This is a genomic window from Collinsella sp. AF36-3AT, from assembly GCF_003475205.1.
Taxonomy (GTDB): domain Bacteria; phylum Actinomycetota; class Coriobacteriia; order Coriobacteriales; family Coriobacteriaceae; genus Collinsella; species Collinsella aerofaciens_AF.
This window is the reverse complement of sequence record NZ_QROZ01000001.1, coordinates 297,606-355,155: the sequence shown is the minus strand read 5'-3', so window position 1 is coordinate 355,155 and position 57,550 is coordinate 297,606. Positions and strand designations below refer to the sequence as shown.

Annotated in this window: 55 protein-coding genes and 1 pseudogene (2 of these 56 only partly in view); 50 read left to right on the top strand and 6 right to left on the bottom strand. The window is 61.3% G+C overall.

Annotated elements, in window-relative coordinates; translation table 11 throughout:
- The 11 genes from rplJ to rpsJ all read left to right on the top strand — a co-directional run.
- Positions 1-515, top strand: partial view of a 50S ribosomal protein L10 gene (gene rplJ, locus DW003_RS01525; protein WP_055250258.1) — the 3' portion only. Its footprint begins 7 nt before the window's first position; the window shows 515 of its 522 coding nt (coding positions 8-522); the start codon falls outside the window, past its left edge; its stop codon occupies positions 513-515.
- Between the two features lie 102 nt (positions 516-617).
- Positions 618-995 carry a 50S ribosomal protein L7/L12 gene (gene rplL / locus DW003_RS01520; protein WP_117758628.1) on the top strand — a complete coding sequence of 126 codons (378 nt, stop codon included), beginning with the start codon at positions 618-620 and terminating at the stop codon, positions 993-995.
- Positions 996-1,308: 313 nt separating this feature from the next.
- Positions 1,309-2,217: a UTP--glucose-1-phosphate uridylyltransferase gene (locus DW003_RS01515; RefSeq protein ID WP_117716442.1), complete on the top strand. Its 909-nt coding sequence runs from the start codon at positions 1,309-1,311 to the stop codon at positions 2,215-2,217.
- A 571-nt stretch (positions 2,218-2,788) separates the two neighbouring features.
- The gene (locus DW003_RS01510) at positions 2,789-6,217 is read left to right on the top strand and encodes a DNA-directed RNA polymerase subunit beta (RefSeq protein ID WP_233545460.1); all 3,429 of its coding nucleotides are present in this window, start codon (positions 2,789-2,791) and stop codon (positions 6,215-6,217) included.
- 6 nt (positions 6,218-6,223) lie between these two features.
- Complete coding sequence (locus tag DW003_RS01505) at positions 6,224-10,702, top strand: DNA-directed RNA polymerase subunit beta' (RefSeq protein ID WP_187361870.1); 4,479 nt, start codon at positions 6,224-6,226, stop codon at positions 10,700-10,702.
- Positions 10,703-11,010: 308 nt separating this feature from the next.
- Positions 11,011-11,529, top strand: a complete 519-nt coding sequence (locus DW003_RS01500; protein WP_187361869.1) for an RNA polymerase sigma factor — start codon at positions 11,011-11,013, stop codon at positions 11,527-11,529.
- Entirely contained in the window at positions 11,480-12,556 is a 1,077-nt protein-coding gene (locus DW003_RS01495) for a DUF4179 domain-containing protein (protein ID WP_118387143.1), read from the top strand. The genes DW003_RS01500 and DW003_RS01495 overlap by 50 nt, the downstream gene beginning before the upstream one ends.
- 682 nt (positions 12,557-13,238) lie before the next feature.
- A complete protein-coding gene (gene rpsL, locus DW003_RS01490; RefSeq protein ID WP_006235012.1) occupies positions 13,239-13,616 on the top strand; it encodes a 30S ribosomal protein S12 in 378 nt (125 codons plus the stop codon).
- Positions 13,617-13,688: 72 nt separating this feature from the next.
- Positions 13,689-14,162 carry a 30S ribosomal protein S7 gene (gene rpsG, locus DW003_RS01485; RefSeq protein WP_006235013.1) on the top strand — a complete coding sequence of 158 codons (474 nt, stop codon included), beginning with the start codon at positions 13,689-13,691 and terminating at the stop codon, positions 14,160-14,162.
- Between the two features lie 19 nt (positions 14,163-14,181).
- The gene (gene fusA, locus DW003_RS01480; protein ID WP_117854517.1) at positions 14,182-16,281 is read left to right on the top strand and encodes an elongation factor G; all 2,100 of its coding nucleotides are present in this window, start codon (positions 14,182-14,184) and stop codon (positions 16,279-16,281) included.
- Positions 16,282-16,341: 60 nt separating this feature from the next.
- On the top strand, positions 16,342-16,650 hold the full coding sequence (gene rpsJ / locus DW003_RS01475) for a 30S ribosomal protein S10 (protein WP_022094184.1): 309 nt from the start codon (positions 16,342-16,344) through the stop codon (positions 16,648-16,650).
- Positions 16,651-16,765: 115 nt separating this feature from the next.
- Here rpsJ and DW003_RS01470 read toward each other — a convergent pair whose 3' ends face one another.
- Positions 16,766-17,542, bottom strand: coding sequence for a biotin--[acetyl-CoA-carboxylase] ligase (locus DW003_RS01470; protein ID WP_118387141.1), 777 nt, complete (start codon positions 17,540-17,542; stop codon positions 16,766-16,768).
- Between the two features lie 174 nt (positions 17,543-17,716).
- On the opposite strand from DW003_RS01470, the gene DW003_RS01465 reads away from it, so the two are divergent.
- The 25 genes and pseudogenes from DW003_RS01465 (at position 17,717) to rplX (ending at position 36,356) form a co-directional block, all read left to right on the top strand.
- The gene (locus DW003_RS01465; RefSeq protein ID WP_117563769.1) at positions 17,717-18,676 is read left to right on the top strand and encodes a beta-ketoacyl-ACP synthase III; all 960 of its coding nucleotides are present in this window, start codon (positions 17,717-17,719) and stop codon (positions 18,674-18,676) included.
- Between the two features lie 52 nt (positions 18,677-18,728).
- Positions 18,729-18,965, top strand: a complete 237-nt coding sequence (locus DW003_RS01460; RefSeq protein WP_006235019.1) for an acyl carrier protein — start codon at positions 18,729-18,731, stop codon at positions 18,963-18,965.
- Between the two features lie 2 nt (positions 18,966-18,967).
- Complete coding sequence (gene fabK / locus DW003_RS01455) at positions 18,968-19,912, top strand: enoyl-[acyl-carrier-protein] reductase FabK (protein WP_118387139.1); 945 nt, start codon at positions 18,968-18,970, stop codon at positions 19,910-19,912.
- Positions 19,900-20,826, top strand: coding sequence for an ACP S-malonyltransferase (locus DW003_RS01450; RefSeq protein ID WP_118387137.1), 927 nt, complete (start codon positions 19,900-19,902; stop codon positions 20,824-20,826). Before fabK ends, DW003_RS01450 begins: the two co-directional genes overlap by 13 nt.
- A 30-nt stretch (positions 20,827-20,856) precedes the next feature.
- Positions 20,857-21,630, top strand: coding sequence for a 3-oxoacyl-[acyl-carrier-protein] reductase (gene fabG, locus DW003_RS01445; RefSeq protein ID WP_118387135.1), 774 nt, complete (start codon positions 20,857-20,859; stop codon positions 21,628-21,630).
- A gap of 39 nt (positions 21,631-21,669) precedes the next feature.
- A complete protein-coding gene (gene fabF, locus DW003_RS01440; RefSeq protein WP_118387133.1) occupies positions 21,670-22,917 on the top strand; it encodes a beta-ketoacyl-ACP synthase II in 1,248 nt (415 codons plus the stop codon).
- A gap of 3 nt (positions 22,918-22,920) precedes the next feature.
- Complete coding sequence (gene accB / locus DW003_RS01435; RefSeq protein WP_117629227.1) at positions 22,921-23,394, top strand: acetyl-CoA carboxylase biotin carboxyl carrier protein; 474 nt, start codon at positions 22,921-22,923, stop codon at positions 23,392-23,394.
- A gap of 9 nt (positions 23,395-23,403) precedes the next feature.
- Positions 23,404-23,826: a 3-hydroxyacyl-ACP dehydratase FabZ gene (gene fabZ, locus DW003_RS01430; RefSeq protein WP_099432064.1), complete on the top strand. Its 423-nt coding sequence runs from the start codon at positions 23,404-23,406 to the stop codon at positions 23,824-23,826.
- A 10-nt stretch (positions 23,827-23,836) separates the two neighbouring features.
- Complete coding sequence (locus DW003_RS01425) at positions 23,837-25,180, top strand: acetyl/propionyl/methylcrotonyl-CoA carboxylase subunit alpha (RefSeq protein ID WP_118387131.1); 1,344 nt, start codon at positions 23,837-23,839, stop codon at positions 25,178-25,180.
- Entirely contained in the window at positions 25,167-26,891 is a 1,725-nt protein-coding gene (gene accD / locus DW003_RS01420; RefSeq protein ID WP_118387129.1) for an acetyl-CoA carboxylase, carboxyltransferase subunit beta, read from the top strand. The genes DW003_RS01425 and accD overlap by 14 nt, the downstream gene beginning before the upstream one ends.
- Positions 26,892-26,931: 40 nt before the next feature.
- Complete coding sequence (locus DW003_RS01415; protein ID WP_147352171.1) at positions 26,932-28,146, top strand: PTS fructose transporter subunit IIB; 1,215 nt, start codon at positions 26,932-26,934, stop codon at positions 28,144-28,146.
- A gap of 150 nt (positions 28,147-28,296) precedes the next feature.
- Positions 28,297-29,451, top strand: coding sequence for a cation diffusion facilitator family transporter (locus DW003_RS01410; RefSeq protein ID WP_117799715.1), 1,155 nt, complete (start codon positions 28,297-28,299; stop codon positions 29,449-29,451).
- Between the two features lie 39 nt (positions 29,452-29,490).
- Positions 29,491-30,117, top strand: coding sequence for a histidine phosphatase family protein (locus DW003_RS01405; protein ID WP_118387123.1), 627 nt, complete (start codon positions 29,491-29,493; stop codon positions 30,115-30,117).
- Positions 30,118-30,567: 450 nt separating this feature from the next.
- Positions 30,568-31,188, top strand: a complete 621-nt coding sequence (gene rplC, locus DW003_RS01400) for a 50S ribosomal protein L3 (RefSeq protein WP_118387121.1) — start codon at positions 30,568-30,570, stop codon at positions 31,186-31,188.
- Positions 31,189-31,234: 46 nt separating this feature from the next.
- Positions 31,235-31,861, top strand: a complete 627-nt coding sequence (gene rplD, locus DW003_RS01395; RefSeq protein ID WP_006235032.1) for a 50S ribosomal protein L4 — start codon at positions 31,235-31,237, stop codon at positions 31,859-31,861.
- Entirely contained in the window at positions 31,862-32,149 is a 288-nt protein-coding gene (gene rplW, locus DW003_RS01390; protein ID WP_022094197.1) for a 50S ribosomal protein L23, read from the top strand.
- Between the two features lie 179 nt (positions 32,150-32,328).
- Positions 32,329-33,159 (top strand): 50S ribosomal protein L2, encoded by an 831-nt coding sequence (gene rplB, locus DW003_RS01385; RefSeq protein ID WP_055250219.1) that lies wholly within the window; start codon positions 32,329-32,331, stop codon positions 33,157-33,159.
- 32 nt (positions 33,160-33,191) lie between these two features.
- Positions 33,192-33,452 (top strand): 30S ribosomal protein S19, encoded by a 261-nt coding sequence (gene rpsS, locus DW003_RS01380; RefSeq protein ID WP_006235035.1) that lies wholly within the window; start codon positions 33,192-33,194, stop codon positions 33,450-33,452.
- A 14-nt stretch (positions 33,453-33,466) separates the two neighbouring features.
- The gene (gene rplV, locus DW003_RS01375; protein WP_006235036.1) at positions 33,467-33,838 is read left to right on the top strand and encodes a 50S ribosomal protein L22; all 372 of its coding nucleotides are present in this window, start codon (positions 33,467-33,469) and stop codon (positions 33,836-33,838) included.
- Positions 33,839-33,844: 6 nt separating this feature from the next.
- On the top strand, positions 33,845-34,555 hold the full coding sequence (gene rpsC, locus DW003_RS01370; protein WP_006235037.1) for a 30S ribosomal protein S3: 711 nt from the start codon (positions 33,845-33,847) through the stop codon (positions 34,553-34,555).
- Positions 34,555-34,950 (top strand): annotated as a pseudogene (rplP, locus tag DW003_RS01365) (50S ribosomal protein L16); the annotation flags it as partial. The gene rpsC and the pseudogene rplP, both read left to right, overlap by 1 nt.
- A 107-nt stretch (positions 34,951-35,057) precedes the next feature.
- A complete protein-coding gene (gene rpmC, locus DW003_RS01360; protein ID WP_006235039.1) occupies positions 35,058-35,273 on the top strand; it encodes a 50S ribosomal protein L29 in 216 nt (71 codons plus the stop codon).
- A 16-nt stretch (positions 35,274-35,289) separates the two neighbouring features.
- On the top strand, positions 35,290-35,550 hold the full coding sequence (gene rpsQ / locus DW003_RS01355; RefSeq protein ID WP_006235040.1) for a 30S ribosomal protein S17: 261 nt from the start codon (positions 35,290-35,292) through the stop codon (positions 35,548-35,550).
- 118 nt (positions 35,551-35,668) lie between these two features.
- A complete protein-coding gene (gene rplN / locus DW003_RS01350) occupies positions 35,669-36,037 on the top strand; it encodes a 50S ribosomal protein L14 (RefSeq protein ID WP_006235041.1) in 369 nt (122 codons plus the stop codon).
- Positions 36,038-36,050: 13 nt separating this feature from the next.
- Positions 36,051-36,356 (top strand): 50S ribosomal protein L24, encoded by a 306-nt coding sequence (gene rplX, locus DW003_RS01345; protein WP_006235043.1) that lies wholly within the window; start codon positions 36,051-36,053, stop codon positions 36,354-36,356.
- Positions 36,357-37,124: 768 nt separating this feature from the next.
- Here the strand turns inward: rplX and DW003_RS01340 are convergent.
- Positions 37,125-37,559 (bottom strand): IS3 family transposase, encoded by a 435-nt coding sequence (locus DW003_RS01340; RefSeq protein WP_233545456.1) that lies wholly within the window; start codon positions 37,557-37,559, stop codon positions 37,125-37,127.
- Here DW003_RS01340 and DW003_RS01335 point away from each other — a divergent pair.
- From DW003_RS01335 to DW003_RS01300, 8 genes are all read left to right on the top strand, one after another.
- On the top strand, positions 37,453-37,899 hold the full coding sequence (locus DW003_RS01335; RefSeq protein ID WP_233545438.1) for a 5'-methylthioadenosine/S-adenosylhomocysteine nucleosidase: 447 nt from the start codon (positions 37,453-37,455) through the stop codon (positions 37,897-37,899). The genes DW003_RS01340 and DW003_RS01335 overlap by 107 nt on opposite strands.
- Before the next feature lie 193 nt (positions 37,900-38,092).
- Entirely contained in the window at positions 38,093-40,834 is a 2,742-nt protein-coding gene (locus DW003_RS01330) for a PRD domain-containing protein (protein WP_118387119.1), read from the top strand.
- A gap of 123 nt (positions 40,835-40,957) precedes the next feature.
- The gene (locus tag DW003_RS01325; protein ID WP_089572478.1) at positions 40,958-41,431 is read left to right on the top strand and encodes a PTS sugar transporter subunit IIB; all 474 of its coding nucleotides are present in this window, start codon (positions 40,958-40,960) and stop codon (positions 41,429-41,431) included.
- Positions 41,432-41,440: 9 nt separating this feature from the next.
- Positions 41,441-42,226: a PTS sugar transporter subunit IIC gene (locus DW003_RS01320; protein ID WP_089572477.1), complete on the top strand. Its 786-nt coding sequence runs from the start codon at positions 41,441-41,443 to the stop codon at positions 42,224-42,226.
- Positions 42,227-42,228: 2 nt separating this feature from the next.
- Positions 42,229-43,062 (top strand): PTS system mannose/fructose/sorbose family transporter subunit IID, encoded by an 834-nt coding sequence (locus tag DW003_RS01315; protein ID WP_089572476.1) that lies wholly within the window; start codon positions 42,229-42,231, stop codon positions 43,060-43,062.
- Between the two features lie 26 nt (positions 43,063-43,088).
- Positions 43,089-43,487 (top strand): PTS sugar transporter subunit IIA, encoded by a 399-nt coding sequence (locus DW003_RS01310; RefSeq protein ID WP_089572475.1) that lies wholly within the window; start codon positions 43,089-43,091, stop codon positions 43,485-43,487.
- 12 nt (positions 43,488-43,499) lie between these two features.
- Positions 43,500-44,624 (top strand): glycoside hydrolase family 172 protein, encoded by a 1,125-nt coding sequence (locus tag DW003_RS01305; RefSeq protein WP_172676343.1) that lies wholly within the window; start codon positions 43,500-43,502, stop codon positions 44,622-44,624.
- A gap of 79 nt (positions 44,625-44,703) precedes the next feature.
- Positions 44,704-45,588, top strand: coding sequence for an ROK family protein (locus DW003_RS01300; protein ID WP_199408721.1), 885 nt, complete (start codon positions 44,704-44,706; stop codon positions 45,586-45,588).
- 116 nt (positions 45,589-45,704) lie between these two features.
- Here the strand turns inward: DW003_RS01300 and DW003_RS01295 are convergent, their stop codons facing one another.
- Positions 45,705-45,941, bottom strand: a complete 237-nt coding sequence (locus tag DW003_RS01295) for a hypothetical protein (protein ID WP_117765044.1) — start codon at positions 45,939-45,941, stop codon at positions 45,705-45,707.
- A 632-nt stretch (positions 45,942-46,573) separates the two neighbouring features.
- Here DW003_RS01295 and DW003_RS01290 point away from each other — a divergent pair.
- Positions 46,574-47,653: a Gfo/Idh/MocA family protein gene (locus DW003_RS01290; RefSeq protein WP_118387117.1), complete on the top strand. Its 1,080-nt coding sequence runs from the start codon at positions 46,574-46,576 to the stop codon at positions 47,651-47,653.
- Between the two features lie 3 nt (positions 47,654-47,656).
- On the top strand, positions 47,657-48,403 hold the full coding sequence (locus DW003_RS01285) for a DeoR/GlpR family DNA-binding transcription regulator (protein ID WP_118387115.1): 747 nt from the start codon (positions 47,657-47,659) through the stop codon (positions 48,401-48,403).
- 398 nt (positions 48,404-48,801) lie between these two features.
- Here the strand turns inward: DW003_RS01285 and DW003_RS01280 are convergent, their stop codons facing one another.
- Both DW003_RS01280 and DW003_RS01275 read right to left on the bottom strand, forming a co-directional pair.
- A complete protein-coding gene (locus DW003_RS01280; protein ID WP_233508892.1) occupies positions 48,802-49,461 on the bottom strand; it encodes an RluA family pseudouridine synthase in 660 nt (219 codons plus the stop codon).
- A gap of 15 nt (positions 49,462-49,476) precedes the next feature.
- Complete coding sequence (locus DW003_RS01275) at positions 49,477-51,972, bottom strand: U32 family peptidase (protein ID WP_118387113.1); 2,496 nt, start codon at positions 51,970-51,972, stop codon at positions 49,477-49,479.
- Between the two features lie 299 nt (positions 51,973-52,271).
- On the opposite strand from DW003_RS01275, the gene DW003_RS01270 reads away from it, so the two are divergent.
- Entirely contained in the window at positions 52,272-52,649 is a 378-nt protein-coding gene (locus DW003_RS01270) for a RidA family protein (protein WP_055285184.1), read from the top strand.
- A gap of 122 nt (positions 52,650-52,771) precedes the next feature.
- On the opposite strand, the gene DW003_RS01265 is transcribed toward DW003_RS01270, so the two are convergent.
- Positions 52,772-53,428 carry a transcriptional regulator gene (locus DW003_RS01265; protein ID WP_233545437.1) on the bottom strand — a complete coding sequence of 219 codons (657 nt, stop codon included), beginning with the start codon at positions 53,426-53,428 and terminating at the stop codon, positions 52,772-52,774.
- A gap of 352 nt (positions 53,429-53,780) precedes the next feature.
- Between DW003_RS01265 and DW003_RS01260 the strand changes: the two genes are divergently transcribed.
- The 3 genes from DW003_RS01260 to ygfK form a co-directional block, all read left to right on the top strand.
- Complete coding sequence (locus tag DW003_RS01260; RefSeq protein ID WP_089572468.1) at positions 53,781-55,175, top strand: uracil-xanthine permease family protein; 1,395 nt, start codon at positions 53,781-53,783, stop codon at positions 55,173-55,175.
- 195 nt (positions 55,176-55,370) lie between these two features.
- Positions 55,371-56,726 carry a putative aminohydrolase SsnA gene (gene ssnA / locus DW003_RS01255; RefSeq protein ID WP_118259970.1) on the top strand — a complete coding sequence of 452 codons (1,356 nt, stop codon included), beginning with the start codon at positions 55,371-55,373 and terminating at the stop codon, positions 56,724-56,726.
- 150 nt (positions 56,727-56,876) lie between these two features.
- Positions 56,877-57,550 carry the start of a putative selenate reductase subunit YgfK gene (ygfK, locus tag DW003_RS01250; protein WP_118387111.1) on the top strand. The gene runs 2,326 nt beyond the window's last position, so 674 of the gene's 3,000 nt are visible here — the first part of the coding sequence; the start codon lies at positions 56,877-56,879; its stop codon lies off the right edge, out of view.

Here is a 57,550-nt window from a genome sequence, read left to right as displayed (position 1 = left end):
AGCAGTACAAAATCGACAAGGTTGCAGAGATCGAGTCCCGTATCGCCGAGAACGCCGGTCTGTTCGTCGTCAACTACAACGGTCTGACGGTTAAGCAGGCTCAGGAGCTGCGTCATCAGCTTCGCGAGTGCGGCGCCGAGATGAAGGTCTACAAGAACAACCTGGTCAAGATCGCTCTCAAGAACCAGGAGCAGCCCGAGATCGACGAGATCCTCGCCGGCCCCGTCGCTTATGTGTTCTACGAGACCGAGCCGGTCGAGGCCGCTAAGGCCCTTAAGGACTTCTCCGCTAAGTCCAAGGGCGTCCTTGAGATCAAGGGCGGTATCTCCGACGGCAAGGCCGTTTCCGCCGATGATGTTAAGGCTATCGCCGAGCTGCCCACCAAGGATCAGCTTCTCGGCCAGATCGCCGGTCTCATCTCCGGTTTCGCTCGCGACATCGCTGTCTGCGTCAACGGCGTTTCCTCTGGTCTCGCTCGTTCGATCCAGCAGGTCTCCGAGCAGAAGGCAGCCTAGTTGCTGTTTTCACCCGCGGCGGCAACGCCGCACCCCTGGCGCATTCGCGCCGTGTTTTAACTGATCTCCGTGCATCCGCACGGAAACCGAAAGGACTTAGAAATGGCTAAGCTTACCACCGATGAGATCATCGATGCTCTTAAGGAAATGACCCTTCTCGAGGCTTCCGAGCTCGTCAAGGCTATCGAGGACACCTTCGGCGTTTCCGCCGCTGCTCCTGCCGCTGTTGTCGCCGCTCCTGCTGCTGGCGCTGCCGAGGCCGAGGAGAAGACCGAGTTTGACGTCGTGCTCGAGGGCTTCGGTGACAACAAGATCCAGGTCATCAAGGCCGTCCGTGAGCTCACCAGCCTTGGCCTGAAGGAGGCCAAGGAGGTCGTCGAGGGCGCTCCCAAGGCTGTTCTCGAGGGTGCCAAGAAGGAGGACGCCGAGGCTGCCAAGGAGAAGCTCGAGGCTGCTGGCGCTGCTGTCACCCTCAAGTAATCAGGCTTTCTTGCCAGATTTCTTTGCAGACGGGGCTCGCTATGCGAGTCCCGTCTTTTTTGTTTTAGCCCCTCATTCCCATTGCTCGACACGCAGAACGCCGCTGTCTTCGCCGTGCCAATCCCGTTACCGCTGGGGCCAAAAATTGCACCATTCGACCAATAATTTGCGTTGACCTGCTGAAGAATTGCGTTTGCCTTACGGCGACGTATGTCTCCGGCGGTAAGATGCTCCGGTATCGCAAATTGGTCTGCGGCCGTTGTGCCGCACGCACAGGGCGTATTCTGCGCCTGCGAAAGGATCCTTGAATAACATGAAGGCAATCATCCCCGCCGCCGGCCTTGGCACGCGTTTTCTGCCTGGCACTAAATGCACGCCTAAAGAGATGCTGCCGGTGCTCGACAAGCCGGTCATTCAGTATGTCGTTGAGGAGGCACTCGACCCCGAGGAGGTCGACGACGCCATCATCGTTACCTCTCCCGGTAAGCCCGAGCTGCTGAGCTACTTCCAGCCCGATCGCTCGCTCGAGAATCTGCTGCGCGAGCGCGGTAAGGATGCTTACGCCGACGCTGTTGCCCACGCGGGCGGCATGCCGGTCGACTTCCGTTATCAGTACGAGCCCAAGGGCCTCGGTCATGCCATTCGCTCTGCTGCCGATGCCGTGGCAGGGGAGAACTTCCTGGTTCTTCTAGGCGACTACGTTGTGCCTAACCGTGACATCTGCGACAAGATGCTTGCCGTTTCCAAGGAGCACGGTGGCGCTTCGGTTATCGCCGTTGCCGCTTGCTCGCCCGAGGAGGTCAGCCGCTATGGCGTTATCGCCGGCGAGCGCGTCGGTTCGCTCGAGGGCGCCGAGGGCGTTGCCGATGCCGAGCCGGGCGCTGTCTGGCGCATCGGCGGTCTGGTTGAGAAGCCCGCTCCCGAGGCGGCTCCGTCCAACCTGTACATCGTCGGTCGCTACCTGCTGAGCCCGCTGGTCATGGACCTGCTCGCCGATCAGCAGGCCGGCAAGGGCGGCGAGATCCAGCTGACCGACGCCATGGCCCGCTCGCTCGACCGCGAGGCTATGTACGCTGTCGTCATCGACCCGCTCTCGGGCTACGACACCGGCACGCCCTCTGGTTGGATGGCCACCAACGCCCTCATGGCCGCAAGCGATCCTCGCTTTGCCAGCGCCTTCTGGGACGCTATTGACGAGCGCGGCGGTTTGATGCGCAAATAAGCCTTCGGTCATCGACGTTTACGGGTACGGACTTCGGTCTGCACCCGTTTTTTATGCGCGCCGCGGCTTGCCTCCGGAAAGTGCATCCCGCAATTTGGTCGAATTCTGGGACGCGCTTTCCGGTTGAGGCCCCTAGCGGAAACTGCGACCCGGAATTTCGGCTCAGAACGGGATATGCTTTCCCAAACAGGGCTCAATCGGAAACTGCGTCCCAGTTTGAGGCTTCAAAACGGGACGCAGTTTCCGCTTGATCGACCCTCGCCGCCATTCCGTCACTCAGCGGTCCGCACCAGCAGTCTCGTTCACATAAAATATATGAACAGATGTTCGATACATACCTATCTACCTGCACCTTTTCTGTCGAAAAACTTTGCTACTCCAAAAACTCAATCGCGTCAAGGCTTTTCTTGCCCAACGGTCGGTACCTGATAAACTATTAGGTTGCGATAACTGGCGAAGCTATGCCTCGCCAACCCACCGAGCATTTCCGTGAAGGAGGAAAAACCTGGTGACCTACGCATACACTGCCACTGAGCGCAAACGCGTCAGCTTCGGGAAAATCCCGGAGGCCATGGAGCTCCCCAACCTTATCTCTGTTCAAAGGGAATCCTTTGAGCGTTTTAAGGACGAGGGCCTTCGTGAGGCGTTCAAGGAATCCAGCCCCATCCAGAGCCAGAACCATGTTCTCGAGGTTACCTTCGGCGAGCATCAGTTCGGCGACCCCGCGCACACCGTCGAGGAGTGCCGCGAGAAGGATATGACCTATCAGGCTCCGCTTCTGACCGACGTCCGTCTCACCAACAAGGAGACCGGCGAGATCAAGGAGCAGCTCGTCTTCATGGGCGACTTCCCCATGATGACTGATCAGGGCACCTTCATCATCAACGGTACCGAGCGTATCGTCGTCTCGCAGCTCGTCCGTTCCCCGGGTGTGTACTACAGCTCCGAGATGGATTCGGGCAAGCAGATCTACAAGGCCCAGATCATCCCGTCCCGCGGTGCCTGGCTTGAGTTTGAGGTCGATAAGCGCGACCAGCTCATGGTCTCCATCGACCGTAAGCGCAAGCAGAGCGCCACGATGTTCCTGCGCGCCCTTGGCATCGCCGTCACCAACGACGACATCATCGCGCTGCTCGGCAACTCCGATGTGATCAAGCGCACCCTGGAGCGCGACACCGCCCTCACTCGCGAGGACGCCCTCATCGAGATCTACCGTCGTCTGCGCCCGGGCGAGCCTCCCACCGTGGACGCTTCCCGCAGCCTGCTCGAGGGTCTGCTCTTTAACCCGCAGCGCTACGACCTGGCCCGCGTCGGTCGCTACAAGGTCAACAAAAAGCTCAACCTCACCACCGAGGAAGAGGTCACGGTGCTCACCGACGAGGATATCGTCGCTACGCTGCGCTACCTACTGTCCCTCGCTGCCGGCGAGCAGGGCTTCAAGGTCGACGACATCGATCACTTCGGCAACCGCCGCATCCGCACCGTCGGCGAGCTCGTCGCCAACCAGTTCCGTATCGGCATGAGCCGTATGGAGCGCGTCGTCCGTGAGCGCATGAGCTCCCAGGACATCGACGAGATCACCCCGCAGTCGCTCATCAACATCCGCCCGATCGTGGCCTCCATCAAGGAGTTCTTCGGTTCCTCGCAGCTCTCGCAGTTCATGGACCAGGCGAACCCCCTGACCGGTCTGACCCACAAGCGCCGTCTGTCCGCACTCGGCCCTGGTGGTCTTGCCGGCCACAAGTCCGGCTCCAGCCGCCGCACCAACGTGCCGACGGCCGTCCGTGACGTTCACAACTCGCACTACAGCCGCATGTGCCCGATCGAGACCCCCGAAGGCCCCAACATCGGCCTGATCGGTTCGCTCGCCCTCTACGCCCGCGTCAACGAGTATGGCTTCATCGAGGCCCCGTTCCGCCGCGTCGAGAACGGCGTTGCCACCGACCAGATCGACTGGATGACCGCTGACGAGGAAGAGAAGCACGTCATCGCGCCGGCCAACACGCCGCTCGATCCCAAGACCAACGAGTTCATCACGACCGATGCCGAGGGCAAGATCGTTCGTCCGCATAGTGTGATTGCTCGTACCCGCGACTTCGACGGCTCCTTCGGCGCCCCCGCCGACGTGCCCGTCGAGGACGTCGACTACATGGACGTCTCGCCGCGTCAGATGCTCTCCGTCGCAGCCACGCTGATCCCGTTCCTTGAGCACGACGACGCCAAGCGTACGCTCATGGGCGCCAACATGCAGCGTCAGGCCGTGCCGCTGGTTCACCCTGCCGCTCCCTATGTCGGTACCGGCATGGAGCGTCGCGCCGCCCTGGACTCCGGCGAGGTCACCCTGGCCAAGAATGCCGGCGAGGTCATCTTTGCCGACGCCGCCAAGATCATCGTCAAGCATGCCGGCGGCATGGACGAGTATCACCTGGCCAAGTACCAGCGCTCCAACCAGTCCACCTGCATCAACCACCGTCCGCTCGTGCGCGTCGGTGACACCGTTGAGCAGGGCGAGCCCCTGGCCGACGGTCCTTCGACCGATCACGGCGAGCTCGCACTGGGCCAGAACCTCACCGTGGCCTACATGCCGTGGGAAGGCTTTAACTACGAGGACGGTATCGTCGTGTCCGAGCGCCTGGTGGCCGAGGACCTGCTGACGACCATCAACATCACCCGTCACGAGATCGACGCCCGCGACACCAAGCTCGGCCCCGAGGAGATCACCCGCGAGATCCCGAACCTCTCCGAGGACATGCTTGCCAACCTCGACGAGGACGGCATCATCCGCATCGGCGCCGAGGTTGGCCCTGGCGACATCCTGGTCGGCAAGGTCACGCCTAAGGGCGAGAGCGCTCTGACCGCCGAGGAGCGCCTGCTGCGCGCCATCTTCGGTGCCAAGGCTCACGACGTTCGCGACACTTCCCTTAAGATGCCTCACGGCGCGTACGGCCGCGTCATCGACGTCGTCCGCTTTAGCCGCGAGAACGGCGACGACCTGGCCCCCGGCGTCAACGAGCAGGTGCGCGTCTACGTCGCCCAGCGTCGTAAGATCCAGCAGGGCGATAAGATCGCCGGCCGCCACGGCAACAAGGGTGTTATCTGTAACGTTCTGCCGGTCGAGGACATGCCCTACATGGCTGACGGTACCCCGATCGACGTTATCCTCAACCCGCTGGGCGTTCCTTCGCGTATGAACGTCGGCCAGCTGCTCGAGTGCCACCTTGGCTGGGCTGCTGCCTGCGGTTGGGATACCGAGCAGGCCGACTCCGACAAGTATGTCCCCGGTCCGTTCTTCACCGCGACGCCCGTCTTCGACGGCGCCAAGGAGGACGAGATCGCCGAGGTCATCCGTCGTGCCAACAAGAACATGCTCAACAAGGCCACCGCTGCCTTTGGCGATCACATGCGCCCCGAGTTCGTCACCCAGCTTGACGAGCGCGGCAAGACCCGTCTGTTCGACGGCCGCACCGGCGAGGAGTTCCGCGAGCCCATTACCGTGGGTACGTCCTACATCCTCAAGCTCGGCCACATGGTCGACGACAAGATCCACGCCCGTTCGACCGGCCCTTACAGCTTGGTTACCCAGCAGCCTCTGGGCGGCAAGGCCCAGTTCGGCGGCCAGCGCTTCGGCGAGATGGAAGTTTGGGCACTGTACGCTTACGGTGCTTCCAACGTCCTGCAGGAGATCCTGACCGTCAAGTCCGACGATACCGTGGGCCGCGTCAAGACCTACGAGTCCATCGTCAAGGGCGAGAACGTTCCTGTCCCGGGTATCCCCGAGTCCTTCAAGGTTCTCGTCAAGGAGATCCGCTCCCTCGCACTGGACATCGAGCCCATGCACGATGCTGACGAGGACGCCTCCGCCCCTGTGACCGCCGAGGAGACCTCTGCTCTCGACGACCTGGCTGCGCTCGCCGGCGTTGACGCCGACATCGAGGCCGAGGATGCCGAGACCGCCGAGGCGCCCGAGGCTGTCGCCGCCACGACCACTGATAAGGAGTAGTTGACTGTGGCAGATTTCGAAGCTACTGATTTTGACTCGGTAAAGATCTCCCTTGCCTCCGCCGACCAGATCCGTTCCTGGTCGCACGGCGAGGTCAAGAAGCCGGAGACCATCAATTACCGTACCCTCAAGCCCGAGAAGGACGGCCTGTTCTGCGAGAAGATTTTCGGTCCCGCCAAGGACTGGGAGTGCTCCTGCGGCAAGTACAAGGGCATCCGCTTCAAGGGCATCGTCTGCGAGCGCTGCGGCGTCGAGGTCACCTCGGCCAAGGTGCGTCGCGACCGCATGGGTCACATCGAGCTCGCCGCTCCCGTGTCCCACATCTGGTACTTCAAGAGCCCCACGAGCTTCCCGATGAGCCGTATGCTCGACATCAAGTCCAAGGACCTCGAGAAGGTTCTGTACTTTGCCAGCTACATCATCACCGAGGTCGACTATGAGGCCCGCGAGGCCGACGCCGACGACCTGCGCGAGGAGCTCGCCGCCGATCTGGAAGAGATCGATGCCGAGTGCGCCCGCCAGATCGAGTCCCTCAAGGAGCAGGGCAACCCCGAGAACTTTGACGAGTTCTCCGATGAGGAGCCGCTGACCCCCGAGGAGATCGCCTCCGGCATCGTCGACATCGAGGAAGAGTGCAAGGACGAGAAGCAGCTCCGTACGGACGCCTTCAACGCCTTCATGAAGCTCACCGAGCGCGACCTCATCTCCGATGAGCCGCTGTTCCGCGAGATGACCCGCTACTACTCCATGTACTTCAAGGGTGGCATGGGTGCCGAGGCCGTCCGCGACCTGCTCGCTGCCATCGACCTTCCTTCCGAGGCCGAGAAGCTCAAGGCCATCATTGCCGACGAGGACTCCCAGAAGCAGAAACGCGAGAAGGCCGTTAAGCGCCTCGAGGTCGTTGATGCCTTCCTGAAGGGTGGCAACAGCCCCGCGAACATGATCCTGGACGTCATCCCGGTCATTCCGCCCGATCTGCGCCCGATGGTCCAGCTCGACGGCGGCCGCTTTGCCGCGTCCGACCTCAACGACCTGTACCGTCGCGTGATCAACCGTAACAACCGACTCAAGCGCCTGCTCGACCTGGACGCTCCTGCGATCATCGTGAACAACGAGAAGCGCATGCTCCAGGAGTCCGTGGACGCCCTGTTCGACAACGGCCGTCGTGGTCGCCCGGTCTCTGGCCGTGGCGGTCGCCCGCTCAAGTCGCTCGCCGAGGCCCTCAAGGGCAAGCAGGGTCGTTTCCGTCAGAACCTGCTGGGCAAGCGTGTCGACTACTCCGGCCGTTCGGTTATCGTTACCGACCCCAAGCTGCTGCTGCACCAGTGCGGTCTGCCCAAGACCATGGCGCTGGAGCTCTTCAAGCCCTTCGTCATGAAACGTCTGGTCGAGCTCGGCAAGGTCGAGAACATCAAGGGCGCCAAGCGCGCTATCGACCGCGGTGCCACCTTTGTGTGGGACATCCTCGAAGAGGTCATCGACGGCCGCGTCGTGCTGCTCAACCGTGCACCGACCCTGCACCGTCTGTCCATCCAGGCCTTTGAGCCGGTGCTGGTCGAGGGCAAGGCTATCCACCTGCATCCGCTGGTCTGCTCGCCCTTCAACGCCGACTTCGACGGCGACCAGATGTCTGTCCACGTGCCGCTGTCCAGTCAGGCTCAGGCCGAGGCTCGCGTGCTCATGCTCTCTGCGAACAACCTGCGCTCGCCGGCATCCGGCAAGCCGGTCAACATCCCCTCGCAGGACATGATCATCGGTGTGTACTACCTGACCCAGGTCCGCGACGGTCTGCCGGGCGAGAACCACGTGTTCGCCAGCTTCGACGACGCGCTGCACGCCTATGACTGCCGCTCCGAGGTCGACATGCAGGCCAAGATCCAGGTTCGCGTGTCCGCCGAGAACGCCAACGTCATCAACGAGGACGGCACCCGTATCTTCCGCGTCAAGAACGGCAAGAACGAGTTCGTCGACTACGACGTCACCGGCAACAAGACCGCGCGCTTCGAGACCTCTATCGGCCGCATCATCTTCAACCGCCAGTGCCTGCCCGAAGACTACGAGTTCATGAACTACAAGATGGTCAAGGGCGATGTGGCCAAGCTGGTTGCCGACTGCTGCGATCGTTACCCCGAGGCCAAGGTCGGCCCGATTCTCGACGCCATCAAGTACTCCGGCTTCCACTACGCTACCCGCGCCGGCCTTACGATCTCGGTGTGGGACGCTCTCATCCCTGATGAGAAGCAGGAGCTGCTCGACCGCGCCCAGGCTAACGTCGACCAGATCAACGAGTACTTCGAGGAGGGCTTCATCAACGAGACGGAGCGCCACATCGAAGTCGTTAACGAGTGGACCGCTTGTACCGACAAGGTCGCAGCGCTCATGCTCGACTTGTTCGACGAGGAGAACCCGCTCTACATGATGGCCGACTCCGGCGCCCGTGGTTCTAAGACCCAGCTGCGTCAGCTCGGCGGCATGCGTGGCCTGATGGCAGACATGTCCGGCGAGACGATCGACCTTCCCATTAAGGCGAACTTCCGCGAGGGCCTGCTGCCGCTCGAGTACTTCATTTCGACCTACGGCGCCCGAAAGGGCCTGGTCGATACCGCATCCCACACCTCGGACTCTGGTTACCTGACCCGTCGTCTGGTCGACGTGGCCCAGGACGTCATCGTCCGCGAGGAGGACTGCGGTACGCACGAGGGCGTCACCTACAACCTCATCATCCCCGGCACCACCGACCTCAACACCGACCTCGTTGGCCGTTGCTTCATCCAGGACGTCGTGGCTCCCGATGGCACCGTGCTCTTTGAGCAGGACGGCTACATCGAGAAGGTCGCCGACATCCAGAAGATGGTCGATGCCGGCCTCAAGAAGGTCAAGCTTCGCGCGCTGCTCACCTGCCGCTCCAAGTACGGCGTGTGCCAGAAGTGCTACGGCTGGGATCTTTCCACCCGTCGTCCGGTCGCCATCGGTACCGCGGTCGGCATTATTGCCGCCCAGTCCATCGGCGAACCCGGTACGCAGCTTACGATGCGTACCATTCACTCCGGCGGCGTCGCTGGCGTCGACGATATTACGCAGGGTCTGCCTACGGTCAGCCGTATGTTCGATATCGTCGGCAACGTCAACGAGAAGATCCTGGGTCGCGAGGCCGAGCTGGCTCCATACTCCGGCCACCTCTCGATTAAGCCCGAGAAGTCCGAGTACGTGCTGACGCTCACTGACTCCGAGGATCACACCCGTGTACTCGACGAGCGTCGCGTCCCCGCTTCGGTGCGCTTTATGCCCGAGATCGAGGACGGCTGCGAGGTTCGCGCCGGCGACCAGATCACCAAGGGCTTCGTCAACTTCCGCAACCTGCGCAAGCTGACCGACATCGAGTCGACGATGCACACCTTCGTCGAGAGCGTCAAGGACGTCTACACCAGCCAGGGCGTCGACCTGAACGACAAGCACATCGAGGTGCTCGCACGTCAGATGCTGCGTCGCGTTCAGATTACCAACCCCGGCGACTCCAAGTACCTGCTTGGTCAGTACGTCGACCGCTACGAGTTCGCCGACGAGGTCGAGCGCGTCGCCCGTCTGGGCGGTCAGGCTCCCGTGGCCGAGCCCGTCATCCTGGGTACGCTCAAGGTCGCGTCCAACATCGACTCCTGGCTGTCGAGCGCCTCGTTCATCCGCACCGCCGGCGTCCTTACCGAGGCTGCCATCGAGGGTAAGGTCGACCACCTGCTCGACCTTAAGTCCAACGTCATCGTTGGTAAGAAGATCCCTGCCGGTACCGGCCTCAAGCCGTACGCCAACGCCAAGCTGACGTATCGCACGGCCGACGGCTACGTGGATATTGACGGCCCGGCTTCGCCCAACGCCAAGTCGCTGCCCGAGTGGGCCCCCGTGGAGCTCAAGGACCTGGACGAGCAGCTCCCGCAGCAGCTCGACTGGGCCGGCTACGACGAGTTCGGCGGTGCTGACGGTTCGTTCACCCGCAACGGCCACACCATCTCCGCCGAGAAGGCTCGCCTGTACCTGTTCGACGATCTGGGCGTGTCGCAGCGCTGGACCAACAAGTTCAGCGAGGTCGGCATTGAGACGGTCGGCGACCTGGTCGGCAAGTCCGAGGAGGATCTGCTGCGCATCGACGGCATCGGTGCCAAGGCGATCGAGGAGCTCCGTGACGGCCTGGAGGCCCACGACCTGCTCTACATCCTCGAGAACAACGACGACGTTGCCGACGAGGAAGACCTCTCGCAGCTATTGCAGATGGTCTTTAGCCCCGACGGCCCGGACGACATCTTGCTGGGCACCTCCGCCACGCCGACGCATCACGCCGACGCCGACGAGGAGCTCCTGGGCGCCCCGATCGACGACAAGAAGGCTCCCGCCAACGGTGCCATCAACGAGGACATGGCTTCCCTCGACGAGCTGCTCAACCAGCTCGTGGACACCGACGACGCCGAAGAGGCCAAGGACAACGACGAGGAGTAACTAGTTCCGCCGTTCTAGCGCGCGGCGGCGGTCTCCGTCGCCGCGCGGCCCCAGAGCTGCAATCTGCCACCCAAAAGGCAGGGCATGGCCAAACGGTCAATGCCCTGCCTTTTTCATGCCATCTTGTGCGCTCTGGGGCCGCTCGCTTGCGTATGCTCAACCTGTTGTGCTCCGTTGATCCCTTGCCAAAAAGGGACAGGTTTATTTTGGCAGGTTTTTCCTGCTTGAATTTGAAACATTCCGTTCGGTCAAAGCGTATCTATGGTGAGGGCCTCATCAAGAATCATTAACGTCACCGGGAGGTGATTATGGAAGAACAAGCATTTAGACAGGCGGTCGAAGACCACCGGGATGTCGTGTTTCGGATCGCGTTGACGTACCTGCGTGATTGCGCCGACGCCGACGATGTTGCCCAAGATGTCTTTCTTAAGTTGCTTAAAAGCGATGGAAACTTTGAAAGTTGGGAGCATCTTCGTCGATGGCTTATCCGGGTCACGATCAATGAATGCAAATCGCTCTTTCGAAAGCCGTGGAGGCGCGTGGAGGATATTGAGAACCTGGCCGATTCGCTTTCGACGGCGCAGGAGGAGACCAAGGCGGTCCTGTCAGACGTTATGCGGCTTCCGGAGCGATTCCGTGTTCCCATCGTGCTCTATTACTATCTGGGCTTTTCGACCTCAGAGATTGCCGAGTTACTGCATGTGCCAGCCGCGACCGTTCGAACGCGTTTAGCTCGCGGTCGATCGAAGCTCAAGTTCATCCTAGAGGAGGGCGACCGTGAAATCCAACCAAATCAAGCAGGCCTTCGAGTCCGTCCAAGCCGATAGCGATCTTGCTGACCGTGTTCTTTATGCCGCTGCTGGTGAGCCGCTTCGCCGAAAGGGTCACGCGAAGCCTCTGTATGTTGCCGTGATCGGATGCCTTGCCGGAGTGCTGGCGACCGGAGGGGTCGCCTACGCCGTCGTCAATTCCAGTTATTTTGCCTCTGCCTGGGGAAACCATGGCAACGGAGAGTCCGTTACCTGGACAAATGGCGGCTCGTCGGGGACGAAATATACCTACACCAGAGAGTTTGGTGATGGTATCGCGCCCCAAAGCCTGGAGGGTGCAGTCCAGAAGGTCAATCTGTCCGTCGAGGGCAACGGCTATACGCTCGACATTCATGAGATGGCAATCGACGAGAACGGTTGCGGTGCTGTGACGTTTACATTGTCCAATCCGAATGGCGTTAACTACTACAAGCCGGCGGCAGAGCTTGGCGAACTTGTTCTCTATGGTGAAGAAGAAGGGGGCGTCAGTACACCCAGCATGAACTTCGGCGAGGAATGGGCTGATACACGCTGCACCATTGATAAAGACACATCAAGCGACACGGTCATTAACGGCACGATGTACTTTGCATCTTGGAATCGCGATCGAGATTTACGACATGCGGTCACCTGGAATATCAGTTGGACGGAGGGCAAAGGTGAGGATGCGAAGGTGATCGAGGTATCGACGCCAGAGTTTAACGTCGGAGCGCACGTCGATACAAAGGAGCTCCGCTCCGACGACTCGCCTCTTGAGATTAGCCCGTTTTCCATCCAGACGCACATCGATGATCTGGGCTATGAAGCAGTTGATCATAAACTGACCGTCAGCTACAAGGATGGATCGGAGCAGATTATCGAAGATGACGACGCAGGGGCGTACAATTTCTATGTTTCGATGGCGCGCAATAGCGGAGAGAACATCTGGGTTCCGACAAGGCTCATCAATGTCGATCAGGTTGTATCGGTAACCCTTGAGGGAACGAGGTGCACATCAACAGGAGAGACCGAAACAAAAGTACCCTTTACCATCGTCTATTCGTAAGATTTGGGGCCGCTTCCTACTAGGGGAAGCGGCCTTCTTTGCGGTAAATGGGCGGTTAGACCGCACGATATTCGCCTGCATTTCTGAAGTATGCGGCAAAATCTTGATGGGTCGACCACACCGCATATGCTCAAGCGCTCTACCTGCGGGTTTATTATCGCAAAACCCCGGTGTGCTCGGCAGGTCCAGAATTTGCCGCATACTTCCGAAAACGCCGCCGATTTCCCTATGACAGATGAGGGCGGACCACCGCTGGAGCACGACGTTTCCCCAGATAAAACCGACCAAAATAAACCTGTCCCTTTTTGGCAGGTAGCGTTGCCCCGACGAGCACGTCGGATTCCCGGCCCGGGCGGCGCGGGGGCTAAGTTTGTCGCGAGTTCCGCACGAGCCGGAGGCCACTTAATGTGGCCTCCGTGCGAGCCAGGACTGTAGAGCAGCAAACTTAAAACCTGGGCCGCCCGGTCCGGGAATCCTCCCAAGCGCACAGGAGGGGATTCCTTTTGTGTAGGCTTTGCGGAAATATGGCGATTTAAGGATACGCCCGGCGGCGTGGTCTGTTGACGGCACAGCTAACGCCACGTATCCTATCGAACTGCGTGTTTCGTAGGGGGATGCTGACCCCTCGATTCAAGCCGTTGCACTTTACAGAAAGCTGGAATCATTCGAGAAGGAGTACGCTTTGCCTACTATTAACCAGCTGGTTCGCCAGGGCCGTCGTTCCGTGCCCAAGAAGTCCAAGAACGCTGCTCTGCAGCACAACTCCCAGAAGCGCGGCGTGTGCACCCGCGTCTTCACCACGAGCCCCAAGAAGCCGAACTCGGCTCTTCGTAAGGTTGCCCGTGTTCGCCTCGTCAACGGCATCGAAGTTACTGCTTACATCCCGGGTGAGGGCCACAACCTGCAGGAGCACTCCATCGTGCTCGTCCGCGGCGGTCGTGTCCGTGACCTCCCTGGTGTCCGTTATCACGTCATCCGTGGCGCCTACGACGCTGCTCCGGTCCAGAACCGTATGCAGGCCCGTTCCAAGTACGGTGCTAAGCGCCCCAAGGCTAAATAAGCCAGATAACGTTTTGATACTTTCGCCGTGTGCCGCCTAGCGCCGCACGGTAGACACTTAAGGAGATTTCACATGCCGCGTCGTGCAGCAGCTAATCGTCGTGAGGTTCAGCCTGACGCCGTTTACAACAACCGCCTGGTGACTCAGCTCATCAACAAGGTCCTTCTTGACGGCAAGAAGGCCACCGCTGAGCGCATCGTTTACACCGCTTTCGAGATCGTTGCCGAGAAGTCCGAGGGCGGCGACGCTCTCGCTACCTTCAAGAAGGCCATGGACAACGTCAAGCCCACGCTCGAGGTTAAGCCCAAGCGTGTCGGTGGCGCTACCTATCAGGTCCCGATGGAGGTCAACTCCCGTCGTTCCACCGCTCTGGGTATCCGCTGGATCGTCAACTTCTCCCGCGCTCGCAAGGAGAAGACCATGGCCGAGCGTCTCGCCAACGAGATCCTCGACGCTTCAAACGGCCTGGGCGCTTCCGTCAAGAAGCGTGAGGACGTCTTCAAGATGGCCGAGGCCAACCGCGCGTTCTCTCACTATCGTTGGTAAGTTAAGGTAAGGAACTAACATGGCTAAGCCTAAGTACAAGCTTTCCGATACCCGTAACATCGGCATCATGGCTCACATCGATGCCGGTAAGACCACCACGACCGAGCGTATTCTTTACTACACCGGTAAGACCCACAAGATCGGTGAGGTCCATGAGGGCGCTGCCACCATGGACTGGATGGTTCAGGAGCAGGAGCGCGGCGTAACCATTACCTCCGCTGCTACCACGTGCTTCTGGAACAAGGACGGTAAGGACTACCGCATCCAGATCATCGACACCCCGGGCCACGTTGACTTCACCGCCGAGGTCGAGCGCTGCCTGCGCGTCCTCGATGGCGCTGTCGCCGTCTTCGACGCCGTTGCCGGCGTTCAGCCCCAGTCTGAGACCGTTTGGCGTCAGGCTTCTACCTTCAACGTCCCCCGCATCGCCTTCATCAACAAGTATGACCGCGTGGGCGCTGACTTCTTCAACGCTATCGAGACCATGAAGGATCGTCTCGACGCCAACGCCGTGGCCGCTCAGGTCCCGATGGGCGCCGAGGACAACTTCTGGGGCGTCATCGACCTGGTCACCATGACCGCATGGGACTTCAAGGCCGACGACAAGGGCATGACCTACCCCGAGCCGATGGACGAGATCCCGGCTGAGTTCGCCGACATCGCTGCCACCAAGCGCGAGGAGCTCCTCGACGCTGCTGCCAGCTTTGACGACGAGCTCATGGAGAAGATCCTCATGGAGGAGGACTTCACCGTCGAGGAGCTCAAGGCTGCTCTGCGCAAGGGCGTTCTGGCCAACGAGCTCAACCTCGTCTTCGTGGGCTCCGCCTACAAGAACAAGGGCGTCCAGGAGCTGCTCGACGCTGTCGTCGACTACCTGCCCAGCCCGCTCGACGTCGAGGCCGTTACCGGTACCGATCCGGACACCGGCGAGGAGATCGAGCGTCATCCTTCCTTCGACGAGCCCTTCTCCGGCCTGGTCTTCAAGATCATGACCGACCCGTTCGTCGGTAAGCTCACCTACGTCCGCGTTTACTCCGGCCGCGCCGAGTCCGGCTCCTACGTTGTCAACGCTTCCAACGGTCAGCGCGAGCGCCTCGGCCGCATCCTCGAGATGAACGCCGCCGAGCGTATCGACCGTGACGACGCTGCCGCCGGCGACATCGTCGCTTGCGTCGGCTTCAAGAACTCCACCACCGGTGACACCCTGTGCGCCGAGGGCAAGGAGATCGTCCTCGAGAAGATCGAGTTCGCTAAGCCCGTTATTGACGTTGCCATCGAGCCCAAGACCAAGGCCGAGCAGGACAAGATGTCCCTGGCTCTGACCAAGCTCGCCGAGGAGGACCCGACCTTCCAGGTGTCCACCAACCACGAGACCGGCCAGACCATCATCGCCGGCATGGGTGAGCTGCACCTCGAGATTATCGTCGACCGTCTGCTCCGTGAGTTCAAGGTTGACGCTAACGTTGGTAAGCCCCAGGTTGCCTACCGCGAGACCGCTGGTCACGACGTCGAGAAGGCTGAGGGCAAGTTCGTCCGTCAGTCTGGTGGTCGCGGTCAGTACGGCCACGCCGTCATCAAGCTCGAGAAGATGGAGGAGGGCTTCGGCTACGAGTTCGTCAACGCTATCGTCGGCGGCGTCGTGCCCAAGGAGTACATCCCGTCCATCGACAAGGGCATCCAGGAGGCCCTGAACACCGGTGTTATCGCCGGCTTCCCGGTCCTCGACGTCAAGGTCACCCTGTTCGACGGTTCTTACCACGAGGTCGACTCCTCCGAGGCCGCCTTCAAGATCGCCGGTTCCATGGCTATCAAGGACGCCCTCAAGAAGTCCGATCCGCAGCTGCTCGAGCCGATCATGGCTGTCGAGGTCGAGACCCCCGAGCAGTACATGGGCGACGTTATGGGCAACCTCTCCGGTCGCCGCGGCAAGATCGAGGGCATGGAGGATCGCAAGAACAGCAAGCTCATCCGTGCCAAGGTGCCGCTGGGCGAGATGTTCGGTTACGCTACCGACCTTCGCTCCCAGACCCAGGGCCGTGCATCCTACACGATGCAGTTCGACTCTTATGAGCCCGCGCCCAAGTCCATCGTGGACGAGGTCATGAGCAAGAACGCCTAAGTTCGAGCTCCCTGTTACGTAATCCGCGAGAACATCTCTCGCACTCTTTGGAGGTTTAAGTTGGCTACCCAGAAGATCCGCATTCGCCTCAAGGGCTATGATCACGAGGTCGTCGATCAGTCCGCGAAGCTCATCGTCGAGACCGCTCAGAAGACCGGCGCTCGCGTTTCCGGTCCTGTCCCCCTGCCCACCGAGCGCAACCTGTACACGGTTATCCGCTCGCCGCACGTGAACAAGGACTCCCGTGAGCAGTTCGAGATGCGCACCCACAAGCGTCTCATCGACATCCTCGATCCCACCTCGGGCACCGTTGATTCGCTCATGCGTCTCGACCTCCCCGCTGGCGTCGACATCGACATCAAGCTCTAAGCGATATCGCTCATAGCTTAAAGAGCCCCGCTGCCGTTATGGTAGCGGGGCTCTTTTGTTTTGAATGATGGTTTGGACTGCGGGGTAATGCTGCCGAGTAGGTGGTTGCGGCGCCCTATTCGCTCAAGGGACGCAGCGATGCCTCCTCAAAATGGAAGGATCGAAAGCCGTCTTCCGTTTCGATGCACGCGCGACCAAAGCCATCGACCGTTTTAAAGATGCCACGCGCCAGCTCGTCACCGACAGGGGAACGGGCGATAACGTGCTTTCCAATCCAATTGAGGTGAGCGACATATTCGCCGTGGACGGGCGCGAGCGGTCCGGTGTTTTCTTCCATGGCGTTGAGGCGTTCTGCCCAGGCATCTATAGCGTCTATAACTGCGTGATAGACCTCATCGAGGAGCATGTCGACAGCTGGAACGTTCTCGTTAAGGTCCGAGAGACCGATTGCCGCCAGGCCGCCATCGGGCACCTCTTGGGGCGTGTAGTTTACGTTGACGCCAATGCCACAGACGGCGAAGGGCATGCCTTTGTTGTCGCGTGCCGCTTCGACCAGAATGCCGCCGAGCTTGCGTCCTCGCGCGACCAGGTCGTTGGGCCATTTGAGGCCAATCTCGTTTGCAAGAGCTTGCGCCTCGAACGCTTCGAGCACCGCTAGGCCGCTGACGGCGGCAAGACCAGTGTACTTAGCAGGATTAACGTATGGACGCAGAACAATCGAAAGCAATAGGTTGCCGGCGGTTGAATCCCACTTGTGGCCGCGCCGGCCGCGTCCTGCTGTCTGAGCCCGGGCGGCAAGTCCTGTGCCGTGCGGAGCTCCCTGTTTTCCTGCTTCGAGCAGGTCATCGTTGGTCGATCCGGTTACGTCGACTATCGTTAATTTGGCATCCATAGCGGCTGCTACCTCCTTAATGAATAAGTGAATAACGCAATGGTGTCGAGAGAGACACAATGTGAAGCCTTTGTCGCATTTGGACAATTTAATGTTAACACGTTAACAACGACTGAAATGCGCTATCCTCTCTTGGTCGATGTAAACACGTCAACAACTCAAAGGAGGTTAGTGATGGGTTTCACGATTCTTGGAACAGGCTCGGCGCTTCCTAAGCGCAGTGTTTCCAATGACGAGCTGTCCGAGTTCCTCGATACCTCGGATGAGTGGATTTTTACCCGCACAGGTATTAAGAGTCGCCACGTCTGCACCACCGAGTCACTTGACGACCTTGCCGTAGCGGCGAGCGAGCGGGCACTTCAGGTGTCCGGAATCGACGCGAGCCAGTTGGATCTGATCGTCTGCTCGACGACGACGGGTGACCACCTTGTTCCCGCCGAGGCGTGTGCCGTTGCTGAGCGACTGGGCGCGACGTGCCCTGCCTTCGATGTCTCGGCTGCCTGCGCCGGCTTCGTATTTGCGCTCGATGTTGCCGAGGGCTATATCGCCCGAGGACGAGCCAAGCATGTGCTTGTCGTTGCCGCCGAGCAGATGACGCGCGCGCTCGACTGGACCGACCGCGCCACCTGTGTGCTCTTTGGCGATGGGGCAGGCGCCGCGGTGATTGAGGCTGGGGGAGACAGCCCCCTTGCCGTTGAGCTTTCGACGGCGCCCGACGTCGAGACGTTGTGCGTTCCCGGTCTGGTCGGCACCTCGCCGTTTAAGGCCTCCGCAGATAGCGAGAGCGTGCTGTCCATGAATGGCCGCCGCGTGTTCAAGTTCGGCGTCAACGCGATTTGCGACACGGTCCATAAGCTTGCGAGCGATGCGGGCATTTCGGTCGAGGACATCGACCATTTTGTATTCCATCAGGCTAACGAACGAATCCTGAGTCAGGCGGTCAAGCGCCTCGGTGTGCCAGACAAGCGCGTGGTTCGAACGCTGCGCGAGACCGGCAACATTTCGAGCGCATGCATTCCGCTTGCCCTCGACCGGCTGGCAAACGCCGGTGCACTTCACACGGGCGACACCATCACCCTCGTTGGATTTGGCGCCGGTCTGGATATAGGTGGCTATCTACTTCGTTGGAAGTAGTCGCACATAGGAAATAAAAACGCCCCTAGGGCACAAACAAAGGAGAACTACCATGGCAGATCAGAAGACCTTCGAGCGCGTTTGCGATGTTATCCGCGAGACCGCCGGTCTTGACGATGTCGAGATGAAGCCCGAGTCCACGCTCGAGGAGATTGGTCTCGACAGTCTGGGCACCGTCGAGATCCTCGTCGCCGTTGAGGACGAGTTTGGCATCCAGCTCGATACCGAGGAGAACCCCAAGACGGTCGGCGAGTTCGCCGATACGGTCGAGGCGGCATTGGAGAAGTAGAGATGCTCAAGACTCCTCTCTGCGATCTGCTCGGCATCGAAAAGCCCGTGTTCCAGGGCGGTATGGCCTGGATCGCCGACGCCTCGCTGGCGTCCGCAGTGTCCGAGGCGGGCGGCTTAGGGATTATCGCGGCCATGAACGCCGACGCCAACTGGCTGCGCGACCAGATTCATGAGCTGCGCGCCAGGACGGATAAGCCCTTTGGCGTCAACGTCATGCTCATGAGCCCGTTTGCCGACGAGGTCGCGCGGGTCGTGATTGACGAGCGGGTACCGGTCGTCGTGACGGGTGCCGGCAATCCCACCAAGTACATGAAGGCGTGGAACGAGGCGGGCATCAAGGTCATCCCCGTTGTGGCTTCGGTGGCGCTCGCCCGTCTCGTGGCACGTCGTGGGGCAACCGCTGTGGTTGCCGAGGGCACCGAATCGGGTGGCCACATTGGCGAGACCTCGACGATGGCACTGGTGCCGCAGGTCGTCGATGCGGTCGACATTCCCGTCGTGGCTGCCGGCGGTATTGCCGACGGCCGCGGCGTGGCGGCCGCCTTTATGCTGGGCGCCGCCGGCGTGCAGGTGGGTACGCGCTTTCTGGTCGCAGACGAGTGCACCGTATCGGAGCAGTACAAGGAGATGGTCTTGAAGGCCAACGACACCTCGACGCGTGCGACCGGTCGTTCGACGGGACATCCGGTGCGTGCGCTTAAGAGCCCCTTCACCAACGCGTATGCCAAGAACGAGGCGGCGGGCGCAAGCTCCGAGGAGCTCGGTGCTATGGGAACCGGTGCGCTGCGTAAGGCCGCCAAGGACGGCAACTACGAAGAGGGTTCGTTTTTGTGTGGACAGATTGCCGGCATGGTTAGCGAGCGCCAGAGCGCGCGTGAAATCGTTGACGATCTGGTCGATGGCGCCGAGCGCGTCCTGAAGGGTGCGTCCGCATGGGTAGCGTAGCGTTTCTGTTTGCCGGCCAGGGTGCCCAACACCCCGCGATGGGCGTCGACCTGATCGGGGCATCGCCGGCGGCCGCCGAGTTGTTCGCCATTGCCGACGAGGTGCGCCCGGGGACCAGCGAGCAGTGCCGGAGCGCCTCCAAGGAGGAGCTGTCGCAGACCGAGAACACGCAGCCGTGCGTGTTCGTTCACGACCTGGCAGCGGCTATCGCCCTGCGTGAGCGCGGCGTGGTGTCTGCCGCCTGTGCGGGATTCTCGCTGGGCGAGGTCGCCGCGCTCACCTTTGCGGGGGCATTCGATACGCGAGCGGGCTTTGAGCTCGTGTGCGAGCGCGCGGCGCTGATGGCCGCGGCTGCCGAGCGCCATCCGGGCGGCATGCGCGCCGTCATCAAGCTCGATGCGGTGCAAGTCGAGGGCCTGGCAAAACAGGCCGGCGAGGACTGCTGGCCAGTCAACTACAACAGTCCGCAGCAGACGGTTGTTGCCGGAGCGCCCGAGGCGCTGCAGGAGCTCGACGTCCTAGTAAAAGAGGCTGGCGGCCGCGCTATGAAAGTCGCGGTGTCGGGCGCATTTCATAGCCCCTATATGGCCGAGGCGACTGAGGGGCTGGCGACGTATATCCAAGCCGGCCACGCGCCGTCACCGCTGCTGATTCCGGTCATGGCAAACATGACGGCGGCGCCCTATCCGGCGGACCCGCGAGCGGCATCGGATGTCTTGGCCAATCAGGTGAGTCATGCCGTTCGTTGGGTCGACACGCTGCATGCTCTGCAGAATCAGGGCATCGACACGTTTATTGAGGTCGGCCCTGGCAAAACGCTGTCGGGCCTGGCCAAGCGTACGCTGAGCGACGTTCGCGTGTATTCGTGCGAAACGGCCGAGCAGGTCGCAGCTATTGCCGACGAGCTCGCATAGTCCACAGGGCTGTAACCCGAAAGGAATGACATGGGCAACTTGAACAACGGCGCGCTCGAGCGCAACGACTCACGTCGCGTGGCACTGGTCACGGGCGGCTCGCGCGGTATCGGCCGCGCCTGCGCTGTCGGTCTGGCGGAGGACGGCTTTGATATCGCCGTCGTCTATGCCGGCAGCGTCGATGCGGCGCGCGAGACGTGCGAAGCCTGCGAGGCGGCTGGCGCCGCGGCACGCGCATATCAATGCGACGTGGCCGATCCTGCTGCCGTCAACGCGTGCGTGGAAGCGGTCCTCAACGACTTTGGCTCCATTTGGGCGCTCGTCAACAACGCTGGCATCACCCGCGATGGCCTGCTCATGCGTATGGGCGATGACGCCTTCGATCGCGTGCTCGATGTCAATCTTAAAGGAACGTTTAACATGACGCGCGCGCTCACCAAGAACTTTATGCGCCAGCGCGGCGGCTGCGTCGTCAACATGAGCTCGGTTGTGGGCCTGATGGGCAATGCCGGGCAGGCCAACTACGCTGCCTCTAAGGCGGGCGTCATCGGCCTGACCAAGGCGGTAGCGCGCGAGCTTGCGCCCCGCGGCGTACGAGTGAACGCGGCCGCACCCGGGTTTGTCGAGACAGATATGACGGCAAAGCTCTCAGAGAAGGTTCGCGCGGCAACCGAGGAGCAGATTCCCCTAAAGCGCATGGCGCGCCCCGAGGAAGTGGCCGGCGTGGTGCGCTTTTTGGCGAGCGATGCGGCTGCCTACATTACGGGCGAGGTCGTACGCGTTGACGGCGGAATGGCGATGTAGAAATCAGGGCCGAAGAACGGCTTGGATGAGGAGACCATGATGGAACAGAGAGTTGCAATCACCGGCATAGGTGCCGTATCGCCGCTCGGCAACACCGCGCTTGCCACCTGGGCGGCAATGTGCGCTGGCACGTGCGGCATCGGCCCGATCACGCACTTCGATACCGATGCGTTTGCCGTCAAGGTGGCGGCCGAGGTCAAGGGCTTTGACGGCAACGATTACTTTGGCAAGCATGACGCCAAGCATCTCGACCCCTGTGTTCAGTTTGCGATGGCGGCGTCGGACGAGGCCATGCACGATGCGGGCCTCGATGTTGAGGGCGCGGTTGATCGCGAGCGCCTGGGCGTCTACGTGGGTTCAGGCGTGGGCGGCATGCAGACACTCGTCGACAACGTCCATACGATCGCCGATCGGGGGCCCCGCCGCGCATCGCCCTATATGATCGCGATGATGATCCCCAACATGGCATCGGGCAATATCGCAATCCGCCACAAGGCAAAAGGCCCGACCCTGCCAGTCGTGACTGCGTGCGCGACCTCGGCCCATGCGGTGGGCGAGGCGTTCCGTGCTATCAAGCACGGCTATGCCGACGCGATCCTCGCGGGCGGTGCCGAGGCGGCCATTATCCCCGATGCTGTTGCAGGCTTTACGTCCTGCCGCGCATTGACCACCAACCCCGATCCTGCGACGGCCTGCCGCCCGTTCGACGCAGACCGCGATGGCTTTGTGATGGGTGAGGGCGCCTGCGTGCTGGTACTCGAGAGCATGGAGCATGCGCAGGCGCGCGGTGCGCACATTTATGCCGAGGTCGTGGGCTACGGCAACACCGATGATGCCTATCACATTACGAGCCCCGACCCCGATGCCGCCGGCATTGCCCGTGCGATATCGCTGGCGGTAGCCGAGGGCGACGTCAAGCCTTCCGAGGGCCTCTATATCAATGCCCACGGCACCTCGACCAAGCTTAATGATTCGTCCGAGACGGCGGGCATTAAGCGAGCGCTCGGCGAGGACGCGGCGCGCGCCGCACATGTCTCGTCGACCAAGTCGATGACGGGGCACATGATCGGTGCCACGGGGGCCATCGAGGTCATGGCCTGCGCCATGGCACTCGAGCAGGGCGTGGTGCCGCCGACCATTAACTACCACACGCCCGATTCCGCCTGCGATCTTGATTACACGCCCAATCGCGCGGTTCGCGCCGACCTTACCTGGGCGCTTTCGACCAACCTGGGCTTTGGCGGGCACAACGCCGCCATCGCGCTGCGTAGATATACGAGGGGCTAGAGCATGGATTCCAAAAGACTTGCCGAGATAGCCGATGTGATGGAGGACCGCGGCCTCACGCGCGTACGCGTTGAGGAGCCCGATGGCACCGCGGTCGAACTCGAGCGCGCGAGTGTGGCGCAGCCGGTTGCCGTGCCCATGCCTATGCCGAGCGCCATGGCCGCTCAAGTTGCAGCTCCCACAGTCGCGCCTGCCGCACCGGAACCCGCCACGCAGACACCTGCCGCCGCGCCGGAGCCCAAGGGCACCGAGGTGACTGCTCCCATGGTGGGCGTCTTCTATGCTGCCCCTGCGCCGGGCGACGAGCCGTTTGTGCGCGTGGGCTCCAAGGTCAAGGCCGGCGAGACCCTCTGCATCATCGAGGCCATGAAGGTTCTCAACGAGGTGACGGCCGAGGCAGACGGTGAGGTGCTCGAGATCTGCGTGGCCGACGGCGACCTCGTGGAGTTTGGCAGCTGCCTCATGAGGATCGGATAGGTGATATCCATGAACAAAGAAGAGCTCAAGAAGCTGTTACCGCATCGCGAGCCGATGCTTTTGCTCGACGAAGCCGAGCTGGTGGGCGACGAGGCCCACGGCAAGATCACGATTACAGGCGACGAGTACTTTTTGCAGGGACATTTTCCGGGAAACCCGGTCGTTCCCGGCGTGATTCAGTGCGAGATGCTCGCCCAGAACTGCTGCGTGCTGCTGATGGGCGATGAGGAGGCGCGCGGCGCGACGCCGTTCTACACGAGTCTGGACAAGGTGCGCTTTAAGCGTCCGGTGCGCCCGGGCGACACGGTGGATCTAGTGTGCTCCATCACGCGTGCGCGCGGGCCGTTCCGCTTTGCGACGGGTACTGCGAGCGTCAACGGTGAGGTTTGCTGCCGCGCCGATATGTCTTTTGCACTCATGCACGAAAGTTAAGGAAGGCTTCATGTTCGACAAAGTGCTCATCGCCAACCGCGGCGAAGTCGCGGTTCGTGTTATCCGCGCGTGCCGCGATATGGGCATCAAGACCGTCGCCGTTTATTCCACGGCCGATGCGGACGCGCTGCACGTGCAGCTTGCCGACGAGGCGTATTGCATCGGCGGCCCGCGTCTTGCCGAGAGCTACCTCAACGACGATGCCGTGCTCACCTGTGCCGTAAAGTCGGGGGCAAAGGCGATCCATCCCGGCTATGGCTTTTTCTCCGAGAAGGCGAGCTTCGTGCGCGACTGCGACAAGTACGGTCTGGCGTTTGTCGGTCCTTCGGCCGAGGTGATCGACAGCATGGGCGACAAGGACGCCGCACGCCGAACGGCTGCTGCCGCGGGCGTGCCCATCGTGCCGGGCTGCGATTTGCTCAAAAGCCCCGAGGAGGCGACGGCCGAGGCCGAGCGCATCGGCTGTCCCGTGCTCATCAAGGCGCGTGCCGGCGGTGGCGGCCGCGGTATTCGCAAGGTCGAGCGCGTGGAAGACGCGGCAAAGGCGTTCATCGAGGCGCGTGCCGAGGGTGAGGCCGTTTTTGGCGACGGCGAGTGCTACATGGAGAAGCTCGTTGCGCCGGCGCATCACGTTGAGGTACAGATTATGGCCGATAAGCAGGGCCATGTGTTTTCGCTCGGCGAGCGCGAGTGCTCGGTGCAGCGCCGCAACCAAAAGCTGATCGAGGAGAGCCCCGCGCCGTGCCTCGACGGACGCGATGATATTCGCGCGCGCATGCACAAGGCCGCGCGCGACCTGGCTCGTGCCGTTGGCTATGAGGGCGCTGGCACCATCGAGTTTTTGTACTCAGATGACGGCAATTTCTACTTTATGGAAATGAACACGCGCTTGCAGGTGGAGCATCCGGTTACGGAGTTTGTGACCGATACCGACCTGGTTAAGTGGCAGCTGCGCGTGGCTGCCGGCCAGCCTCTGCCCTTTGAGCAGGAGGACGTACCGGTCCGCAACCACGCCATGGAGTGCCGCATCAATGCCGAAACGCCGGACTTTCTACCGTCATGTGGAACGGTCACCGCGTTGCGTGTGCCGGGTGGTCCGCGCGTGCGCTGGGATTCCGCCATGTTTACCGGAGCGAAAGTTCCGCCGTACTACGACTCCATGCTCGGCAAGCTCATCGTGTGCGCGCCCACGCGTGACGGTGCCATTCGCAAGATGCGCTCGGCCCTGGGCGAGCTCGTGATTGAGGGCGTGAGCGAAAATAGCGAGCTTCAGCTCGACGTGCTGGCAAACGACGAGTTTTTGTCGGGCATGTATCACACCGATCTGATGGGGCATCTCTATGCTGATGAATAGAAAAGCGAAGACGGTCAATGTCCTTGAGGGGCCGATAACCGAGTCGTGCGCCGAGTTCCCCGCGCGCCACGTGTTTGTCAAGTGCCCGGAGTGCCGCCGTGTGATCGATGAGGCACGCCTGCACGACAACCTCGAGGTCTGCCCTCGTTGCGGCAAACACTTTCGCGTGAGCGGTCGCGCGCGCATGCGCATGACGGTCGACGAGGGCACGTTTGAGGAATGGGATGCCAATCTGGCGTCGGAGGACTTCCTCTCGTTTCCCGGCTATGCCGACAAGCTCAAGAGCGTGAGCGAGCGTTCGGGCGAGCGCGATGCCGTTGTGTGCGGCAGGGGCGAAATCTGCGGTTGCGATACGGCGCTCTTCTTTATGGACGCCAACTTTATGATGGGCTCGATGGGTTCCGTGGTGGGCGAGAAGATCTGTCGCACATTTGAGCGCGCGACCGAGCTGGGATTGCCAGTTGTCGGCTTTACCGTTTCGGGCGGTGCGCGCATGCAAGAGGGCGTGACATCGCTTATGCAGATGGCCAAGATTTCTGCGGCGGTTAGGCGCCACAGCGAGGCGGGCGGTCTGTATATCACGGTGCTCACCGACCCCACGACCGGAGGCGTAACCGCGAGCTTTGCCATGGAGGGCGACATTATCCTGGCCGAGCCCGATGCCCTGACGGCATTTGCCGGCCCGCGCGTGATCGAGCAGAACATGCACAAGCGCCTGCCCAAGGGATTCCAGCGCTCCGAGTTTTTGCTGGAGCACGGCTTTTGCGATGCCGTTGTTCCGCGTGGCGAGATTGCGCTCACGGTAGGCGAGCTGCTGGCGCTGCACGAAGGGCACGCGCCCGGCCTGGGGGCACCGCATGAGATCGTCCATGCGGGTCGCCGCGGCAAAAAGCTGGGACACTTGTTTAAGCGCTCGACGGCACCAAAAACCGCGCTCGAGATTGTCAAGCAGACCCGCTCGGCAGATCGCGCCACGGCGGGTGAGATGATCTCGCTGGGCCTGGATGGATTTGTGGAGCTGCACGGCGACCGTTACTTTGGCGACGACGCCGCTGTGGTGGGCGGCATCGGCTGGAAGGACGGGCGACCCGTGACGGTTATCGCCATCGAGCGCGGCACCACGACCAAAGAGCGTATCCGCCGCAACTTTGGCATGGCGCATCCCGAGGGCTACCGCAAAGCGCGTCGCCTTATGCGTCAGGCCGAAAAGTTTGGTCGACCGGTTCTGTGCCTGGTCGATACTTCGGGCGCGTTTTGCGGTATCGGTGCCGAGGAGCGCGGCCAGGGCGAGGCGATTGCCCAGAATCTCATGGAGATGAGCGGCCTTAAGACGCCGATTGTCTCGGTGGTGACAGGCGAGGGCGGCTCTGGTGGCGCGCTGGCGCTATCCGTGGCCGACCGCATCCTGATGCTCTCGAGCTCGGCCTATTCGGTCGTGAGTCCCGAGGCCTGCGCGTCGATCCTGTGGAAGGATACGGAGCGTGCGGATGAGGCCGCCGAGGCGCTTAAGCTTACGGCCCCCGATCTGCTGGCGCTCGGCATCATCGACGGCATTGTCGACGATAGGGGCCTGTCGCATGAGGAGATCGCCGGTGCCGTCATGTCTTCGGCATTTGATGCCTTCGATACGCTTGGGCAGCTCGACGACGCCACCCTCACAAACCTCCGCTACGAAAAGTACCGCGCAATCGGTCGGTACCGCACGATGTGACAAAGGGGCAGCCCGTATGTCACATTGGGAAAGACGTTCCATGTCACAAGTTACTAACACCTCGTTCACAACGACGGTCTCATCAAACGCCATGGCCGTGGTGGACTATCTGTCCAAAAGCATGATGTCGGTGCTGCCCTTTATTGTCTGCGCGGCGTTGTTCCGCACCGTCGCCGTCATTATGGGCGAAGGCATGCTGGGCCTGTGGTCTGCCGATTCCGAAATCTATCGCCTGTTCTACAGTTGGCTCTATAACGCCGGCTACTACTTTTTGCCCATTTATCTTGGTTGGGCGGCCGCCCGCCAGCTCGGTTGCTCTGAGCAGCTGGGCATGATGCTGGGCGGCGTATTGATTGCGCCCGATTTGCTTAAGCTCGTCGATGCCGCATCGACGACGGGGGCATCGATGACTTCCGTGTATGGCCTGCTTCCCGTGCCGGTCATCGATTACACGACGACTGTTATTCCGGTTCTCATCTCGGTGCCCGTGCTATGGCGAGTGGAGTGTTTCTTTCAGCGCGTTATCCCTAAGGCCGTGGCGTTTTCGTTCGTTCCGTTTGCAACCATGCTCGTCATGGTTCCGGTTTCGCTGTGTATTACAGCGCCGGCGGGCAGCTATCTGGGCATGCTGTTGGGACAGCTTATGTTTATGCTTGGCAATTCCGGTGGCATCGTGTCGCTGCTTACGCTCATGGGGCTTGCCGCGGGTTGGGAGTTCCTTAAGATTGCGGGCATCAGCAACGTTGTCCTATCGCTCGCCTATGCGCAGTTTATGAGTGTGGGAACGGATTCGTGCATTCTGATCGCCGCGACGATGGCAACGTTTGCCGTTTGGGGCATGCCCTTTGGTGCGTCGCTTCGCGTTGCGGATAAGGACGAGAAGGCGCTCATGCTGGGCTATTCAATCTCGGGTGTTCTTGGCGGCGTAAGCGAGCCGGCGCTGTACGGTTGCGGCTTTAAATATGGCAGGTGCCTGACGTGCATGGCCATTGGCGGCGCCGTCGGAGGCCTTGTTGCGGCCGTGGGCCACGTTACGGCCTATACCATCGGCATGACAAATGTCCTCATGGTCATTGGCTTTGCCACGGGCGGCATCTCGAACCTGCTGTGGTGCTGCGCTGCCGGCGGTGTGGCATTTGCGGTGTCTGCGGCGCTGAGCTACTGCTTTGGCGTGGTGCCGGCGAAGGGGCAGACGACGGGGGACGGAGCCGATTCACCCGAAACAGTGGCGAGCGCTGCTGAAGTGAGCGCATAAACCTGTGCGACACAAGGACGATTCCTTTGTCATGTTCCAAGGCCGTGGCCCGTGCGGGTTGCGGCCTTTTTGTATCTGGAGGACAAAGTGGCTACACTACAATCCGTTTGAGCAATAGATATATAGGTAGTACCGTGGGGGCGGATGCAGATGGTCGAGTGGATTGTTAAGCGCGCACAGGGTGACCGTGCGCGCGTGGGCACGTTGGCGGGCGTGGTGTGCATTATCGCCAATGTGGCACTTTGCGCTGCAAAGGGCGCAATTGGCGTGCTGTCGGGGTCGGTTTCGATTGTGGCAGACGCCATGAACAACCTGTCCGACGCCAGCTCAAACATCGTGAGCGTGCTTGGCTTTAAGCTGGCGAGTAAGCCCGCCGACCCCGAGCATCCTTACGGCCACGGTCGCTACGAGTACCTCTCGGGTCTAGTCGTGGCGGCGCTCGTGCTGCTGATTGGCGTTGAGCTGGTGAAGTCGTCGGTGGAGCGAATTGTCAACCCCGAGCCTGTCGAGTTCTCGCTTGCCCTGGTGGCGGTTCTAGTGCTTTCGATGGTCGTAAAACTCTGGATGGCGGCCCTCAACCAAAAGCTCGGCGATCGCATTGAGTCCGAGACGCTGCATGCGACCGCGCAGGATTCCAAGAACGATGTCCTTGCCACAGGCGCTGTGCTGGTGTGCGCAATTGTTTCACAGGTGACGCACATCAATCTTGACGCATGGGTCGGCCTTGCCGTTGGCGCCTATATTGGCTGGAGCGGTTTTGAACTCATCCAGGATACGGTGAGCCCGCTTTTGGGCCAGACGCCCGATCCTAAGCTGGTCAAGCACATTCGAGACAAGATCATGAGCTACCCCGGCGTTTTGGGCGTTCACGATCTGATGGTTCACGACTACGGCCCGGGCAGGAAGTTCGCAAGCGCTCACGCTGAGATGGCAGCCGAGGCAAGCCCGCTGGAAAGTCACGACACGCTCGATAACATCGAGCAGTCGTTTAGGAACGAAGACGGCATGATTGTCACACTTCACTACGACCCCATCGTGACCGACGATCCAAAGGTGGCGAGCATGCGCTTGCGCATCAACGCTATGGCTCAAGAGATCGATAGCCGCCTTTCGATTCATGATTTGCGCTGCGTGCCGGGCCCCACGCACACCAACGTGATTTTTGACTGCGTGCGTCCCTCGGATCTGCAGATGAGTGCCGAAGACGTAAAGCACGCGCTGGTACAACGGGTCGAATCGGAATATCCCAAGTCGATTGCCAAGATTACGATCGACGAAGACTACGTAGGGCATACCCACGAGTAGGGCCGAGCCGATAAAGCAAATGATGCAGAAGGGGAGAGCATGAAGAAGCTATATCTACTCCGCCACGGCCAGACAGAATTCAACGTCAAAAAGCTCGTCCAGGGTCGCTGTGATTCACCGCTCACCGATTTAGGCCGTCAGCAAGCCGGGATGGCAGCCGCATGGCTCAAAGCCCACGGCGTCGTCCCCGACAAAGTGGTCTCATCACCCTTAGGCCGAGCCATGGACACGGCGAGTCTCGTCGCATGCGAACTCCTCGGTCCGGACGCCGCTGCCGAGCCCTGCGAAGGCATCATCGAACGCTGCTACGGCTCCTTCGAAGAGGGCCCGCACGACGCGCTACCTACCGACGTCTGGGATCCCGGCGAGGATCTGATCCCCTTCGGAGGAGAAGGAAGCCAGGCACTGCAAGGGCGCATGGTAGACACCCTCACCAATATCATGGACGCCGATGGTATCGAAACCCTCCTAGCAGTAAGCCACGGCAGCGCCAGCCGCCAATTCATCAAGGCTGCAGCCCCAGAAGGCTTCGAACTCCCAGCAAAACTCCCCAACTGCGCCATCATGATCTTTGATTTCGAGGAGTCCAAGCCGCAAGCAGAAGGCGAACCGCCCCAATGCAAGTTCACCCTCCAGCAAATAGTTGATCCCCAACAAAGTAATTAGCCTGAGCGAGCAGAGTTAAGCAGACATCAACGTGTCGTCTCCCGAGTCTGGCAGGGTGGCGGCGAAATAAATTAAGGTTGTCGCGAGTTCCGCACGCAAAGAAGGCCACTTAATGTGGCCTTCGTCTTGCGCAGGACTGTAGAGCAGCAACCTTAATTTATTTCGCCGCCACCCTGCCAGACTCGGGAGCCATCCACGCACTTTACCTGCGTAAACAATGTGAGTGAAATATGAATCTCGATGGATACGCCCGCAGCCGTGTATACTAAACAACTGTGTGAAACCAGGGGAGTATTCTGGCTGGACAAAATGCCTGCTTAATAGGGTTGTCAGGTAGTCCGGGCGAAATACAAGGCTGGGGAGCACGTCGTGTAAGTAGTGGTCCTCTAGGGGCGTACGCTCGGTGGTGTACGCATTGTCCCAAGACCACGCGAGAGTTGGGATCATATCTTGATCAGCATGATTCTCGGCCGCAAGATTGGCATGACCCAGGTTTGGGACGAGGACGATAACATCGTTCCCGTCACGGTCATCCAGGCTGGCCCCTGCGCTGTCTCGCAGGTTAAAACTCAGGCAACCGACGGCTATGACGCCGTCCAGATCGGTTTCGGCGACATCAAGGCCAAGAACGTGAACAAGCCCATGGCTGGTCACTTCGCCAAGGCTGGCGTCGAGCCTGTCCGTTTCCTTCGTGAGGTCCGCGTCGAGAACGGCGAGGAGCACAAGGTCGGCGAGGTCGTCACCGTCGCTGATTTCGCTGATGTCGAGAAGGTCGACGTCATCGGTACCTCCAAGGGTAAGGGCTTCCAGGGTCGCATCAAGCGCTGGGGTCAGCGCCGCGGTCCTATGACGCATGGTTCTCACTTCCAGCGTCACCCCGGTTCTATCGGTCAGTGCGCCTATCCTGCGCGCGTCCTTAAGGGCGTCAAGATGGCCGGTCACATGGGTAACGAGCGCGTTACCGTCAAGAACCTTTCCGTTGTCCGCATCGATGTCGAGCAGAACCTCATCTTGGTCAAGGGCGCTGTCCCGGGTGCCAAGAATGGTCTCGTCGCCATCCGTATGGCCTAAGGGCCCAGCCCATTTAGCCCAGCGTCATACCAAGGAGAACACTTAAATGGCAAAGTTTGAAGTAAAGAACAGCGAGGGCAAGAAGGTCGCCGAGGCCGAGCTCGCCGCTGAGGTGTACGGCATCGAGCCGAACATCCACGTTATGCACCACATCGTCAAGTGCCAGATGGCCTCTTGGCGTCAGGGCACCCAGTCTGCTAAGGGCCGCTCTGAGGTTTCCGGTGGCGGCAAGAAGCCTTGGCGTCAGAAGGGCACCGGTCGTGCCCGCCAGGGTTCCATCCGTGCTGCCCAGTGGCGTCACGGTGGCGTTGTCTTCGCCCCCAAGCCCCGTTCCTACGCTAAGCGTATGAACAACAAGGAGGTCAAGCTGGCTATGCGCTCCGCGCTGTCCGCCAAGCTGGCCGATGGCGAGCTCGTGCTCGTCGACGACTACGGCTTCGAGAAGCCTTCCACCAAGGCTGCCGTCGCCATGCTCAAGGCTCTCGGCCTTGAGGGCAAGCGTCTGACCATCATCGTTCGCGATGAGGACGTCAACGCCTACCTGTCGTTCCGCAACATTCCCAAGACGTTCATCATCACTGCCGACGAGGCCAACACCTACGATCTCGTCAACAACAACGCTGTGCTGATGCCCGCCGACATCGCCGCTCACTTCGGGGAGGTGCTTGCATAAATGACCGCCCACGAGATCATCATCCGTCCGATCGTGTCCGAGCGTTCCTTCTCCGGCATGGAGCTGAACAAGTACACGTTCGAGGTCGCCAAGGATGCTAACAAGTATCAGATCAAGGACGCTGTCGAGGAGATCTTCGGCGTCAAGGTCGTTCGCGTGAACACCCTGACGGTCAAGCCCAAGACCAAGCGCGTGCGCTATGTCGCCGGCAAGACCCGTTCTTGGAAGAAGGCCATCGTCACGCTGGCCGAGGGCGACACCATCGAGGTCTTTGGCAACCAGGCCTAAGACTCGCTGCTGTTGAGTGAGCTCATGCCTCCCAAATAGGGGAGGCGGGAGCTCAAGGTTTTGGGCGTATAAAATGGACACGCCCGGAACCGTGTATACGTCCGGTGTCATCGCACCCGAGGCAGAACCTCGAATCCCTGTCTGCGATGGCTAACGGATTCCTATTGAAAGGGATTGTAATGGCTGTAAAGCACCTTAAGCCGACCTCCGCTGGTAGGCGTTGGCAGACGATCTCCGACTTCTCCGAGATCACCTGCACCAAGCCCGAGAAGTCTCTTCTCGAGCCCCTGCCCAAGAAGGCCGGTCGTAACAACAACGGCCGCATCACCACCCGCCACCAGGGCGGCGGCGTGAAGCGTCGTTACCGCGTGATCGACTTCAAGCGCAACAAGGACGGCGTGCCCGCCAAGGTTGCCACGATCGAGTACGATCCGAACCGTTCCGCTCGCATCGCTCTGCTGCACTACGCTGACGGTGAGAAGCGCTACATCCTGGCCCCCAAGGGCCTCGAGGTCGGTCAGACCATCATGTCCGGTTCTGACGCCGACATCAAGCCGGGCAACGCTCTGCCCCTCGCCGACATCCCCGTCGGTACGCTCATCCACGCCGTCGAGTTCCAGCCGGGCAAGGGCGCTGCTATCGCCCGTTCCGCCGGTAACTCCTGCCAGCTGATGGGTAAGGAGGGCAAGTACGCTATCGTCCGTATGCCTTCCTCCGAGATGCGCCGCATCCTCGTTACCTGCCGCGCCACCGTCGGTGAGGTCGGCAACGCCGATCACGCCAACATCGTCATCGGCAAGGCCGGCCGTAAGCGTCACATGAACGTGCGCCCGACCGTCCGCGGTACCGTCATGAACCCTGTCGACCACCCGCACGGCGGTGGCGAGGGCAAGAACCACACCTCTGGTCGTCCCTCTGTTACCCCTTGGGGTAAGCCGACGAAGGGCCTTCGTACGCGCAAGAAGAAGAAGGTCTCGAACCAGCACATCATTCGTCGCCGTAAGAAGTAATTTCGGATACCGAGTTTTAGGAGAAAGCACTTATGAGCAGAAGTCTCAAAAAGGGCCCGTTCGTGGAGACTCGCCTTCTCTCGCGTATCACCGCGATGAACGAGGCTGGCAAGAAGGACGTCGTGAAGACCTGGTCCCGCGCGTCCACCATCTTCCCCGAGATGGTTGGTCACACCATCGCCGTCCACGACGGCCGCAAGCATGTGCCCGTGTATGTTACCGAGTCCATGGTTGGTCACAAGCTCGGCGAGTTCGCGCCGACTCGTACGTTCCGTGGCCACAAGGCCAAATAGGGGGTTAACCGTAAATGGCAACTAAGTCTATTGAAACTGAGGCCACCGAGGTTCGCGCCGTCGCTAAGTACGTGCGTGTTTCCCCCAGCAAGGCCCGCCTGGTGGTCGATCTGATCCGCCGCAAGCCTGTCGCTCAGGCCTTCGACATCCTCCACTTCTGCGACCGCGCCGTCGCCGTGGATGTCGAGAAGGTTCTCCGTTCCGCCGTTGCGAACGCCGAGAACAACAACGGTCTGCGTGCCGACAACCTGGTTGTCGCCGCTGCCTATGTTGACGAGGGTCCGACGCTTAAGCGCATCCGTCCCCGCGCCAAGGGTTCCGCTTCTCGTATTCTGAAGCGTACTTCCCACATCACCGTCGTCGTTGCTCCTCGAAAGGAGGCGTAAAGCTGTATGGGTCAGAAAGTCTACCCCACCGGCTTCCGTCTTGGCATCACCGAGAACTGGCGCTCCCGCTGGTTCGCAGAGAAGGATTACGCTAAGACCCTCGGTAACGATCTCGAGATCCGCAAGTACCTCGAGAAGCGTCTTTCCCGCGCAGCTGTCTCCCGCGTCGAGATCGAGCGCGCTGGCGACAAGGTGAAGGTCATCATTCTCACCGCTCGCCCCGGCGTTGTCATCGGTAAGAAGGGTGCCGAGATCGATACCCTCCGCACCGAGCTCGAGAAGGTCGCTGGCGTCTCCAAGGGCCAGCTCTCCGTCGACGTTGTCGAGATCAAGCGCCCCGAGCTCGACGCCAACCTCGTTGCTCAGTCCATCGCTGAGCAGCTCGAGGGCCGCGTTGCCTTCCGTCGCGCTATGCGCAAGGCTGTCCAGTCTGCCCGCAAGGCCGGCGCCAAGGGCATCCGTATCCAGTGCTCCGGTCGTCTCGGCGGTGCCGAGATGGGCCGTCGTGAGTGGTACCGTGAGGGTCGCGTGCCTCTGCACACCCTCCGCGCCAAGATTGACTACGGCACGGCTGTCGCCAGCACCACCATGGGCGCTTGCGGCGTGAAGGTCTGGATCTACCTGGGCGAGAAGCTCCCGGGCCAGCCTGTTCCCAACCCTGCACTCGAGGGCTCTTCCCGTCCTCGTCGTCGTAACTCCGAGAGGAGGGGTCAGTAGTGCTTGCCCCTAAGCGTATTCTTCACCGCAAGGTGCAGCGTGGCTCCATGAAGGGCCAGGCCAAGGGTAATACCGAGCTGCATTTCGGCGAGTTTGGTATCCAGGCTCTCGAGGCCCATTGGATCACCAACCGTCAGATCGAGGCCGCTCGTATTGCCATGACCCGCTACATGAAGCGTGGCGGTCGTGTCTACATCACGATCTTCCCCGATAAGCCCATCACCAAGAAGCCTGCCGAGACTCGCATGGGTTCTGGTAAGGGTAACCCCGAGGAGTGGGTGGCCGTCGTGAAGCCCGGCCGCATCATGTTCGAGGTCAAGGGCGTGCCCGAGGAGGTCGCTCGCGAGGCTCTGCGTCTTGCACAGCACAAGCTTCCCATCAAGACCAAGATTGTTGCTGCCAAGAACGCCGAGCAGCGCATCGAGAAGGAGATGGCTGAGGAGGCCGCTCTCGAGGCCAAGTGGGCTGCTGAGGACGCCGCCGCCGCCAAGGAGGAGAACTAATGAAGCCCGCAGAGATTCGTGAGCTCTCGGACGCTCAGCTCGTTGAGAAGCTGAAGGAAATGCGCGCCGAGCTCTTTAACCTTCGTTTCCAGATGGCCACCAGCCAGCTGGACAACACCGCTCGCGTCAACACCGTGAAGAAGGACATCGCTCGCGTCCTCACGGAGCAGCGCGCCCGCGAGATCGCAGCGGAGAAGTCCGCTGTCGCCGAGTAGGACCTAAGGAGAGAACATGACTGATTCGCGTAACTCGCGTAAGGTCCGTACGGGTGTCGTTACCTCCGTCTCCGGTGCCAAGACCATTGTTGTCACCATCACCGAGCGCAAGCGTCACCCCAAGTACGGCAAGATGATGACCAGCTCCAAGAAGCTGCACGCTCACGACGAGGAGTGTACGGCTGGCGTGGGCGATACCGTCCGCGTTATGGAGACCCGTCCTATGTCCAAGATGAAGCGTTGGCGCCTCATCGAGGTCGTCGAGCGCGCTAAATAAGCAGTCGCTCTTACGACTTGTACGTTTCCGAAGATGTGCGTATGCCTGGCTTGCATACCACGGGCCGTATAAAGGCTGCGCACCTCTCTTCGGTTCTTAGTTCGGAGGAACATCTACCATGATTCAGATGCAAACCATGCTGAACGTCGCCGACAACTCCGGCGCTCGCAAGATTCGCTGCATCAAGGTGCTTGGCGGTTCCAAGCGTCGTTATGCAGGCATCGGCGATGTGTTCATCGGTGCTGTCCAGGAGGCTACCCCTGGCGCCAACGTCAAGAAGAAGGACGTTGTCCGTTGCGTCGTCGTTCGCACCGTTAAGGAGATCCGCCGCAAGGATGGCTCCTACATTCGCTTTGATGAGAACGCCTGCGTTGTCATCAACAACGATGGTTCGCCCGTCGGCACCCGTATCTTCGGGCCCGTCGCTCGCGAGCTTCGTGACAAGAAGTACATGAAGATCGTCTCGCTCGCTCCCGAGACCCTGTAGTTAGGGGAGATATATGTATATCAAGAAGGGCGATAAGGTCCAGGTTCTCTCTGGTAAGGATCGCGGCAAGCAGGGCGTTGTCCTGCGTGCTCTCCCCGCCGAGAACAAGGTCGTTGTCGAGGGCGTTTCGGTCGTCAAGAAGGCCGTCAAGCCCAACGCTGCCAACCAGCAGGGCGGCATCGTTTCGCAGGAGGCTCCCATCGACGCCTCCAACGTCAATCTCGTTTGCCCCGAGTGCGGTAAGGTTACCCGCGTCGGTCACGAGAAGGACGGCAAGAACAAGCTGCGCGTCTGCAAGAAGTGCGGCCACAAGTTCTAAGCTGCCCGCAACATCAAGTTGCTAGCAAAGGCCCGGATGCCATGGCACCCGGGCCTTTTTCTATCCCTACTCGATGGCTTCGGTTCTGCCGTCCTGTCATTCCGGTTGCATCCAGTTTTCGGTGCCGTCTCGAATCGAGTGCCGCCAGGTGACACCCTGTCGCGTTTCGTCGGCTTCGGGGACAAAAGTCGGGACAACTCCAAAAACTATTTTCGAACTCAGGGCTTTGAGTTTTTGTTTTTGTCCCAAAGGGCGCGGCGGGATGCCTTTGGAGGCTCGATAGCGCCGAAAACGCCCGTTTTGAAACTTAAATGCCTTTTCGCGTGCAAGCCGCCAGCTGCAATAGGAAGTGAATCAACGCAGGCGGCTTTCAAGCAGTTTGCAAAACTGCAGGTCGCAGGTCTTCATTGCCAGTAGGAGAAATGAGTAGTCTCAGGTGGCTTGCCCATGAGTTGACGAACGGGATTTGAGATTACGCTGACGTCCGGAAACGCTTCGAGCACGGCGTTACGTTTTTGGGGTTTGGGCGTAGCCCCTGCACCCGCGAGCGCGGGCCTTAAGCCCGCCGAGAGGGTGACGCGTCGAAAACGAAGGGGAAAGAGAGAAGGGGCCGTCCCTATCATTCAGGTTGCGACCGAAGAAGACAAGGAGACCCCCCTGAGCCTGAATGATGCCCCACAGACCGCGTCCGACCGAGCTCAAGCCGAGCTTTTCCTGACGTCCGCCTTCGCGAAGATGATGGCTGGATTGGCTATGGATTGGCAACACTTATTTGGACGATTCCGGGAGGGACGGCCCCGCCTCCCTGAACTCGACCGGCGACATGTAGCCCAGCGTCGAGTGGATCCTGAAGTTGTTGTACCAGTGCACGTAATCCAAGAGCTGGCTCGGAGCTCGCGCGTCCCTCCTCGGTCCTTCGGAGTGGCCGACGATCTCCCCGTTGCAGAGGTCGACGAGCAGGCAGACGTAGTTCCACGACGCCCCGACGTGCACGCAGGCCAAGTCGCTGCATATATGGGTGCACGGCGCCCTGCCGCCGAAGCCGCGCGCGACGACGTTCGACACGTCGGCCTCGTTGACCGCCCCGGGGTGCACCTTGAACCTCTTCCTGCCGTATGCGCCGGCCAGGCCGTTCTCCCTCATGATGCGGCAGACGCGGCGCCGGCTGACGGTAACGCCCGACCTCCCGGGCGACGCCTTGATCTTGCGCGATCCGTTCCGGCCCTTGCTGGCGGCGTGCGCCGCCGCGGCCGCCGTCGCCCCCGACATTAAGGTCCTCAAGGGCCGCGTCGTCTCCGGCGACCAGTTCGTCTCGCCCGCGGAACAGAAGGAGCGAATCCTCGCGGCCTTCGGCGACCTGTGCTGCGAGATGGAGGGCTGCACCATCGCGCAGGCCTCCTATCTCAACGGCGTGCCCCTCGTCGTCGTGCGCGCCATCAGCGACAAGCCCTGCGCCGAGGGCCGGGTCGTCGACTACAACACCTTCGAGAAGAAGGCCGCCTGCGACTGCGCCCGCATCGCCGCGCGCATGGTTAAGCTTTAGGCCCGGCGCGCCGGGGCCCTTTCCAAAGCGAAGTGTCGAGCCGAAGTGTTGAGCGTCGGCCCTGAATGTTCAATGGCCGTTGTTTTCTGCCCCTCAAGTGGTGGACTTTTCCTCGGAGCTGTTGATTCCCCCACGCGCCCCCTTCCGTTCTCTGTTCTCCCCTTATACTCCTTGTACGAGGAGGTAAGAAGTCATGGACAAGACCACACAGGACAGCTTGGCAAAGAAACCCGTCGACATGAGGGACAGGATTCTCGAGCATCTCGAGGCCCTCACCTCTGCCGTCTCGCTCGACGACCTTGCCCGTCTGTCCACCTCCGACATCGCCGAGGCGCTCATCATCTCCAGGAGCCTGGCGAGCCAGTACCTCAACGACCTTGTTCGCGCCGGTCTTGTGGTTAAGGTGGCGGGCAGGCCTGTCCGTTATTTTCATCGCCGCGCGTTCCAGAAGCGTTTTCAGGTAAAGCTCTCTGCAAGCGAGTATGCCTCGCTCGCCGACCTCATCCAGGCGACGGGAATCGCCGATCACCGCGACTTCGCGCGTGCCGTGGGCTTCGACATGAGCCTCAGCTCCGTTGTCGAGCAGTGCAAGGCTGCGGTTCAGTACCCTCCGTTTGGCCTGCCCATCCTCTTGAGCGGCGGCGTGGGTGTCGGTAAGTCTTTCCTTTCTCGCCTTGTGTACGAGTACGGCAAGAACCAGGGCTTGCTGTCCCGCGACTCCTCCTATGTGCGCATCGACTGCGCCGGGGTCCCGGACGCCGCCTCGTTCAACGGGCTTCTTGACGAGTCGATCGCGAAAGCGCGCGGGGGTGTGGTCTTTGTCAACGGCATCGAGGCACTCTCTCCCTCTGCGATGGAGCACTGCCTTGCGACGGCCCTCGGGCTCGATGCCTCCCAGGATGCGCCGCGCGCTCGCCTCGTTCTTTCGACGACGCTTTCCGCCGATGACCTGAAGGTTTCCTCGGCCTACAGCAAAATGCCCATCTGTGCCCGCGTCCCCTCACTCAAGGAGCGGACCCCCGAGGAGCGCGAGGATCTCATCTTGAGCTTCCTGCGCAGCGAGGGGTGCCGAATCGGTTCTGATGTGAAGATCAGCCGCGGCGCATACCGTTGCCTCGTGAACGCGGACTTTTCCGATAACATCGCCGGCTTGCGCGCCTGCGTGACGAACTGCTGTGCCAAAGCGTTCCTCAATCGCGAGGGCGACTACGTCGTCGTTCGCCCGTATCTTCTTCCCAGCGGGCTCCTCTCCTCCGCGCAGATTGATCAACAGCCCGACGATGGCGTTCTGATCGACGCGTCTCTGGATGCCGCCGAGAGCACAGGGCCGGTCGAGCAGGCGCTCGATGCCCTGTGCTCCCTCGATGAGCGATTCTGCGCCGGGGAGCTCTCTGTCTCCGAGCTTGTCTCGCAAGCTGTCTCCGCTGTGCGCGGCGTTGAGGATCACTTGATCTTCGACCACGGCGTCGCCTCCTCGAGGTCGCGCGCCTTCGAGCGCGTCGTGGGCGCGGTCCTTGCCGACGCAGGCTCTTCTTATGGCATCGAGCTTTCGAGGAAGGTCGCTTTTCTACTGGCCCAGGAGATTTGCCTGCAGTTGTGGCCGGGTATCGGCCTGGCTAAGCGAAAGTCTGCCTGTGCGGAGCAAATCTCCCATCTCCTCGGTGCCGTGACCTCCGAATTGCCGTTTGCCTCGAGTGTCTCCGATCAGGTCGCCGCAGACGTGGAAGGGGCGCTGGGAATCTCGCTCGATCACTTCACGAAGACGCTTCTGACGCTGTGCGTCGCATCGGAGTCTCGCGATGCGAAGGCCCTTCGGACGCTCTGCGTCATCTTGTCCCACGGCTACTCAACGGCGACGAGCATCGCCGACGCGGCGAACCGTATGCTCGGCATGCATGTGTACGAGGCTGTCGACATGCCCTACGACCAGCAGCTGAAGGACATCGTCGGTCCGCTCCAGCGCCTCGTCGACCGCCATTCCTACTGCACCGGGGTCGTGTTCCTCGTCGACATGGGCTCCTTGGAGGAGGCCTATAAGGCCCTCGAGAACGTTACCGACTCCACTATCGGCGTGGTGAACAACGTCTCTACCGGTCTTGCGCTCGAGATCGGGGTCGGGCTGCTCGGCGGCAAGTCCATCGCCGAGGTTCTTGGCGATGCGACCGCCGCGTGCGTGACGCACTGCAAGGTGATCGAGCGCGTCAACCGTGAGGACGCCATCGTCTTCTGCTCCGAGTCCGGGGTCGACGCCGCGGAGAGGATACGCCAGCTCGTCTCGCAGAGCCTCCCGCGCACCATAGGCGCGCGCCTGCTCACGAGGCCCTTCAAGCAGCTCGTCGCGAACGGGTCGAACGACGCCGTTTTCTCCGAGCACCGCGTCTGCGCCGTCATCGGCACGGGAGACCCCGGGGTCGCCTCCGTCCCCTTCGTCGCCCTCGAGGACATCATGTCGACGGCGTCCGCCTCTAAGGTTGATGCCGTGTTCGGCAGGTGGCTTGACGCTTCCGAGCTCTCTTCTTTCCACGAGAAGCTGCTCTCGAACATGACGCTGCAGAACGTCATCCGCTCCATCACCATCCTCGACCCGGAGCGGCTATTCCATGAGATCGAGAGCGCCGTGCACGAGCTTCAGCGCAGGACAGGCGAGAAGATCGGCAGCAACGCCATCATTGGGCTCTACGTTCACCTCTGCTGTCTCGTCGAGCGCCTTGTTACCAGAAACCCCATTGAGACCTACGTTGGCCAGGACCGCTTCGAGGAGGAACGCGCCGATTTCATCGAGTCCTTCAGGCAGAGCTTCTCGAGCATCTCGACGCGCTATCGCGTAGAGGTTCCCGTAAGCGAGATCGCATATGTCTTCGACTACATAAGCGTGAGCGCCGCCCCGGCGCGAGAAGAGCGCCTCGGCTCCTCGGACCTCCTGCTCGACGAGTGACCTTCCCCGCGCCGCCGCAAGCTGACCGCGCGTCCTCAATAATCCGATAACCCCTTGCCCGGCGCGAATCCGGATAGCGCCGAGGCAGTACCGAACGCAAAACTTCATTTGATAGGAGCAAACATGAGTGTTGTTATGGCACGAATCGACAATCGCCTGCTTCACGGCATCATCGTGACGCAGTGGGCCCCGGTGTCGGGCGCGACCCGAGTCATGGTCATCGACGACAAGGTCGCCGGCGACGAGGTCCTGAAGTCCACCATGAGGATGGCGCGCCCCGCGGGCATGGCCGTTTCGATCATCTCCGAGCAGACCGCGCTCAAGAACTTCGCCGCGGGCAAGTACGACCGCGAGAAGGTCTTCGTCATCGCCAAGGAGCCCGAGACGATGCTTCGCCTGGTCGAGTCGGGCGTCGAGCTCCCGTCGCTGGTCGTCGGCGGCTCGCTCGTCAAGGAGGACGGCATCCAGCTCACCCAGCGCGCCTACGCCTCCGCCGAGAACGTCCAGAGCTACAAGGCGCTCATCGCCCGTGGCGTCAAGGTGACGGCCCAGTTCGTGCCCGCCGACAAGCCCGTCTCCGTCGCAGACCTCATCTAAGGGGGAAATATGGTCAACTTCACTATCCTGCAGGTCGTCCTTTTGACCCTGCTGGCCTTCATCAAGCACGTGGACTACTACGGCATCCCGATGATCTTCGTCAATTACGCCGTTTTCTGGGGCCTCATCACCGGAGTCGTCATGGGCGACTGGAAGACCGGCCTTGTCATCGGCGGCACCATTCAGCTCATGCAGCTCGGCGTCGCGGGCTTCGGCGGCTCCTCCATTCCCGACTACGGCACGATGGCCATCATCGCCACCGCCTACGGCGTGACCCTGGGCTCCGACACGGGCCTCGCCATCGGCCTGCCGGTCGGCATGCTCGGCATCCAGCTCGACGTCGTCGCCAAGATCCTCAACGGCTTTGTCGTCGAGAAGTCCCAGAAGTTCTGCAACGAGGGTAAGTTCAATCAGATGAACGCCATCCTGTGGGTCTGCCCCGCGCTCTTCGGCCTGTGCGCCGCCCTGCCCGTCTTTGTCTCCGTGACGCTCGGCCAGCCCGCCGTCAACTGGCTCCTCGAGGTCATGCCCCAGTGGTTCCTCTCCGGCCTCACCCTCGCCGGCAAGATGCTCCCGGCCGTCGGTATCGCCATGCTGCTCCGCTACATGCCAACCGCCAAGTACTTCCAGTACCTGCTCGCCGGCTTCTTCCTCTCGGCCTTCCTGAACGTGCCCATCATCGGCGCCGCCATCGTCGGCGTTGCCCTCGCGATTGCGTTCTACCAGCGTGCCGAGAGGGACACCGAGCTCGCCGCCCACGCTTCCGCAGACGCCTTCATCGGAGAGGATGAGTAACCATGGAAAACGAGAACATCACCGCCGTCGCCGAGGGCAAGCCCTCCGGCTACAAGGTCACCAAGAAGGACCTGCGCAACGCGAACTGGCGCTGGCTCATGAGCGTGTGCACCTTCAACTACCAGACCCAGCAGGGCGCCTCAGTCGCCTACGCCCTCTCGCCGGTCCTGAGGAAGATCTACACGAACGACGAGGACTATAAGCAAGCGCTCAACAACCACTTCCGCTACTACAACACCCAGCCTTGGCTCGCCGCCATCATCCTTGGCGCCTGCGTGGCCATGGAGGAGCGCGACGGCCTAGCGGCGGCGGACGCCGTCCAAGACCTGAAGATCGGCACCATGGGACCGCTCGCCGGCGTCGGCGACTCCCTGCTCATGACCATGATCCCGACCATCATGGGCTCCATCGCCGCCTACATGGCCATCGAGGGCAACCCCGTGGGAGCCGGCATCTGGTTCGCGCTCATCCTGGCCATCTTCTGGGTCCGCATGCACGCCCTCGAGTTCGGCTACAAGCAGGGCGTGAAGCTCGTCACCGACTTCAGCGAGAAGCTTCCCAACCTCACTGCCGCCGCCTCCGTGCTCGGCCTCACCGTGGTCGGCTGCCTCATCGCCTCGGTCATCGGCGTCACCTGCCCGATTAGCTTCAGCTTCGGCGACGTCGCGATGGAGATTCAGCCGCTGCTCGACAAGATCCTGCCTGCCATGATCCCCGCCGCCATCACGGGAAGCGCGTATTACCTTCTTACCAAGAAGAACGCGAGCATGACGGCCCTCATCCTCGTGGTGATCGTCCTCGCGATGGTCGCCTCCGCCGCCGGCATCCTCGCCTAGCTTCGACCCAAGAGATTGGTGAATCAATGAGAAAGATAGTTGTGGCGAGCCATTCCCTTCTCGCCCAGGGCTTCAAGGACACCCTCGAGTTCCTTACGGGTAAGGGCGACGCCGTCAACGCCGTGTGCGCCTACGTGAACGACAACGGCGAGGGGCTCGACGCGGCGGTCGAGGCGGCTCTTTCGGGCACTGACGAGGTCGTCGTCCTCACCGACGCGTACGGCGGCAGCGTGAACCAGCGCTTTTCCCGCTTCGCCTCCGACCGGATCCACGTGATCGCGGGTGTCAACCTCCCGCTCGCCATGACGGTCGCGCTCGCGCGCCCCGACGAGAAACTCGACTTCGACGCCCTCGTCAACGAGGCGCGCCAGCAGATCATCTACGTGAACGGTGCCAGTTCCGCCGAGTGCGACGACGACGAATAGAGGAGGTCGACGATGAGAGAGTTCCTTAAGGACGTGTGGATGCACGGCGGTGAGGAAAGCCGCGCCATCACCCCCGAGAACATCACGGGCGAGAAGGGCCGCGCCGCCATGTCGGCCAGCCACCTCGGCGTCGGCCGCAAGGGCTCGTGCTGCGTGCCCCTTGAGTCCGGCGAGACCATCACGCTCGCGGACATCGAGGGTCCCGGCATCATCCGCCACATCTGGATGACCGTCCCCGACAAGACCGCCGCTGGCAGCTTCGTCATGCGTGACCTCGTGCTGCGCTTCTACTGGGACGACGAGGAGACCCCCTCGGTCGAGTGCCCTGTCGGCGACTTCTTCTGCAACGGCTTCGGTGAGCGCGCCATCGTCAACTCGATGCCCATCTGCGTGAACCCGACGGGCGGCATGAACTGCTACTTCGAGATGCCCTTCAGGAAGCACGCCAAGGTCACGCTTACGAGCGAGCACCCCGGGTTCATTAAGTACATCTTCTACACGTTCAACTACGCGCTCACCGACGTGCCGGACGACGCCATGTACTTCCACGCCCGCTTTAACCGCGAGCGCAGCACCCGCAGGGGCGTCGACTACACCGTGCTCGACGGCGTGCGCGGCAAGGGCTACTACGTCGGCACCTACATGGCCCTGTGCGCCCTGGAGCGCTATTGGTGGGGCGAGGGCGAGATGAAGTTCTTCCTCGACGGCGACGAGGAGTTCCCCACGGTCACCTCGACGGGAGCCGAGGACTACTTCGGCGGTGCCTGGGCCTTCCTCGACAGGCCGCCCCACGCGCTGCCCGAGGCGCAGTGCTTCAACACGCTGTTCGCCGGCTACCCGTACCGCTCGACGCGCGACGCCACGCGCGACCGCTTCAGCGCGGGCAAGCCGAACCCGAATCCGATGCTCGCGACTAACGACGACGCGCTGCCCAGGCACGGCCTCTACAGGTGGCACCTTCCCGACCCGATCTCGTTCAAGGAGGACCTGCGCGTGACGTTCCAGGACCTCGGCAACGACGACATCAAGCTCTACGAGCGCGAGGACGACATCTCCACCGTCGCCTACTGGTACCAAAGCGAGCCGCACGCCGTGCTCGCCCCGTTTGCCGCGAGGCAGGACCGCGTGCCCAGGTAGGGTCGCCTCGAAACAAGCCAACGTTATGGGCGCCCGCGGTTGACCATGACTGCGGGCGTCCCTTTGTAAGGAGGATCACATGAGCGAAAAGCAAATGAGGCTCGGCGCCCTCGAAGCCGGCGGGACCAAGATGGTCTGTGCCGTGGTGTCCGGCGACGGCGAGGTCCTCGACCGTATGGAGACCCCGACGCTTACGCCCGCCGAGACCGTCCCGCAGATGATCGAGTGGTTCACCGCCCGCGATGTGGACGCGTTGGGCATCGGCGCCTTCGGCCCGACCTGCGTCGACCCCAACGACGAGCGCTACGGCTCCATCCTCCAGACGCCCAAGCTCGCGTGGCGAGGCCATGGTCTTCGCGCCGCGTTCGCCGACGACCTCGGGATTCCGGTGGCCTACGACACGGACGTTAACGTTGCCTGCCTCGGCGAAGTGGTCTTCGGCTGCTGCAAGGGGCTCGAGGACGCCGTCTACGTGACCATCGGCACCGGCGTGGGCGCGGGCGTCATGTGCGCGGGCAGACTCCTTCACGGTATGCTGCACCCCGAGGCCGGTCACATGCTGGTAAGGACCCGTCCCACCGAGGAGGGACGCTGCGTCTGCCCGAGCCACGCGAGCTGTCTCGAGGGGCTCGCCTCCGGCCCCGCCATCGCCGCGCGCTGGGGAAAGCCCGCGGCCGAGCTCGCGGACAACGATGAGGTGTGGGCGCTCGAGGGGGATTATCTGGGGCAGATGTGCGCGAACCTCGTGCTCATGTACTCGCCTCGCCGCATCGTCCTCGGCGGCGGCGTGATGCACCAGGAGCAGCTCTACGGCATCGTCCGCAAGAAGACCCTCGAATATCTGGGTGGCTACATCCAGACCGCCGAGCTTAAGGACATGGAGAGCTACATCTGCGCCCCGGGCTGCGGCGGCGACCAAGGAATCCTCGGCGCGGCCGAGCTGGCAAGAAGGGCGCTCGCGTAACTTGCGCTCTCTCCGCCATACAACGCGTTAAGAAAAGACGAGCGCTTCTTGCCAATTGAGCGGCAAGAAGTGCTCGTCTTTTGCATTTGTTTTTGGGGCAGGACGCCCCGCCTCCGCTAGAGTCCCTGGACCGCCACACCCACGAGGTTTGGACCGGTGTGGACAAGAAGCGCGGGGCTGATGTCGGAGCGGACGACCTCCACCGCGTTGGCCACGCGCTCGCACAGGGCCTGCTCCATACGGTCGTAGAGGTCGGCGTGGGCCGAGGTGCGGCTCGCGGCAAAGCGCACCTTGGGGTGCTTCTCGACGATGGCGGCGATGAGCTTGACCTCGGTGCGATGCGGTACTTGCACAGCCATTTCGTGTGCGCGAGGCTGTTGGCTTTCTGGGCCACAGCAATCACCTTCCCCCTAGTATGATGACCTGAACAATCCTCATGCTAGGGGGAAGGTTTTTGTCGCGTAGCGGAAATTGGCCTCCACCCGCTGAGCGGGTGGCTTTCTATGCCGCGCGTGCCGCGCGGCACGGACTAAAGTCCATGAATAAAAACGAGGAAGGCCACGTCCGGCCTCCCTCGCAAAGGGTCTCTGATTACTCCCACTCATTGGGGACAGACTTAAATGAGTGCTCTTGAAATGCCGGCGCCTGGGGACGTTCTTTTTCTGTCTGCAGTTTGGAACGTTCCTTTTCTGTCGGCAGTTTGGGACGGTCCTTAGAGCTGCAGCGCGCCATGAGCGACGAGGCGAAGCGGATCATCCTGTCTTTTGAGTTCTAAGCATAAGCCCCTGTCTCTGAGCAATGACCGGTTCGCATTTGTGCGTATTTGCGTGCGTGGGATTGCGTGAATATGCGTATAGATGCGCCGTTTACGGGACAAAAATGACCGTTTAGCGGTGAGATACGCACAAACACGCACAGACGCGCGTGTTTGTGCGAATATAGAGCTATCCGAAATGCAAGACGTTCTATGACACAGGAGGCACATATGGTAGATTCCAAGCAGGCTCCACTCGACTCCGCGGCAGCCGCAAAAGCAGCGTTCGCTTCGGTCCAGGACAAGCCGTTCCCCGACGATATTTTTACGGCTCCCGAGCTTCGTTGGGCTGTGATCGGGTGCGGCGTTATCGCCAACCAGATGGCCCAGTCTCTCGCTCTTGCCGGCCGCAAGCTTGCGGGCGTCGCCAACCGTACGCTGTCCAAGGCTCAGGCTTTTGCTGAGCAGTATGGCATCGAGAAGGTCTATGAATCGGTTGAGGACCTCTACGCCGATCCGGGCATCGACGCCGTCTATATCACCACGCCGCACAACACGCATATCACCTATCTGCGTGACGCGCTGGCCGCCGGCAAGCACGTGCTCTGCGAGAAAGCCATTACCCTCAATTCCGCTGAGCTCGACGAGGCGCGTGCCATCGCCGACGAGCACAGCGTCGTCCTCATGGACGCCACCACGGTGCTTCATATGCCCTTGTATCAAGAGCTGCGCCGTCGCATGGATGCCGGCGAGTTTGGTCGCATGAACCTCGCCCAGCTCAACTTTGGTAGCTACAAGGAGTACGGCGATCTGACCAATCGCTTCTACAACCGCAACCTTGCTGGCGGTGCCATGCTCGACATTGGCGTGTATGCCCTGTCCGTCATGCGTCTCTTTATGGCAAGCCAGCCCATTGAGGTCGTTTCGTTGGGCAACACCTGTGAGACCGGTGTTGACGTTGCGGGCGGCATCGTCTGCCGTAATGCCGAGCAGCAGCTGGGTGTTGTGAGCCTCACGCTCCACTCCAAGCAACCCAAGCGCTCGATTATTAGCTTCGATAAGTGCTATATCGAGGTCAACGAGTATCCGCGCGCCGATCACGCGACTATCGTGTGGACTGCGGACGGCCACCGCGAGGAGGTCCACGCCGGCACCGAGGCTTACGCCCTTTGCTATGAGATGGCCGATCTTGAGAAGGCCGTTGCCGGCGACGACTCTAAGCGTGAGCTTCTGGGCTATGCTTCTGATGTTATGGAGCTGATGACCAAGCTACGCGCCGACTGGGGAGTCGTGTACCCCGAGGAGGAGTAAGCGATGCTAGCGGAAGATAGGCTCAACGCAATCGTGTCGATGGTTCAGCAGGCCGGCTCGGTTACCGTGCCGGAGCTTGCCGAAGCCCTGGGCGTGACGGCGTCTACCATTCGGCGCGACCTGCAGACGCTCGACCGAGCACACCGTATCGCCAAGGTGCACGGAGGCGCGACAAGTCTGGAGCGCGCGCACGTGACGCGCGACCTAACGCTTAATGAGCGCAGCGATCTCCATAACGACGACAAGGAACGTATCTGCGCCCGTGCGGCGGCGCTGGTAGAGCCCGAGAGCTTTGTGTACATCGATTCGGGTTCGACGACGCTCAGGCTCATCGAGCATCTTCCGCATCTCGAAGGGGTCACCTATGTGACTGATTCCGTGCTCCATGCTCAGCATCTCGCTTTGCGCGGTATGCGTACCGTGGTGCTGGGCGGCGAGCTCAAACCCGAGACCGAGGCGCTCGTTGGCCCCGATGCCTTGGCAACTCTAGACCGCTACAACTTCAACTGCGGCTTTTGGGGCTCTAACGGCATTGCCGCCGAGCAGGGCTTCACGGCGCCCGATATCGAGGAGGCACAGGTCAAGCGCATCTCGATGCGCCATACGGCCAAACGCTTCGTAATCTCTGATGCCAGCAAATTTGGCATGGTGGCACCCGTCAAGTTCGCGGACTTCCGCGACGCGACGATCATCACCGCGGGCGAGGTGCCTGCCAAGTACCAGACGATGGACAACGTTATCACGGTCTAGCGGCGGGGCAAGGCCAAAACCACCACAAAGGGGACAGGCACCTTTGTGGTGGGTCAATGGAAAAGCGGCAACGACCATCCCGGGCGCTGCCACTTTTGTTGTCTACCGGTTTATCTAAATCTGTAACAACCAGACCGTTAAAAGCAGGCTAGATGTTACAGATCGAGATACTTACGAACCGCGCCGTCCCTTTGTCTCAATCTGTAACATCTGGGACTGATTTTGCCGAGTTACTGTTACAGATTGAGATTATTCCCTTGAGGGGATTCGAATGTCTCGATCTGTAACAGATAGACCGGAAAATGGGTTCTAACTGTTACAGATCGAGACGTTTTGGGACCGCGGCTGAGCCATCGCGGCAAAACCATCATAAAGGTGCCTGTTCCCATTGTGGTGGTTTAGGGCTCCCAGGGGCAAGGGGCTTCGATGTGGATGTGCTCGCCGGTTACGGGATGCGTAAAGGACACGCTGTGGGCATGGAGCATGAGGCCGCAGGGGCGCGGCGTTCCGTACAGGTCGTCGCCAACCAGGGGATGATGCTCGCTTGCCAGGTGCACGCGAATCTGATGCTTGCGGCCGGTGAGCAGCTCGACATCAATATACGAGCGCGTGGGCAGGCCGCGGCGGCTCTTAAGGCGCTTGAGTACCTTGACGCGCGTCTGAGATGGCTTGCCGCTGGCGCCAACGCGCATCTTGCGGCTATCGTGGCGGTCGCGGGCGATAGGCTTGTCGATGAGCTTCTCGTTCCAGTCGATTTTGCCCTCGGCGAGCGCCAGATAGTGCTTTTCGAATGCGTGGTCGATGACCATCTGGTCAAAGGCGGGCTGCGTCTGCTTGTCGAGCGAGAACAGCACCACGCCGGTGGTGTTGCGGTCCAGGCGATTGAGCGGCTGCATGTCGGTCGCGGCAAAGCCGTCGCCCATCGCCAGCAGCAGGTCGCTGGCGTAGTCGGTAAGTGTGCGCTCGCCGGTGCCGTCACCGTGGACGATCATGCCGGCGGGCTTGTCGATGGCCATGAGCCAGGCGTCGCAGTAGAGGACTTGAGGTTCTTCGTTCACGTGTAAGCCTTTCGGTTAGCTGATTCCCACAAACATGCAGCCCGAGGTGGCGCCGCGCAGGCGGGCGGCCGGCTTGCGGCCGGCTTGCGCGGCCTCGACGGCGCGACGGACGCGAGCGACGGCACGGCCAATCTCATCGGCCTCGAGCAAGGTTCCGTCGACCATAAGACGGCGCACGCCGGCGTCGAGCAGCTGTGGAACCTGCGGTGTGAGGTCGATGGGGTAGGCGTCGTACAGGCGAGAGCGGCCGTGGATGTCGGTGCGGACGGGCATGACCTTTCCGTCGATATTCTTGAGCGAGAGCTTGCGGGCACGCAGGCGGCAGTTGGCGCAATCGTGGATGCAGCCGTTGGCAACCTGCAGAATGCAATGCTCGCTTGTCATGACGCGCGGGCGGCCAAAGACGGTGATGCCCAGAGCCGCGGGCGCGGCGGCGCCGAGCGAGACAATCTCGTCGAGCGTGATCTCGGGCGAGAGCCAAAACGCGCCGGCTCCGCGTTCGGCGAGTGCCTCCATGCAGGGCGTGTTGTGCACCGGCAGGCAAGAGCGAATCTCGGCCGTGGCGCCAACCTGGGCGGCCAGGGCAAGCTCAGAGATGTTGCCAATAGCGACCGTGGCGCCAGCAACAACCCATGGGTCAACGCGGACGTGGTCAACGGCACGGCAGATCTCATCGAGCACGGGTACGATGCCCTGCTCAAACGTATCGGCGGGGGAGAGCTTGGCCGCATCGAGCGCGTCGGTGGTCATGTAGATGCGCGTTGCACCCTCCGCCCGCGCTGCCTCGGCGGCCTCGAGCGAGGTGACGGTGGCGCAGATCTGCGGCTCGTCGCGGTAGTGCTCGGGCGCGGGGCGGGAATCACTGGTGACAATCGCCGGCAGCTCGAGCGTTTTCGCGCGCTCCGCGTACGGCGCCAGAATGGCCTCTTCCAGCGCCTTGCAAGCGGCGGCGCGCACCTTATGTACGGCGGAGAAACCCATGCCACAGCCCTCATCGAGCGCCACCTCAAAGCTCGCAGCCTCAAAAGGAGAGGAACCCATGCGGCCCACATGCTCAACCATGTCCGCCGCCTCGACGGCGCGGGTCTTGGCGGCCTCGACGGTGAAGCCCGTGGCGGTGGCGGTGAGCGCGGGGTTGTCACAGCAGGTGAGCGTCACGGTAAACGGCTCGCCCAGGCGCGCCACGACGGACACATCAACAGCGCGGCGGCGCAGCACATCGCGCTTGAGCGCGGCGCCGGCGGCGTCGATGGCACGCTGACTGCGAATCACGCGGACGCGGCAGCCCTCGGGCATGCTGCGGGGTACGCGACATTCGATGACTTCACCGGCTGCGGCATCATCGGCGGCAATGGTGGTCAGGAACTGGTCAAACTCGTTATCGTGGCGAAGCTCCAGCAGGTCGCCCTTGCCCACGGGCTCAAACAGCTCAATACGGGCGATGGCGGCGCGGCGACGGCGGTCGTCGGGCTTGAGGCCGCGCACATCGCGGTTGGCCGGGCGGCTGCCCAGCACCGTGCCCACGATCTGGCCGCGGTTGTTGGAACGCTCATAGCTCATCATCTCGTCGCCCGAGGTGCCGTCCTGATAGGCGTGCGTAAAGTCGCGGTTAAAGCAGCGCTTGAGCTGGCGCTGGCGGGCGTCTTTCTCGTCCTTGGCAACGGTGGTTCCGGCCAGCATGTCATCAATCTGATGACGATACACGTCGACGATGGAATACACGTAATCGGGCGCCTTCATGCGGCCCTCGAGCTTGAGCGACGCGGCGCCGGCGTCATACAGGCGGCGAACAAGTTGTGAAGTGTTGGTGTCACGCGGGCACAGCGCGCGCTCGCGACCGGCAGGGGAGAGCGAGCGGCCGTTCTCGTCGATCAGCTCGTAGGGCAGGCGACAGGGTTGAGCGCACATGCCGCGGTTGGCCGAGCGGCCCGCCATGGCAAAGCTCGAAAGCAGACACAGGCCAGAGTAGCAAAAGCAGATGGCGCCATGGCTAAAGACCTCAAGGTCCACATCGGGCGCGGCATCGTGAATGGCGGCAATCTCGTCGATGGAAAGCTCGCGCGAGAGGGTCACGCGGTCGGCGCCTTGCTCGCGGCACCAAAGGGTTCCGCGGTCGTCGTGGATGTTCGCCTGGGTCGAGATATGCGTCTCGATGCCGGGCATGGTGCGCTTGACCTCAAAGAACAGGCCCCAGTCCTGGATGATGAAGGCGTCGGCGCCCAGCGTGGAGCAGCGATGGATGAGCTGCAGCACATCGCTCATCTCAGACTGCTTGATGATGATGTTGACCGTGACGTAGACGCGCGAGCCGGCCAGATGCGCGGCGCGGCAGGCCTGCTCAAAGGCCTCGTCGGTAAAGTTGGTGGCCTTGCGGCGTGCGTTGAAGCTGCCCATGCCGCAGTAGATGGCGTCTGCCCCGGCGGCGAGTGCGGCGGCAAAGGGCTCGGGCCCTCCGGCGGGCGCCAAAAGCTCGGGTCTGCGGTTGGTGGTTCGACTGGCGGTTGCGGTCATATCCTGCCTTTCAAAATGCTCAGATACTCAAAAGTATAGTGGTGCCGTCGCGGCAGGCGATGCCCGTGCTCTAAGCGGGATAAAGTCTTCAGCAGCTTGGACTGGCTGCTCCACATGAGAACCGTTCAGCGGTTCGGGGAAACCGTTGGGCGATAAAATATTCTCGCAAGCTGATAATATTCTTGCATCAAACGGAAACCTTGAGTACTATCCCAATCAAGCGCGGTGTTCAGACCGAATTGTGCCCCCCGGTGCGAACGCCGCGCTCACGCTCTCTATTTGATCGTAAGGAGAAAAACATGAGCAAAACCGTCGTGTCTTCCGATAACGCACCCGCAGCCATCGGCCCGTATTCCCCCGGTATCCAGGCCGGCAACATGGTGTTCCTGTCCGGCCAGCTGGGCATCGACCCCGCAACCGGCAAGATGCCTGAGGGCGTCGAGGCCCAGGCCAAGCAGTCCCTCGCCAACGTCGAGGCCCTGCTGACCGCTGCCGGCGCCACCTTTGCCGATGTCGTCAAGACTACGGTCTACCTGGCCGACATCGCCGACTTCGCCGCCGTGAACGAGATCTACGCCTCCAAGTTCGAGGCCCCGTTCCCCGCACGTAGCGCCTTCCAAGTTGCCGCCCTTCCGGCTGGCGGTCTGGTCGAGATCGAGGTCGTCGCCGCCCTCTAAGGCGTTGGCAACAACTAAACATGACATGCAAAAAGACCCTGCAGCGCGTGCGAGCTGCAGGGTCTTTTGTCAAGCGATGCGACAAAAATGATCCGTTTCCCTTCGTCCCCAAGGGATCACGTTTAGCCTTCCTTGCGGACTTTTTGCAGGTAGCGGTATACGCTGGGCTCCGAAATGCCCAGCGCGGTGGCGGCGCAGGCCACGGCGCCCTTGAGCATGAACACCCCGTTGCCGTTGAGGTGGCGAATGACGTCCATGCGGTCGCTCTGACCAAGCGACGCTACATCCAGCCCGCGCGCGCTCAGCAACTCGGCAATGCTGCGGTCGATGAGCTCCTGCGTGGACTCCGAAAGGCTTTCGACCTCGATAGGGGCGGGCTCCGTGCGCGTCGGCGCCGCGTCGAAGCATGCCATGAGCTGCTGCGCCATGGCGTTGATGGAGCGCACGGTCGAGAGGTCGGTGTTGACGCAGAGCATACCGACGATCTCGTTATCCTCGCGGATAAAGTACGTCGCCGACTCCAGCGTCTTGCCGCCGGCGCCGCGGCCCTCGTAGCCCGTAATAAACGGCAGGTCGCGATACTTGGGGTCGTGCATGATCTTGAGCGCCAGATCGGTGGCAGGACCGCCGATCTTACGGCCGCTCACGATGCCGTTGCGAATATCGACGATGGCATGGTCGGGATCCGAGAAATCGTGCAGCACGATTTCGCTGTTCTTACCGAGTATCTGCTCCAGGAAATCGACCATCGGCAAAAAGCGACGTACGGTCTCGTTCACAGGCAACTCCTTGGGGTGAAATCGGAAATGTTCATAACAATTTTTTCTCATGGTAACACGGTGTCTATTGCCTCGCATATTCGCAGGTACATTGCGTAATACGGACGAGCGGTAGGAATTTGGCGGTAAACGGTCGACCAAAAGAAAAGTTAGATGTTATTTTGACCAGGCACTTTCCTGACCTGCGGAAATGCATTATCTCAGCTGAAGAATAGTCTGATAACAAAAAATTATTATTGAGAATGAGAATCATCTTTAATACGATATGCAACGAAGGCACAACCTCAACCCCGCACTGCGTCACAATAGAGCGTTAGATGCGAAAACAACTATTTCGAGGATTGGTGGTCAAATGACCCAGGAGACGGTTAAGAACGGCACTGAAGCCCTGTTCACTCGTGAAGGCATGCCTCCCGTTAAGGAAATGATCCCGTGTGCCCTTCAGCACGTACTGGCATCGTTTGCCGGCATCATCACCCCGGCTGTCATCATGGCCGGCGTCTACGGCTTTAATAGCCAGCAGAGCACCGACATCATCCAGGTCGCGCTCATTCTTTCGGCGATCGACACGGCCCTTCAGGCCTTTGCCCCCTTCCGTCGCATCGGCGGCGGCCTGCCCATCGTCATGGGCGTTTCGTTCGCGTTCCTCCCGGCCCTGCAGGCCATGGGTGCCTCGGGCTTTAGCTTTGGTGCGCTGCTGGGCGGCGAGATCGTCGGCGGCGCCGTCGCGGTCCTCTTTGGTCTGGCCTACAGCAAGATCAAGTGGCTGTTCCCGCCCGTCGTGACCGGTACGGTCATCTTCTCCATCGGCGTTTCGCTGTATCCCACGGCCGTCAAGTATATGGCCGGCGGTATGGGTACGCCGCTATGGGGCACCCCGCAGGCCTGGTGCGTCGCTCTTATCACCTTCGCCGTGGTCTTTGCGCTCGCCAACTTTGGCAAGGGCACGCTCAAGCTGGGATCCGTGTTCTTTGGCATGATCGTTGGCATGATCGTTTCGATCCCCTTTGGCATGATCGACTTCTCCAGCGTCGCCACCGCTCAGGTCTTCGCCCTTCCCAAGCTCATGCCCTACGCGCTCGAGTTTGATCCCGAGGTCTGCATTACCCTCGCTGTCGTGTTCCCCATGGTTGCCATCCAGGTTATCGGCGACGTCTCCGCCGCCTGCCTGGGCTCCATCGACCGTATGCCCACCGAGCGCGAGCTCTCCGGCGCTATCGTGTCCCAGGGCCTCACCTCTATGGTCGGCGGCCTGCTGGGCGGTCTTCCCACCAGCGCCCTTGGCCAGAACGTGGGCATCATCTGCTCCAACAAGGTCGTCAACAAGTGGGTCTTTGTGATCATCGCGGCCGTCTTTGCCATCGCCGGTCTGTTCCCGCAGCTCTCTGCCGTCCTTTCCGCTATCCCGCAGCCCGTCATCGGCGGCGCGACCGTCGGCGTCTTTGGCACCATCACCATGAACGGCGTGCGCATGTTCACCCGCGAGGGCCTCACGCAGCGCACTACCACCATCGTCGGTACCTCCGTCGTCTTTGGCCTGGGTATCTGGATGGCCAGCGGTTGCCTTGCCGGCGAGGGTATGCCCGCCTGGGTATCCACCGTCATCGGCTCCAATGCCGTAACCCCCACCGCCATTATGGCCATTGTCCTTAACCTGATCCTTCCGCAGACGCCGGTCGTGGCTCAGCACATCGATGCTGCCAAGGACGCCGCCGTGGATCTGGTCTTGCCCGAGAGCAAGAAGTAACCAATTCGGTGCTATTCGTCGGCGGGCGCATCGCCTCGTCCGCCGACGTCATGCGGCGCCAAGCCGCACTTCAAAGGGTTTGTCCCTTTGGTGAAGCGTTGACGGGAGAGGGCCCGTTTCCGGTGTAGGCCGGCGCTTCGCACTCCGCCATGTCAGAGGTGTCAAACCCCGCCTCTGATGTTGAAGGGAGCATCCATGCTTCTGGTCGCTAACGGTTCCGTTTTTACCCGCAACGCTCAGACCCCGTTTATTCCAAACGGTGCGGTCGCCATTGACGGAGATACGATCGTCGAAGTGGGCCCCGAGTGCGAGCTCAAGGTCAAGTACCCGGATGCCGAGTACGTCGACGCCCAGGGCAACCTCATCATGCCCGGACTCATCAATTGCCACACCCACATCTACTCGGGTCTGGCTCGCGGCCTTGCCATTAAGGGCTGCAACCCCACCAACTTCCTGGAGAATCTTGAGCAGCAGTGGTGGAAGATCGATGACAACCTGACGCTCGACGGCACCAAGGCCAGCGCCTATGCCACGATTCTGGACTCCATCCGCGATGGCGTCACAACGATCTTCGATCACCACGCGAGCTTCTGCGAGATCCCAGGCAGCCTCTTTACCATTAAGGATGCAGCTCAGGAGCTGGGCATGCGTTCGTGCCTGTGCTACGAGGTCTCCGACCGCCGCGGCCAGGAAAAATGCGACCAGGCCATTGCCGAGAACGCCGAGTTTGCCCAGTGGGCCGCCAAGGAGCGTCGCGATAACGACAATCACATGATCGCCGCCATGTTTGGCGGTCACGCCACCTTTACGCTTTCGGACGAGACCATGGACAAGATGGCCGAGGCCAACAACGGCCTGACCGGCTTCCACATCCATGTGTGCGAGGGCATGAATGACGTGTGGGACTCCCGTCTCAACCGTGGTGGCATCAGCCCCGTCGAGCGCCTGCTGCAGCACAATCTGCTGGGTCCCGACACCATGCTCGGCCACTGCATCCACGTGACGCCCGCCGAGATGGACATCGTCAAGGAGTCCGGCACCTGGCTCGTTAACAACCCCGAATCCAATATGGGCAACGCCGTGGGCTGCGCCCCCGTGCTCGAGTTCTTCCGCCGCGGCATCCCCGTGTGCATGGGCACCGACGCCTACACCCACGACATGCTCGAGAGCCTCAAGGTCTTTCTGATCATTCAGCGCCACAACGCCGCCATGCCCAACGTGGGCTGGTGCGAGGCCATGACGATGCTGTTCGAGAACAACGCCAAGATGGCGAGCAAGTACTTCGATCGCAAGCTCGGCGTGCTCGAGGCCGGCGCTGCCGCCGACGTCATCGTCATGGACTACAAGCCCTTTACGCCGCTGAGCGAGGAGAACATCGACGGCCACATGCTCTTTGGCATGATGGGCAAAAACTGCCGCACTACCATCATCAACGGCCGCGTCCTGTATAAGGATCGTAAGTTCGTTGGGATTGATGAGGACAAGATCAACGCGTGGACCATGGCCGAGTCCAAGAAGCTCTGGAGCACGCTCAACGATCGCGTGTACTAATTCCAATTGGAGATTCGCGCGCGTCGGATGTTTCGCCGCATCCGACGCGCGCATAGGCGGCCTCCGCGGGGTCGCCGGCGCTGTGCTAGCGCTACACCGTATTTGCGCCCGCCGCGCGGTCTCGCCGGGCGTTACAGAGAGGAGCTCACTATGAGCGACATCATGAGGCCGATCCCGTTTTCGCAGCTGATGAACTGGATCATCGAGGAGCACAAGACCCAGGACGCCATCTTTGGCGTGCGCAAGATGGTCACGACCAACCAGGAGGGCGCGCTTCCCATTTTTGACGAGCGTATCGAGACTCCGTTTGGCCCGGCCGCCGGTCCCAATACGCAGCTGGCCCAGAACATCGTGGCCTCCTACGTTGCTGGTTCCCGCTTCTTTGAGCTCAAGACCGTCCAGGTTATGGACGGCGAGGAGCTCTCCAAGTGCGTCAACAAGCCCTGCATCGTGGCTCAGGACGAGTGCTACAACTGCGAGTGGTCGACCGAGCTCGAGGTTCCGCAGGCCTTTGCCGAGTACGTGAAGGCATGGTTCGCCTGCCACCTGATCGCTCGCGAGTACGGTCTGGGCAGCCCGGACGGCTTTGTCTTCAACATGTCGGTGGGCTATGACCTGGAGGGCATTAAGAGCCCCAAGGTCGACGCGTACATCGAGGGCATGAAGGATGCCAGCGGCTCCGACGTCTGGAACGAGTGCCGCGCATGGGCACTCGCCAACCTGGACAAGTTTGAGCATGTCGACGCTGCGTTTGTCGAGTCCATCCCGGCGCGCGTCTCCAACTCCATCACCGAGTCTACCCTGCACGGCTGCCCGCCCGCCGA

Bases quoted from the DNA above. Each gene is read 5' to 3' on its own strand.
- rplL (WP_117758628.1), top strand. From the start codon at position 618: ATGGCTAAGCTTACCACCGATGAGATCATCGATGCTCTTAAGGAAATG.
- DW003_RS01515 (WP_117716442.1), top strand. From the start codon at position 1,309: ATGAAGGCAATCATCCCCGCCGCCGGCCTTGGCACGCGTTTTCTGCCT.
- DW003_RS01510 (WP_233545460.1), top strand. From the start codon at position 2,789: ATGGAGCTCCCCAACCTTATCTCTGTTCAAAGGGAATCCTTTGAGCGT.
- DW003_RS01500 (WP_187361869.1), top strand. From the start codon at position 11,011: ATGGAAGAACAAGCATTTAGACAGGCGGTCGAAGACCACCGGGATGTC.
- rpsG (WP_006235013.1), top strand. From the start codon at position 13,689: ATGCCGCGTCGTGCAGCAGCTAATCGTCGTGAGGTTCAGCCTGACGCC.
- fusA (WP_117854517.1), top strand. From the start codon at position 14,182: ATGGCTAAGCCTAAGTACAAGCTTTCCGATACCCGTAACATCGGCATC.
- DW003_RS01470 (WP_118387141.1), bottom strand. From the start codon at position 17,542: ATGGATGCCAAATTAACGATAGTCGACGTAACCGGATCGACCAACGAT.
- DW003_RS01465 (WP_117563769.1), top strand. From the start codon at position 17,717: ATGGGTTTCACGATTCTTGGAACAGGCTCGGCGCTTCCTAAGCGCAGT.
- DW003_RS01460 (WP_006235019.1), top strand. From the start codon at position 18,729: ATGGCAGATCAGAAGACCTTCGAGCGCGTTTGCGATGTTATCCGCGAG.
- fabK (WP_118387139.1), top strand. From the start codon at position 18,968: ATGCTCAAGACTCCTCTCTGCGATCTGCTCGGCATCGAAAAGCCCGTG.
- DW003_RS01450 (WP_118387137.1), top strand. From the start codon at position 19,900: ATGGGTAGCGTAGCGTTTCTGTTTGCCGGCCAGGGTGCCCAACACCCC.
- fabG (WP_118387135.1), top strand. From the start codon at position 20,857: ATGGGCAACTTGAACAACGGCGCGCTCGAGCGCAACGACTCACGTCGC.
- fabF (WP_118387133.1), top strand. From the start codon at position 21,670: ATGGAACAGAGAGTTGCAATCACCGGCATAGGTGCCGTATCGCCGCTC.
- accB (WP_117629227.1), top strand. From the start codon at position 22,921: ATGGATTCCAAAAGACTTGCCGAGATAGCCGATGTGATGGAGGACCGC.
- fabZ (WP_099432064.1), top strand. From the start codon at position 23,404: ATGAACAAAGAAGAGCTCAAGAAGCTGTTACCGCATCGCGAGCCGATG.
- DW003_RS01425 (WP_118387131.1), top strand. From the start codon at position 23,837: ATGTTCGACAAAGTGCTCATCGCCAACCGCGGCGAAGTCGCGGTTCGT.
- accD (WP_118387129.1), top strand. From the start codon at position 25,167: ATGCTGATGAATAGAAAAGCGAAGACGGTCAATGTCCTTGAGGGGCCG.
- DW003_RS01415 (WP_147352171.1), top strand. From the start codon at position 26,932: ATGTCACAAGTTACTAACACCTCGTTCACAACGACGGTCTCATCAAAC.
- DW003_RS01410 (WP_117799715.1), top strand. From the start codon at position 28,297: ATGGTCGAGTGGATTGTTAAGCGCGCACAGGGTGACCGTGCGCGCGTG.
- DW003_RS01405 (WP_118387123.1), top strand. From the start codon at position 29,491: ATGAAGAAGCTATATCTACTCCGCCACGGCCAGACAGAATTCAACGTC.
- rplD (WP_006235032.1), top strand. From the start codon at position 31,235: ATGGCAAAGTTTGAAGTAAAGAACAGCGAGGGCAAGAAGGTCGCCGAG.
- rplW (WP_022094197.1), top strand. From the start codon at position 31,862: ATGACCGCCCACGAGATCATCATCCGTCCGATCGTGTCCGAGCGTTCC.
- rplB (WP_055250219.1), top strand. From the start codon at position 32,329: ATGGCTGTAAAGCACCTTAAGCCGACCTCCGCTGGTAGGCGTTGGCAG.
- rpsS (WP_006235035.1), top strand. From the start codon at position 33,192: ATGAGCAGAAGTCTCAAAAAGGGCCCGTTCGTGGAGACTCGCCTTCTC.
- rplV (WP_006235036.1), top strand. From the start codon at position 33,467: ATGGCAACTAAGTCTATTGAAACTGAGGCCACCGAGGTTCGCGCCGTC.
- rpsC (WP_006235037.1), top strand. From the start codon at position 33,845: ATGGGTCAGAAAGTCTACCCCACCGGCTTCCGTCTTGGCATCACCGAG.
- rpmC (WP_006235039.1), top strand. From the start codon at position 35,058: ATGAAGCCCGCAGAGATTCGTGAGCTCTCGGACGCTCAGCTCGTTGAG.
- rpsQ (WP_006235040.1), top strand. From the start codon at position 35,290: ATGACTGATTCGCGTAACTCGCGTAAGGTCCGTACGGGTGTCGTTACC.
- rplN (WP_006235041.1), top strand. From the start codon at position 35,669: ATGATTCAGATGCAAACCATGCTGAACGTCGCCGACAACTCCGGCGCT.
- rplX (WP_006235043.1), top strand. From the start codon at position 36,051: ATGTATATCAAGAAGGGCGATAAGGTCCAGGTTCTCTCTGGTAAGGAT.
- DW003_RS01330 (WP_118387119.1), top strand. From the start codon at position 38,093: ATGGACAAGACCACACAGGACAGCTTGGCAAAGAAACCCGTCGACATG.
- DW003_RS01325 (WP_089572478.1), top strand. From the start codon at position 40,958: ATGAGTGTTGTTATGGCACGAATCGACAATCGCCTGCTTCACGGCATC.
- DW003_RS01320 (WP_089572477.1), top strand. From the start codon at position 41,441: ATGGTCAACTTCACTATCCTGCAGGTCGTCCTTTTGACCCTGCTGGCC.
- DW003_RS01315 (WP_089572476.1), top strand. From the start codon at position 42,229: ATGGAAAACGAGAACATCACCGCCGTCGCCGAGGGCAAGCCCTCCGGC.
- DW003_RS01310 (WP_089572475.1), top strand. From the start codon at position 43,089: ATGAGAAAGATAGTTGTGGCGAGCCATTCCCTTCTCGCCCAGGGCTTC.
- DW003_RS01305 (WP_172676343.1), top strand. From the start codon at position 43,500: ATGAGAGAGTTCCTTAAGGACGTGTGGATGCACGGCGGTGAGGAAAGC.
- DW003_RS01300 (WP_199408721.1), top strand. From the start codon at position 44,704: ATGAGCGAAAAGCAAATGAGGCTCGGCGCCCTCGAAGCCGGCGGGACC.
- DW003_RS01290 (WP_118387117.1), top strand. From the start codon at position 46,574: ATGGTAGATTCCAAGCAGGCTCCACTCGACTCCGCGGCAGCCGCAAAA.
- DW003_RS01285 (WP_118387115.1), top strand. From the start codon at position 47,657: ATGCTAGCGGAAGATAGGCTCAACGCAATCGTGTCGATGGTTCAGCAG.
- DW003_RS01275 (WP_118387113.1), bottom strand. From the start codon at position 51,972: ATGACCGCAACCGCCAGTCGAACCACCAACCGCAGACCCGAGCTTTTG.
- DW003_RS01270 (WP_055285184.1), top strand. From the start codon at position 52,272: ATGAGCAAAACCGTCGTGTCTTCCGATAACGCACCCGCAGCCATCGGC.
- DW003_RS01260 (WP_089572468.1), top strand. From the start codon at position 53,781: ATGACCCAGGAGACGGTTAAGAACGGCACTGAAGCCCTGTTCACTCGT.
- ssnA (WP_118259970.1), top strand. From the start codon at position 55,371: ATGCTTCTGGTCGCTAACGGTTCCGTTTTTACCCGCAACGCTCAGACC.